Source organism: Gelidibacter mesophilus DSM 14095 (assembly GCF_000423005.1).
Classification (GTDB): domain Bacteria; phylum Bacteroidota; class Bacteroidia; order Flavobacteriales; family Flavobacteriaceae; genus Gelidibacter; species Gelidibacter mesophilus.
This window is the reverse complement of the sequence record NZ_AUHD01000001.1, coordinates 576716-634386: the sequence shown is the minus strand read 5'-3', so window position 1 is coordinate 634386 and position 57671 is coordinate 576716. Positions and strand designations below refer to the sequence as shown.

General features: G+C 36.0%; 56 protein-coding genes (2 of these 56 running past the window's edge). 29 read left to right on the top strand and 27 right to left on the bottom strand.

What is annotated here, in order from left to right; translation table 11 throughout:
* Positions 1 to 470, top strand: the 3' end of a protein-coding gene (locus G525_RS0103000; protein WP_027124838.1) for an ABC transporter permease. Its footprint begins 772 nt before the window's first position; 470 of the gene's 1242 nt are visible here — the last part of the coding sequence; its start codon lies beyond the left edge, outside the window; its stop codon occupies positions 468 to 470.
* Between the two features lie 158 nt (positions 471 to 628).
* On the opposite strand, the gene G525_RS0102990 is transcribed toward G525_RS0103000, so the two are convergent.
* The 4 genes from G525_RS0102990 to rpsF all read right to left on the bottom strand — a co-directional run bounded on the left by G525_RS0102990 (position 629) and on the right by rpsF (position 2396).
* A complete protein-coding gene (locus tag G525_RS0102990) occupies positions 629 to 1102 on the bottom strand; it encodes a DUF6495 family protein (protein WP_027124837.1) in 474 nt (157 codons plus the stop codon).
* A 181-nt stretch (positions 1103 to 1283) separates the two neighbouring features.
* Positions 1284 to 1745 carry a 50S ribosomal protein L9 gene (gene rplI / locus G525_RS0102985; RefSeq protein WP_027124836.1) on the bottom strand — a complete coding sequence of 154 codons (462 nt, stop codon included), beginning with the start codon at positions 1743 to 1745 and terminating at the stop codon, positions 1284 to 1286.
* A gap of 13 nt (positions 1746 to 1758) precedes the next feature.
* Complete coding sequence (gene rpsR / locus G525_RS0102980; RefSeq protein ID WP_027124835.1) at positions 1759 to 2055, bottom strand: 30S ribosomal protein S18; 297 nt, start codon at positions 2053 to 2055, stop codon at positions 1759 to 1761.
* Between the two features lie 2 nt (positions 2056 to 2057).
* Entirely contained in the window at positions 2058 to 2396 is a 339-nt protein-coding gene (gene rpsF, locus G525_RS0102975; protein WP_027124834.1) for a 30S ribosomal protein S6, read from the bottom strand.
* 199 nt (positions 2397 to 2595) lie between these two features.
* On the opposite strand from rpsF, the gene G525_RS0102970 reads away from it, so the two are divergent.
* Positions 2596 to 3291: a LytR/AlgR family response regulator transcription factor gene (locus tag G525_RS0102970; protein WP_027124833.1), complete on the top strand. Its 696-nt coding sequence runs from the start codon at positions 2596 to 2598 to the stop codon at positions 3289 to 3291.
* Between the two features lie 480 nt (positions 3292 to 3771).
* Here G525_RS0102970 and priA read toward each other — a convergent pair whose 3' ends face one another.
* From priA to nadC, 3 genes are read right to left on the bottom strand one after another with little or no spacing between them, the layout of a single operon-like run.
* Positions 3772 to 6225 (bottom strand): replication restart helicase PriA, encoded by a 2454-nt coding sequence (priA, locus tag G525_RS0102965; protein ID WP_027124832.1) that lies wholly within the window; start codon positions 6223 to 6225, stop codon positions 3772 to 3774.
* Positions 6226 to 6233: 8 nt separating this feature from the next.
* Entirely contained in the window at positions 6234 to 7226 is a 993-nt protein-coding gene (locus G525_RS0102960) for a YihY/virulence factor BrkB family protein (protein ID WP_051209710.1), read from the bottom strand.
* Complete coding sequence (nadC, locus tag G525_RS0102955) at positions 7227 to 8084, bottom strand: carboxylating nicotinate-nucleotide diphosphorylase (protein ID WP_027124830.1); 858 nt, start codon at positions 8082 to 8084, stop codon at positions 7227 to 7229.
* Between the two features lie 97 nt (positions 8085 to 8181).
* Here nadC and rlmH point away from each other — a divergent pair, with 97 nt between their 5' ends.
* A complete protein-coding gene (rlmH, locus tag G525_RS0102950; RefSeq protein ID WP_027124829.1) occupies positions 8182 to 8655 on the top strand; it encodes a 23S rRNA (pseudouridine(1915)-N(3))-methyltransferase RlmH in 474 nt (157 codons plus the stop codon).
* A gap of 73 nt (positions 8656 to 8728) precedes the next feature.
* Here the strand turns inward: rlmH and G525_RS0102945 are convergent, their stop codons facing one another.
* Positions 8729 to 9028 carry an HPF/RaiA family ribosome-associated protein gene (locus G525_RS0102945; protein ID WP_027124828.1) on the bottom strand — a complete coding sequence of 100 codons (300 nt, stop codon included), beginning with the start codon at positions 9026 to 9028 and terminating at the stop codon, positions 8729 to 8731.
* Positions 9029 to 9554: 526 nt separating this feature from the next.
* Here G525_RS0102945 and G525_RS0102940 point away from each other — a divergent pair.
* The 3 genes from G525_RS0102940 to G525_RS0102930 all read left to right on the top strand — a co-directional run bounded on the left by G525_RS0102940 (position 9555) and on the right by G525_RS0102930 (position 13382).
* Entirely contained in the window at positions 9555 to 10130 is a 576-nt protein-coding gene (locus G525_RS0102940) for a non-canonical purine NTP diphosphatase (protein ID WP_027124827.1), read from the top strand.
* A gap of 173 nt (positions 10131 to 10303) precedes the next feature.
* On the top strand, positions 10304 to 12196 hold the full coding sequence (locus G525_RS0102935) for a DEAD/DEAH box helicase (protein WP_027124826.1): 1893 nt from the start codon (positions 10304 to 10306) through the stop codon (positions 12194 to 12196).
* Positions 12197 to 12605: 409 nt separating this feature from the next.
* On the top strand, positions 12606 to 13382 hold the full coding sequence (locus G525_RS0102930) for a carboxypeptidase-like regulatory domain-containing protein (protein ID WP_027124825.1): 777 nt from the start codon (positions 12606 to 12608) through the stop codon (positions 13380 to 13382).
* Here G525_RS0102930 and G525_RS0102925 read toward each other — a convergent pair.
* On the bottom strand, positions 13379 to 14041 hold the full coding sequence (locus G525_RS0102925; RefSeq protein ID WP_027124824.1) for a TrmH family RNA methyltransferase: 663 nt from the start codon (positions 14039 to 14041) through the stop codon (positions 13379 to 13381). The two genes, G525_RS0102930 and G525_RS0102925, sit on opposite strands and share 4 nt — an antisense overlap.
* 396 nt (positions 14042 to 14437) lie before the next feature.
* Between G525_RS0102925 and G525_RS0102920 the strand changes: the two genes are divergently transcribed.
* Entirely contained in the window at positions 14438 to 15112 is a 675-nt protein-coding gene (locus G525_RS0102920; RefSeq protein ID WP_027124823.1) for an SIR2 family NAD-dependent protein deacylase, read from the top strand.
* A 185-nt stretch (positions 15113 to 15297) separates the two neighbouring features.
* Here the strand turns inward: G525_RS0102920 and G525_RS0102915 are convergent, their stop codons facing one another.
* The 3 genes from G525_RS0102915 to G525_RS0102905 all read right to left on the bottom strand — a co-directional run bounded on the left by G525_RS0102915 (position 15298) and on the right by G525_RS0102905 (position 18486).
* Entirely contained in the window at positions 15298 to 15861 is a 564-nt protein-coding gene (locus G525_RS0102915; RefSeq protein ID WP_027124822.1) for a DUF4256 domain-containing protein, read from the bottom strand.
* Positions 15862 to 15978: 117 nt separating this feature from the next.
* Positions 15979 to 16716 carry a phosphatase PAP2 family protein gene (locus G525_RS0102910; protein WP_027124821.1) on the bottom strand — a complete coding sequence of 246 codons (738 nt, stop codon included), beginning with the start codon at positions 16714 to 16716 and terminating at the stop codon, positions 15979 to 15981.
* 132 nt (positions 16717 to 16848) lie between these two features.
* Positions 16849 to 18486: an ABC-F family ATP-binding cassette domain-containing protein gene (locus tag G525_RS0102905; RefSeq protein WP_027124820.1), complete on the bottom strand. Its 1638-nt coding sequence runs from the start codon at positions 18484 to 18486 to the stop codon at positions 16849 to 16851.
* 303 nt (positions 18487 to 18789) lie between these two features.
* On the opposite strand from G525_RS0102905, the gene egtB reads away from it, so the two are divergent.
* On the top strand, positions 18790 to 19938 hold the full coding sequence (gene egtB / locus G525_RS0102900; protein ID WP_027124819.1) for an ergothioneine biosynthesis protein EgtB: 1149 nt from the start codon (positions 18790 to 18792) through the stop codon (positions 19936 to 19938).
* Between the two features lie 3 nt (positions 19939 to 19941).
* Positions 19942 to 20889, top strand: a complete 948-nt coding sequence (locus G525_RS0102895) for an L-histidine N(alpha)-methyltransferase (RefSeq protein WP_027124818.1) — start codon at positions 19942 to 19944, stop codon at positions 20887 to 20889.
* A 24-nt stretch (positions 20890 to 20913) separates the two neighbouring features.
* On the opposite strand, the gene G525_RS0102890 is transcribed toward G525_RS0102895, so the two are convergent.
* Together G525_RS0102890 and G525_RS0102885 are read right to left on the bottom strand one after the other, a co-directional pair.
* Entirely contained in the window at positions 20914 to 22146 is a 1233-nt protein-coding gene (locus G525_RS0102890; RefSeq protein ID WP_027124817.1) for a glycosyltransferase, read from the bottom strand.
* 71 nt (positions 22147 to 22217) lie between these two features.
* On the bottom strand, positions 22218 to 22691 hold the full coding sequence (locus tag G525_RS0102885; protein WP_027124816.1) for a heme-binding domain-containing protein: 474 nt from the start codon (positions 22689 to 22691) through the stop codon (positions 22218 to 22220).
* Between the two features lie 35 nt (positions 22692 to 22726).
* On the opposite strand from G525_RS0102885, the gene G525_RS0102880 reads away from it, so the two are divergent.
* Both G525_RS0102880 and purB read left to right on the top strand, forming a co-directional pair.
* On the top strand, positions 22727 to 23293 hold the full coding sequence (locus tag G525_RS0102880) for a hypothetical protein (protein ID WP_027124815.1): 567 nt from the start codon (positions 22727 to 22729) through the stop codon (positions 23291 to 23293).
* A 217-nt stretch (positions 23294 to 23510) separates the two neighbouring features.
* Entirely contained in the window at positions 23511 to 24854 is a 1344-nt protein-coding gene (gene purB, locus G525_RS0102875) for an adenylosuccinate lyase (protein WP_027124814.1), read from the top strand.
* Between the two features lie 246 nt (positions 24855 to 25100).
* Here purB and G525_RS0102865 read toward each other — a convergent pair whose 3' ends face one another.
* Genes G525_RS0102865 through G525_RS0102850 form a run of 4 tightly spaced genes read right to left on the bottom strand, consistent with a single transcriptional unit; the run spans position 25101 to position 27288 of the window.
* Complete coding sequence (locus G525_RS0102865) at positions 25101 to 25646, bottom strand: DUF4252 domain-containing protein (protein ID WP_027124812.1); 546 nt, start codon at positions 25644 to 25646, stop codon at positions 25101 to 25103.
* A 2-nt stretch (positions 25647 to 25648) separates the two neighbouring features.
* A complete protein-coding gene (locus G525_RS20060) occupies positions 25649 to 26275 on the bottom strand; it encodes a DUF4252 domain-containing protein (protein ID WP_051209708.1) in 627 nt (208 codons plus the stop codon).
* 19 nt (positions 26276 to 26294) lie between these two features.
* The gene (locus G525_RS0102855) at positions 26295 to 26792 is read right to left on the bottom strand and encodes a hypothetical protein (RefSeq protein ID WP_027124810.1); all 498 of its coding nucleotides are present in this window, start codon (positions 26790 to 26792) and stop codon (positions 26295 to 26297) included.
* On the bottom strand, positions 26779 to 27288 hold the full coding sequence (locus G525_RS0102850) for an RNA polymerase sigma factor (protein WP_027124809.1): 510 nt from the start codon (positions 27286 to 27288) through the stop codon (positions 26779 to 26781). Before G525_RS0102850 ends, G525_RS0102855 begins: the two co-directional genes overlap by 14 nt.
* Positions 27289 to 27442: 154 nt before the next feature.
* Between G525_RS0102850 and G525_RS0102845 the strand changes: the two genes are divergently transcribed.
* From G525_RS0102845 to G525_RS0102810, 8 genes are all read left to right on the top strand, one after another.
* On the top strand, positions 27443 to 28918 hold the full coding sequence (locus G525_RS0102845) for a S41 family peptidase (RefSeq protein WP_027124808.1): 1476 nt from the start codon (positions 27443 to 27445) through the stop codon (positions 28916 to 28918).
* Positions 28919 to 29281: 363 nt separating this feature from the next.
* Positions 29282 to 30427, top strand: coding sequence for an ABC transporter substrate-binding protein (locus G525_RS0102840; RefSeq protein ID WP_027124807.1), 1146 nt, complete (start codon positions 29282 to 29284; stop codon positions 30425 to 30427).
* A gap of 52 nt (positions 30428 to 30479) precedes the next feature.
* Positions 30480 to 31502, top strand: coding sequence for a FecCD family ABC transporter permease (locus tag G525_RS0102835; RefSeq protein WP_027124806.1), 1023 nt, complete (start codon positions 30480 to 30482; stop codon positions 31500 to 31502).
* A 125-nt stretch (positions 31503 to 31627) separates the two neighbouring features.
* Complete coding sequence (locus G525_RS0102830) at positions 31628 to 32422, top strand: ABC transporter ATP-binding protein (protein ID WP_027124805.1); 795 nt, start codon at positions 31628 to 31630, stop codon at positions 32420 to 32422.
* A gap of 170 nt (positions 32423 to 32592) precedes the next feature.
* Positions 32593 to 33978 (top strand): DNA recombination protein RmuC, encoded by a 1386-nt coding sequence (locus G525_RS0102825; RefSeq protein ID WP_027124804.1) that lies wholly within the window; start codon positions 32593 to 32595, stop codon positions 33976 to 33978.
* A complete protein-coding gene (locus G525_RS0102820) occupies positions 33968 to 34534 on the top strand; it encodes an acyl-CoA thioesterase (RefSeq protein WP_245577715.1) in 567 nt (188 codons plus the stop codon). The genes G525_RS0102825 and G525_RS0102820 overlap by 11 nt, the downstream gene beginning before the upstream one ends.
* Before the next feature lie 138 nt (positions 34535 to 34672).
* On the top strand, positions 34673 to 35290 hold the full coding sequence (locus G525_RS0102815; RefSeq protein ID WP_027124802.1) for a hypothetical protein: 618 nt from the start codon (positions 34673 to 34675) through the stop codon (positions 35288 to 35290).
* Complete coding sequence (locus tag G525_RS0102810; RefSeq protein ID WP_027124801.1) at positions 35287 to 36000, top strand: DUF3307 domain-containing protein; 714 nt, start codon at positions 35287 to 35289, stop codon at positions 35998 to 36000. The genes G525_RS0102815 and G525_RS0102810 overlap by 4 nt, the downstream gene beginning before the upstream one ends.
* 58 nt (positions 36001 to 36058) lie before the next feature.
* Here the strand turns inward: G525_RS0102810 and carB are convergent, their stop codons facing one another.
* Together carB and rpmH are read right to left on the bottom strand one after the other, a co-directional pair.
* Complete coding sequence (carB, locus tag G525_RS0102805) at positions 36059 to 38911, bottom strand: carbamoyl-phosphate synthase large subunit (RefSeq protein WP_027124800.1); 2853 nt, start codon at positions 38909 to 38911, stop codon at positions 36059 to 36061.
* A 165-nt stretch (positions 38912 to 39076) separates the two neighbouring features.
* Entirely contained in the window at positions 39077 to 39238 is a 162-nt protein-coding gene (gene rpmH / locus G525_RS0102800; RefSeq protein ID WP_027124799.1) for a 50S ribosomal protein L34, read from the bottom strand.
* A gap of 266 nt (positions 39239 to 39504) precedes the next feature.
* Between rpmH and G525_RS0102795 the strand changes: the two genes are divergently transcribed.
* The 4 genes from G525_RS0102795 to G525_RS0102780 all read left to right on the top strand — a co-directional run bounded on the left by G525_RS0102795 (position 39505) and on the right by G525_RS0102780 (position 43569).
* Positions 39505 to 40380: a DUF6263 family protein gene (locus tag G525_RS0102795; protein WP_027124798.1), complete on the top strand. Its 876-nt coding sequence runs from the start codon at positions 39505 to 39507 to the stop codon at positions 40378 to 40380.
* A gap of 2 nt (positions 40381 to 40382) precedes the next feature.
* Positions 40383 to 40946 (top strand): tetratricopeptide repeat protein, encoded by a 564-nt coding sequence (locus G525_RS0102790; protein ID WP_027124797.1) that lies wholly within the window; start codon positions 40383 to 40385, stop codon positions 40944 to 40946.
* Positions 40947 to 41392: 446 nt separating this feature from the next.
* On the top strand, positions 41393 to 42457 hold the full coding sequence (locus G525_RS0102785; RefSeq protein ID WP_157491861.1) for a sugar-transfer associated ATP-grasp domain-containing protein: 1065 nt from the start codon (positions 41393 to 41395) through the stop codon (positions 42455 to 42457).
* A gap of 413 nt (positions 42458 to 42870) precedes the next feature.
* Positions 42871 to 43569, top strand: a complete 699-nt coding sequence (locus tag G525_RS0102780) for a hypothetical protein (protein WP_027124795.1) — start codon at positions 42871 to 42873, stop codon at positions 43567 to 43569.
* Between the two features lie 9 nt (positions 43570 to 43578).
* Here G525_RS0102780 and cls read toward each other — a convergent pair whose 3' ends face one another.
* The 3 genes from cls to G525_RS0102765 are packed head-to-tail and all read right to left on the bottom strand — an operon-like array spanning position 43579 to position 46676.
* A complete protein-coding gene (gene cls / locus G525_RS0102775) occupies positions 43579 to 45036 on the bottom strand; it encodes a cardiolipin synthase (protein ID WP_027124794.1) in 1458 nt (485 codons plus the stop codon).
* Positions 45036 to 45965, bottom strand: coding sequence for a lytic transglycosylase domain-containing protein (locus G525_RS0102770; RefSeq protein WP_027124793.1), 930 nt, complete (start codon positions 45963 to 45965; stop codon positions 45036 to 45038). The genes cls and G525_RS0102770 overlap by 1 nt, the downstream gene beginning before the upstream one ends.
* A 42-nt stretch (positions 45966 to 46007) precedes the next feature.
* On the bottom strand, positions 46008 to 46676 hold the full coding sequence (locus G525_RS0102765) for an alpha/beta fold hydrolase (RefSeq protein WP_027124792.1): 669 nt from the start codon (positions 46674 to 46676) through the stop codon (positions 46008 to 46010).
* A gap of 208 nt (positions 46677 to 46884) precedes the next feature.
* Between G525_RS0102765 and G525_RS0102760 the strand changes: the two genes are divergently transcribed.
* Positions 46885 to 47181: an N-acetyltransferase gene (locus tag G525_RS0102760; protein ID WP_027124791.1), complete on the top strand. Its 297-nt coding sequence runs from the start codon at positions 46885 to 46887 to the stop codon at positions 47179 to 47181.
* 37 nt (positions 47182 to 47218) lie between these two features.
* On the opposite strand, the gene G525_RS0102755 is transcribed toward G525_RS0102760, so the two are convergent.
* The 4 genes from G525_RS0102755 to G525_RS0102735 form a co-directional block, all read right to left on the bottom strand.
* A complete protein-coding gene (locus G525_RS0102755) occupies positions 47219 to 47728 on the bottom strand; it encodes a hypothetical protein (RefSeq protein ID WP_027124790.1) in 510 nt (169 codons plus the stop codon).
* A 327-nt stretch (positions 47729 to 48055) separates the two neighbouring features.
* Positions 48056 to 49381: a tRNA (N(6)-L-threonylcarbamoyladenosine(37)-C(2))-methylthiotransferase MtaB gene (mtaB, locus tag G525_RS0102745; protein WP_027124789.1), complete on the bottom strand. Its 1326-nt coding sequence runs from the start codon at positions 49379 to 49381 to the stop codon at positions 48056 to 48058.
* Positions 49382 to 49940: 559 nt separating this feature from the next.
* A complete protein-coding gene (locus G525_RS0102740; protein WP_027124788.1) occupies positions 49941 to 51116 on the bottom strand; it encodes a GlmU family protein in 1176 nt (391 codons plus the stop codon).
* Between the two features lie 219 nt (positions 51117 to 51335).
* Entirely contained in the window at positions 51336 to 51587 is a 252-nt protein-coding gene (locus G525_RS0102735) for a type B 50S ribosomal protein L31 (protein ID WP_027124787.1), read from the bottom strand.
* Between the two features lie 238 nt (positions 51588 to 51825).
* Here G525_RS0102735 and G525_RS0102730 point away from each other — a divergent pair, with 238 nt between their 5' ends.
* The 5 genes from G525_RS0102730 to G525_RS0102705 form a co-directional block, all read left to right on the top strand.
* Positions 51826 to 52341, top strand: coding sequence for a DUF4199 domain-containing protein (locus G525_RS0102730; protein ID WP_027124786.1), 516 nt, complete (start codon positions 51826 to 51828; stop codon positions 52339 to 52341).
* 56 nt (positions 52342 to 52397) lie between these two features.
* Positions 52398 to 53357, top strand: a complete 960-nt coding sequence (locus tag G525_RS0102725) for a glycosyltransferase family 2 protein (RefSeq protein WP_027124785.1) — start codon at positions 52398 to 52400, stop codon at positions 53355 to 53357.
* A gap of 59 nt (positions 53358 to 53416) precedes the next feature.
* Entirely contained in the window at positions 53417 to 55144 is a 1728-nt protein-coding gene (locus G525_RS0102720; protein ID WP_211222899.1) for a phospho-sugar mutase, read from the top strand.
* Positions 55145 to 56971, top strand: coding sequence for an ABC transporter ATP-binding protein (locus G525_RS0102715; RefSeq protein WP_027124783.1), 1827 nt, complete (start codon positions 55145 to 55147; stop codon positions 56969 to 56971).
* Between the two features lie 441 nt (positions 56972 to 57412).
* A protein-coding gene (locus G525_RS0102705) for an RNA polymerase sigma factor (RefSeq protein WP_027124782.1) crosses the window boundary here: on the top strand, positions 57413 to 57671 show its start. It continues 284 nt past the right edge of the window; 259 of the gene's 543 nt are visible here — the first part of the coding sequence; it begins with the start codon at positions 57413 to 57415; its stop codon lies beyond the right edge, outside the window.

The following is a 57671-nucleotide window of genomic DNA, read 5'->3' as shown; positions in this document are numbered from 1 at the left end:
GAAACCTGAATCCCGTTGAAGAGAATAATTTTGGAATAGAGCGCAGTGATGATTTGATCAATCGTATTGGCTCAATTACGGACTATCTTTATATTGCCGCCTGGGTGATTAGTATGATCACTATTTTGGGGTCTTCTATTGCTTTAATGAACATTCTGTTTGTATCTGTTACAGAACGTACTCGAGAAATTGGGGTCAGGAAAGCATTGGGCGCCAAAAAGAAAACCATAGCGACCCAGTTTTTTATGGAAGCTATTATTATTGGACAATTGGGAGGTATCATCGGAATTATATTGGGGGTCCTTATTGGGTATGGTGTTTCTGCTGCCGCCGACTTCCAATTTTCAACCCCTTGGCTGGCCATGTTCAGCGCGTTCACCATTGCTTTTATCGTGGCCGTGGTTGCTGGTCTTCTTCCGGCAGTAAAAGCGGCTAAGCTGGACCCTATTGAATCGCTGCGGTATGAGTAGTGATGAGTGGATAGTGGGATATCAGCAGCCTTCTCTCGCAACAGGTCGTGATATCAGCATCAAATATGACCACCAAATTGATTTGGACCCAATACATACGTATGAAATATCCAAAAAGTGCAAACTGAAGACTGGAGGCTGAAGATGTAACATTAAATTTATTTCAATACTAACTTCTCAAAATACTTATATAATTCACCTTTAGTAATGACGCCGCCTTGCTGAATAAGTTTAAATTTGTCCAATGCCTTATCTTCGGAATAGGCTTTAGTGGCAGTCAAAAATTCAACCTCATCAGACAATAAATTGTCTCTAAACCAATTAAATCCTTCACGAGTTGTTAAATCGACAGTTTCTATTTTTAATTTAACAGCTATCAATTGCATATCAGTTGCTCTCAAATGGAACAAATGCATCTGTTGCGGCGAAATGTGTTCTAAGTACACTACTTTCTGTAAGACACCTTCCCAAACTAAATCGCTAAAAACATCCAGTTCCTCTTCAGCAACCTCTGGTTTATTGGTTTTAATATCTGCCCATTCTTCGGCAGTAATTGTTTGTGTGGCCAAAAAGTTGATAAACTCTTGGTGCAGTTCTTCAAACTGTTCTTTGGTAAGTCTTGTGTATTTCATGGGCTCCTCTTGATCTCCCAAACGGAAGAAACCTATTTTAGTTTAAACTTAAATTAGGGATATATTGTGTGTTTATTACCCCAATAATTAGATGTGCTTTTCTTAAATAGAAAAATTCTGGTTATGAAAAAAGCCTCATTCCAATAAAGGATTGAGGCTTTTACAAATTAATTTTTGAAAATTATGCTTCTGCAATAACCTCAAAAGTCATATCAACAGTTACATCTCTATGAAGTCTGATAACAGCGTCATATTGACCTAAACGTTTGATATTACCACCTGTAATGGCGATATACTTTTTATCTACTGAAATTCCAGCATTGTTGAATGCATTTGCCAAATCAATATTGGTAATAGAGCCAAATATTTTGTCTCCAGCAGTTGCACCAGCACCCGCTTTAGAAGTTAATTTAATTTCCAATGCTTTAATTGCGTCTGCTTGTTGTTGCGCTTCTGCAATCACTTGTTTTTCTTTGAACGCACGTTGCTTCAAGTTTTCAGCCAATACTTTTTTAGCTGAAACTGTTGCCATTACCGCTTGTTTTTGAGGAATTAAGAAATTTCTACCATAACCGTTCTTTACCGTTACAACATCGTCTTTAAATCCTAAATTTTCAACGTCTTGTTTTAATATAAGTTCCATAGTTATGTTTTTATTATTTTAATAAATCTGCTACATAAGGCATCAACGCAAGGTGACGCGCTCTTTTTACTGCTACAGATACTTTTCTTTGATACTTTAATGAGGTTCCTGTTAAACGTCTTGGTAACAATTTACCTTGCTCGTTAACAAATCCTAATAACCAATCGGCATCTTTATAATCAACATATTTGATACCAGACTTTTGGAAACGACAATATTTTTTCGTTTTGCTTGTGTCAATGTTCAAAGGGGTAAGATATCTGATCTCGCCGTCCTTTTTTCCTTTAGCTTGTTGTTCTATTGATGACATAATTACGCTTTTTGTTTAAGTTTAGTTCTTCTTCTTTCAGCCCATGAGATCGCATGCTTGTCTAACTTTACAGTTAAATAACGCATAAAACGCTCGTCACGTCTAAATTCTACTTCTAGTGGATTGATAACTTCACCATCTACAGTGTACTCAAACAAGTGGTAAAAGCCACTTTTTTTGTTTTGGATTGGATAAGCTAATTTTTTTAAGCCCCAATCTTCTTTGGATACCATCTTTGCTCCTCTAGAAACAAGAAAATCTTCGTATTTCTCTACTGTTTCCTTTATCTGTGTTTCAGATAAAACGGGATTTAAGATGAAAACAGTTTCATAATGATTCATATAAATTGTATTTAATTATTTAAAATGGCTGCAAAAATAACCATTATATATGGTTTTGGCAACAAAATTTTAGTTATTTTTATATCCAAGATTGGTTGTTTAAAAATATGTTAAATTTAACGGTTTACCGATGATATTTGGTTTTTATCCGAATTTTTCGTACTATTGTCGATATCTTAACCTAAATAAACCAAATGTTATGACTCTAAACTGTGTAGTAGTTGATGACTCAGCGATACAACGCTTATCGATTGTAAAGTTAATCGAAAATCATTCAGCTCTTAACCTTATTGCAGAATATAGTAGCGCCCTTGAAACTAAAAATGGTCTCAATACCCATAAAGTAGATCTTATCTTTTTGGATATTGAAATGCCTGTTCTTAATGGTTTTGAGCTATTGGACGTTCTCAACAACAAACCCCAAATTATTTTTGTTACTGGTAAAACAGAATACGCATTTAAAGCTTTTAATTACGATGCAACTGATTATCTTCAAAAACCCATCACTAGAGAGCGTTTTAATGTTGCTGTAGAAAAAGCCCTAGAACAGCATAAATTGACGCTAGATTTTAACGAAACTGATGGGGAGCACATCTTTGTAAAAAGTAACCTCAAAAAGCGTAAAGTATATATTAAGGACATTAAATGGATTGAAGCCCTTGGGGATTATGTGAAATTGGTCACAGAGGAAAACAGCTTGGTCGTACTTTCAACCATGAAAGCTTTTGAACAGGAATTACCGGAAGGCAAATTTTTAAGAATTCATAAATCGTATATCGTCAATTTGGACAAAGTAGACCGATTCAACAGTAAAAATGTTGAAGTGGGCGCCTATGAGATTCCTCTCAGTAGGAATAAAAAGTCTGAACTTGTGGATGCGTTGAATAATATCTAAAGGAATAACATTTTATTGGTAAAAATCCTGCTGTAAAGTAGGATTTTTTTTTTGGGGTTAAATGAAATTAAGGTGTTTGAAATAGTTAATTGAAATGAAATTTTAGATCAATCGAATTCTTTGAATTAAAATTTTATGAAATGGAACGCTGATGACGCTGATTTTTTATGATCGGCACCGATCTTTTCGGAGCAATCAGTGAAAATCTGCACTATCTGCGTCATCTGTGTTCTGTTGATTGGTTTCCAATCCTGAAGCATGGGAAGGATAAGTTCAACTTGCGACTTCTAGGGAAAATTTTGCGTTGTTAGAAAAATCCCGCCAATCCAAGAGTTTTGGGAGCGAGATTAGTTCAATTTATAACTATCTAAAGAAGAATTGGATATGGCATTAAAAACCCTGCTAAAAAGCGGGATTAGTTCAAATACGAAATGGGCGAAAAGCACATTTCTATTTTACTAGTAGTTATCAACATTTTCACTAGTAGTTATCGACATTCAAAATAACCCTGACCGATCTAAATTCTTTAATACTCAAAAAACTGTTATTAATCTTAGCAATGGCTTTTTTGGTTTTTGATAAGGATTGTTGCTGCGGAATCTTAACAAGAATGTTCTTATGGAATTGGTTCCTGATCCGGGAGATAGGTGGAAATTCTGGTCCTAAAATATTAGTTTTAAAAACCTGTTTTAGGCCTGTGGCATACCATTCTGCGCCAATATTTACCTTATTAAAATCTTTGTGTTTTAAGGTGATTTTTATCAATCGGAAAACGGGTGGGTATTTAAAATTATGGCGCTCATCCATCTGCTCCTTATACATCTCCTCATAATTGTTATTGGAAACTTGATGCAGAATTCGATGGTGCGGATTATAAGTTTGAATCAACACTTTCCCACGTTCATCGGTACGCCCTGCCCTCCCTGATACTTGAAGCATCAATTGAAAACTCCGTTCATGAGCCCTAAAATCAGGAAAATTGAGCATATTGTCAGCATTCATAATACCAACCAGCTTCACATTTCTGAAATCCAACCCTTTGGTCAACATTTGGGTACCAACCAGAATATCAACTTCTTTTTGCTCAAACGCATTGATAATTTTATCATAACCAAACTTCCCGCGTGTGGTATCCAAATCCATTCTTGCCACCTTATGCTCTGGAAAAATTTCTTGGGCTTCTTCTTGCACCTGCTCCGTACCAAAACCCTTATTGTCCAATTCCACGCTGCCGCAGGCCATACAATTTTTAAGCATGGCGGTATAATAGCCGCAATAATGGCATCGTAACTCATTTTTATATTGGTGAAAGGTCAGACTCACATCACAATTAGGACACTGTGGCGAATGTCCACAAGTAGTACATTCTACAATAGGAGAAAAACCACGTCGGTTTTGGAATAATATGATTTGATGGCCTTCCTTTAAAGCGGCAGTCATTTCTTCAATGAGTCGGTCGCTAAAATGCCCCGTCATCCGCTTTCGTTTGTGCTTATCCTGAATATCGACCAACTCAATATCGGGCATGAGCACATCATTATATCTGTGGGTAATTTCCACCAAACCATACTTGCCTTGTTTAACATTATGATAGCTTTCCAAACTTGGTGTGGCCGAGCCCAACAAGGTTTTGCTTTTAAACAGAGAGGCCACAACAATGGCCGCATCGCGCGCATGGTAGCGTGGTGCAGGATCAAATTGTTTAAAAGAAGTTTCATGTTCTTCGTCAATAATCACCAATCCCAAATTGTGAAACGGCAAGAAAATAGACGAACGTGCCCCCAACACAATCTGTGCCTTGGGCTGATTTTGCAATACGTTATTCCAAAGTTCAAAACGTTCATGAGATGAATATTTAGAATGGTAAACTGATACATTGCCTCCAAAATAAGTTTCCAATCGGCTCACCAACTGTGTGGTCAGGGCAATTTCAGGTAGCAAGTACAGCACTTGCTTGCCTTGGGCAATGACATCTTCAATCAACTTCACATACACCTCCGTTTTTCCCGAAGAGGTCACCCCATGCAATAAGGTAATATTAAATTTCTCAAAAGATTCATGAATCTCTTTAAGCGCAGTAACTTGATAGTTGTTTAGTTCTTTGGAAGCTTCATTGGCCTCTCCCAGATAGGCCACACGATCTTCTTGAAAGTGATATTCTTCAAGAATTTCCTTGTCGATCAACGTTTTTATGATGGCTGATGAGGCACCACTCGCATCAGACAAGTCCGTCACTTTTACAGATTTCTTCGTTTGTGCCGAAAGCGAAAATAAAGTCATGACCACATCCCTCTGCTTCGGCGCCCTGCTCATCTCCTCCAATAATAACTGTAATTTTTGAGGTTCAGCATACTTCGAATTCAGCTTGACATACCGAACCAATTTGGGCTTGTATTTTTCATACACTTCTTCCTGAAGGACGATGGCTTCTTTATCCAATAGCCTATTAATGACGGGAAACACATTCTTCTTATCCAGGATATTGACCAAATCTTGAAGTTTAAGCGACGACTGATGGTGGAGCGCTTCATACACCAAAAATTCCTCATCCTTTAAATCGGCATCATTGATGATCTTGTCATTGTTTTTAGTGATGATCGTTTCACTTTCAAGCAAAAAGGAATTAGGCAATGCAGCTCTTAGTACATCCCCTAAAGTACACATATAATATTCTGAAATCCATTGCCAATGTGCCAACTGATTTTGGGTAATGATGGGTGCATCATCTAAAATCTGATGAATTTCTTTAGCGTCATAAGCCACCGGCTGTTGTCCATGGATACGAAATACCAGCGCCGTATAGATCTTGCTTTTTCCAAATGGAACTGCCACCCGCATGCCCGGTTTTAAAAATTCCGATTCGGCCTGAGTGATACTGTAGGTAAATAACCTTTCAAGTGGAATGGGAAGTATGACGTCTATAAAATGTTGCATGCGCTAGGTCAAGATTCTTCTTGGTCGTGTTTTTGTAGGTTATATTTCTTTAAAAGTCGGATGGTAGCATTCAATTCGAAGCCCAACAATAAAATATTGGAGTTTAACCAAAGATAAAATAACAATATCAACAAGGCTCCAATAGAGCCGTACAGTTCATTATAAGTGGAAAAATAAGTCACGTATATGCCGAACAAATAGGAGAATACAATGATTAAGATTGTGGTCAACAGCGCACCCGCTGAGAAAAATTTAGAGTTCTTGCCTTCTCTTGTTCCAAAATAATACAAGGTGGCCGTAGCAATATACACCATAAGTACAAAAAACACATATTTGGCAATGGCCACCATAAATAAACCCTCCTCATAGGTTTCGTATCCTTGTTTATCCATATAATAAAGGACCCTTTGAATTACATAAATCTGGAAATATCCTATCACTGCAATTGTAATAATTAACAAAAGAACCAAGATAAGCGCCACAAACATGGAGTATAAGTATTGCTTAACCACACTGCGTGTCAACTGCTGATGGTAGGAACTTTCAAATCCAGAAAAGAGCGCACTAATCCCATTTGCCATTAAAACAATAGAAAGCAGGAACACTGAAGAAATCAGTCCTCCATTTCCGCCTTTATAAATATTTTGAAAAATGTTTTCAAAAAAGAAATCGGATGTTTGTGGCGGTAAAACAGAATTCAAGAATCCTTTGAATTCATATTCAAAACCAGGCACAGGAATATAGGGAATGAGAATAATAATAAATAATAGAAATGGAAAAATGGCCGTAAAGAAGCTAAAAGCAATCGCACTCGCTCTACTGGTTACAGCGCCTTTGATGATGCCTTTACCATAGAGTCTTAAAAAATAATACAGTGTCAATCCCTCTAAAGCAGGTAACTTTATTTTTTTTAGAAATGCGATGAGATACTTTAATACAGGTATTTTCTCGAGTTTATCCTCGATTTCATCCTCTATATTGGCATCAGGCAGATCGGACATTTAAACAGCTTTTAAACTTAAGTCCATATTGTATACTGAATGTGTCAGGGCGCCAGAAGAAATATAGTCCACCCCACACAAGGCATATGCTCTTGCAGTGTCTTCATTGATACCTCCTGACGATTCCGTCAAACTTTGGTCGCCAATTAAAGCCACTGCTTTTTTGGTGTCCTCATAATTAAAGTTATCAATCAAAATCCTGTATACGCCTTCGGTTTTTAGTATTTCCTTGATTTCTTCGAGATTTCTGGCCTCAACTATAATCTTCAAATCAAGATTATTTTCTTTTAAATAGGCTTTCGTTTTAGTGATGGCTCTGGTAATTCCACCAGCAAAATCGATATGATTATCCTTCAACATGACCATATCATATAAGGCAAACCTGTGGTTCTCTCCTCCGCCAATCTTTACCGCCCATTTTTCTAAGGCTCTTATGCCTGGCGTCGTTTTTCTGGTATCCAGAATTTTGGTTCCCGTGCCTTCCAATAAATCCACAAATGTTTTTGTTTTTGTTGCAATAGCACTCATGCGTTGCATGGCATTTAAGACCAAGCGTTCTGCTTTTAGAATGGATTGTGAAGCTCCTTCTACATAAAATACTAGATCACCATACTTTACTTTAGAACCATCTTCAATCAAGGTTTCTACTTTCAAATCTTTATCGATATAATTGAAAACACGTTTGGCAAAGGCCACACCTGCAATAATACCATCATCTTTCACCAATAGCTTTGCTTTTCCTTGGGCGGAAGCAGGGATACATGCCAACGAACTATGATCCCCATCACCAACGTCTTCTCTTACTGCATTCACGATGATGCCCTCTATTTCTATATTGAATTGTTCTTCTGAAATCATTGTAGTCATATTTAATGTAAAAATACTAATTGATAATTGAAATACTCAAATTCCAAATCTGAAATTCTGAATCCTGACAATTTTGTAATTTTACGCCATGCAAATAAAACTACTCGCCATAGGCAAAACCGACAACCAGCAATTACAATTGCTCATTCATGACTATCAAAAACGTTTGGGATTCTATATTAAATTCGAATTTGAGATGATTCCCGATCTGAAAAAAGCGAAGAACCTGAGTGAAGAACAACAAAAACAAAAGGAAGGCGAGCTTATTTTATCAAAACTCAGTACAACTGATATTCTTATTTTAATGGACGAAAACGGGAAGCAATATGATTCCGTCGGGTTTTCAGAACTGCTTCAAAAGCACATGAATTCTGGCATTAAACAATTGGTTTTTGTCATTGGTGGTCCTTACGGATTTTCACCAGAGATGTACGAAAAAGCAAATGGGAAAATATCGTTATCTAAAATGACATTTTCCCATCAGATGATCCGCCTGTTTATGATTGAACAGTTGTATCGTGCTTTTACTATTTTAAGAAATGAACCTTACCATCACCGGTAAAGAGTAGCTTCTAGTCTGAACAAAAGATTAAAATTCAGCTTTGCCCAATACTGCATCTCCTAGTGCCTTTCTTCTAATAGGTCTTAAAAGCTTGTTTTCTCTTCTTTAATTGGATTTCTAAATCAGAAATGGTTTCTTTTACCGCCATTTCATAATTCTTCTCATCCGAAGTCGCAAATACTTGTGGCCCTGGCAAGCTTAATTTTATATTACAAATTTTACCTTTTTCAGGCTCATTACCTTCTTCTTTAAAAAACACATCGGCACTGATCAGCCAATCGTATTTTTCGGCCATTTTATTTAATCTTTCAGTAGTATGTGCAGCAAGTGAATCGCTATAATCTAAATTTACGAATTGAATGTTTATGGTCATAATAAATGTATTTATGTTATGAGACTAAATTACGGGTTTAAAAAGGAAGAGGTCCTGATAATAATCATAAAATATGCTTAAAGTTAGCCTTCATTGGTGCTTCTTGTTTTGGGCTTTCTGTTTCAGGTTTCCTATTTTTTGAGTACAAATTCAGCAACTTCTGTTCAAACCTCCCGTACGCCCCCACACGATACAGGTATTCAGAAAAGAAAAGCGAAGTTAAACGTTGTTCGTCAAAGTTCGAAAATAGAAAACTCTATAATCATAATTTCCTACAAGCTAATGCCCAATACCTATTCCTTAAATCTCCCGCAAATCCCGCAGATGTTCGCAGACCGTTTTCTAAATAATAAATGGCACTCATAACTCTGAAAGTATAACGCCCCATATTTCCACATCTCGCCTCTCATCTCTCACATCGCTAATCCTTATTCCTAATCCATAATCCCTATTGCCCCATAAAAGTCCATTCTCTCTTAGGACATTTCAATATTATTACACTAATTTTACCAATCAATCTTATATCATGCAAATCGTTTTCGCTACCAACAATCGCAACAAATTAAAGGAAGTACAAAGTCTTATTCCAAAAGACATTAAACTGTTGAGCTTAGAAGATATCAGCTGCTTTGAAGATGTTCCTGAAACTCAAGACACTATTGAAGGGAATGCCATCCAGAAAGCCGAGTATATTAAAAAGCACTACGGATACGATTGTTTCGCTGACGATACGGGATTGGAAATTGAAGCGCTTAACGGAGAACCTGGCGTCTATTCCGCACGCTATGCAGGTGAGCAGCGAAATTCAGAAGACAATATTCAAAAAGTCCTATTAAACCTGAAAGACACCTCTCTTAGAAGAGCGCAATTTAAAACCGTTATTGCATTAGAACTTCATGGTTCGCAGCAACTCTTTACGGGAACATGCAAAGGCGACATCACTTTAGAAAAAAAAGGAGAAAAAGGTTTTGGTTATGACCCGATCTTTAAGGCGGAAGGCTATGATAAAACCTTTGCTGAAATCACTTTGGAAGAAAAAAATCGAATTGGTCACCGAGGAAAAGCTGTAAATCAACTCATTGCCTATTTAAATAATATTTAGACGATTACAAATCAATTGCTTAACAATTAGGATTTGTGAAAAATAAAAGTGTACCTTTGCACCTTGAAATTTTTCCTCAAGGTGAGGATGTGTTACTGGAAGTTTAGGTTAAGTATGTCGATTCGCTTCTATTGTAACACCAAAAGAACATAATCAAATACATATTAAATCGAATGAGCACATTCCAAGATTTAGGTCTTAATGATGACCTATTACGGGCTATTACTGATATTGGCTTTATTACGCCAAGTGATGTCCAAGCAAAAGCAATTCCAATTTTATTAGAAAGAGACACAGATTTAGTGGCTTTAGCACAGACCGGAACAGGTAAAACTGCTGCTTTTGGCTTCCCAATGTTACAAAAGATCAACATTGAAAGCAGAACAACCCAAGGATTAATTCTCTCTCCTACCCGTGAACTTTGTTTACAGATTACCAACGAGTTAAAAAATTACGGTAAATATTGTAAGGGATTTAACGTAGCCGCTATTTATGGTGGTGCGAGCATTAGTGACCAAGCCAGAGAAGTCAAAAGAGGCGCACAAATTATTGTTGCTACTCCAGGGCGTATGAAAGACATGATCAACCGTAATATGGTGGACATTTCTAAAATTGAATACGCAGTTCTTGATGAAGCTGATGAAATGTTGAATATGGGGTTCTATGAGGATATTACTGATATTCTATCACATTCTCCTGAAGACAAAAACACCTGGTTGTTTTCTGCAACCATGCCAAAGGAAGTTTCGGCCATTGCAAAAAAATTCATGCATTCGCCTGTTGAAATTACAGTAGGCAACAAAAATGAAAGTACCAATACTGTATCTCACGAATATTACTTAGTGAATTCCCGTGACCGTTACCAGGCCTTAAAACGTTTGGCCGATGCAAATCCAGACATTTTCTCTGTGATTTTTTGTCGTACGAAACGCGATACCCAAAAAGTTGCGGAGCAATTGATTGAGGATGGCTATAGTGCCGGTGCCTTGCACGGTGATTTAAGCCAAAATCAACGGGATATGGTCATGAATTCCTTCCGTAAGAACCAAATCCAAATGTTGGTGGCTACTGATGTTGCCGCACGTGGAATTGATGTTGACAACATTACGCATGTAATCAATTACCAACTGCCCGATGAAATTGAGACTTACACACACCGTTCTGGTAGAACTGGTCGTGCAGGAAAGACCGGTATTTCAATGGTGATTGTTTCAAAAAGTGAATTGCGTAAAATAAAAAGTATTGAACGCATCATTAATAAAAATTTCGATAAAAAAGAAATTCCTGACGGGATGGAAATTTGCGAAGTCCAATTAATGTCTTTGGCCAATAAAATCCATACGACAGAAATCAACCCTGAAATTGAAAAATATTTGAGCAGTATTAATGAGTTGTTTGAAGACACTTCTAAAGATGAATTGATCAAAAAATTCTTTTCAGTAGAATTCACACGCTTCTTTAATTACTATAATAAATCGAAAAACTTATCGGTAGCTGACTCTCGTGGCAGTGATAGAAACACTGATTCTGGAAGAGACTTTGGTCGTGATTTTGGCGGCAATGACGATTCTTCACGTTTTTTCATTAATGTAGGTAAGAAAGATGGTTATGATTGGATGAGTTTAAAGGACTTCTTAAAGGAAATTCTTGAGCTTGGAAGAGATGATGTCTTTAAAGTTGATGTTAAGGAAAGTTTTTCTTTCTTTAATACGGAAAAAGGATTACAAGAAAAAGTATTGGCTTTTTTCACCGACTTTAAACATAATGGTCGTTTTGTAAATGTGGAAGTTAGTGAAGACCAAGGTGGCGGAACTAGTAGAAACAAAAGACGTTCTGGCGGCGGAAGACGCTCAGGTGGCGACTTTAAACCACGTAGTGAAAGACGATCAGGCGGTGATTTCAAATCGTCAGGAAATAGAAGCGACAGAAGAAGTTCAGATAGTTCTAGACCAAGACGTTCTGGAGATAGCTCTGGTCCAAATAGACGTGACAGACGTTCTGGCGCAAGCGAGAGACCAGCTGAAGCCAGTTTTTCCAGACCAAGACAATCGCGACGTAAAGATTAGTTACAAGTCCATTGATCATTAATGCATAGACCACTTATCTATGAATGATTTCAGGTTATCATATATTTAACGAAGCGGAAAATTAAAACTTTCCGCTTCGTTTTTTATTTTAGTTTTTATCGGCTTGTCATTTCATTACATGTTGTCACCATGGATGCAGCATAAACTGACTTTCAGCACAAAAAACCATAGGATTTTCCATTTATGAAAACTACTTTGTCCATCATTCTCCCAAAAGCATGCTGTTTGATTTTACAACAAGCTAGCCCAAACAAACGCTCAGCATCACTCTTATCTCATAACTCATAACTCGCAACCCCAATTCCTTAAAGTTAATATTATATCAATTTTGCAGTGTTTCGACCCGTTTCTGAGTTTTGTTTCTTATTTTTATCGCTTAAATAAACCAATGAGGCACCTACTAATACTTACTGCTTTTTTATTCATTTCCTCCCTGAGTCTGGCACAAGAACCAACCGTTGTATCAGGAGCGGTATACAGCACGAGTACTAATGAAACTTTGGAAAGTGTGAACATTGTCAACTTAAATCAAGTGATTGGGACCACTACTAACAATCTTGGCGAATTCACGATTAAAGCCAATGCCAATGATACTTTGCATTTTTCGTTTTTGGGTTATAAATCCATTAAAGTAAGAGTGACGAACGACTGGTTAAAATTTGGAGAAACCAAGATTGAAATGACAGAGCTAGCGCTGGCGTTGGAAGAAGTAGTCGTCAATCAATTACGCCTTACGGGTTTTTTAGAAGTTGATATCAAACAAGTGCCAGTTAAAACCAATTACAGATACAGCATTTCAGGCCTATCAACAGCTGGCTATGAAGCAGGAAGCAATACAGGAGCAGTCAATAAAGTTTTGGGAGCAATATTTAATCCAGCGGACTTTCTATATAACATGTTTGGAAAGAAGCCCAATGAGCTGAGTAAATTAAGACAAATGAAAAAGGACGATGAAATCAGAAATTTACTGGCTTCTCGCTTTGATCGTGAAATGTTAATGGTTTTATTACAAGTAGACCGGGTTGATTTGGATGAAATTGTCAGTCAATGCAATTACTCCAAAGAATTCATTCAAACGGCCAATGACCTCCAGATTCTGGACGCTATTAGCGAATGTTACGAAGAGTACAAAGTATTGAGCAGAAGCAAAAATAGAAGCAACTAGGTTTTCTTCTTTTCATAAAACCGCTCTACAATATCATCATAACTTTTTAAGGTTTTTGAAATCCAATCAAAACGTTTTTCCAATTGTTCCTGATTGGTCAGCTGCCAATTCACATTAGACTGTCGTAATTTATTTGTAACGTCCTGTAAAATGATGGCTGCAGAAACTGAAATATTCAAACTCTCGGTAAAACCTACCATCGGGATTTTTAAATAGCAATCTGCATTCTCCAAAACATCTTGAGACAAACCTTCTGTCTCCCTACCAAAAAAGAAACAGGACTTTTTACTAATGTCAAAATCCGAAAGCACTTGGTCATTCTCATGTGGTGTAGTCGCCACTATTTGGTATCCATTTTCTTTTAAGCTTTTGATACAATCCTTAACGGTATGAAATCGTTTCAAATCCACCCACTTTTGGGAACCCATCGCAATTTCCCTATCAATTCGTTTGGAATTGCGTTCTTCAACAATATGCACTTCCTGAATCCCAAACACATCACAACTTCTTATGACTGCACTCGTGTTATGCAATTGGTACACATCTTCAGTGGCCACGGTAAAATGCTTGGTCCTGTTTGGAAGCACCGTATCGAAGCGGGCTTTTCTCTCAGGGGTAAGATAGGTTTCTAAATGCTCTAAAAGTTGGAGGTGAGTCATCAAAAAAGTTTATATTTAAACAAAGATACTGTGTTCATCATTTATCAGCACTTATTTTTAAGCATTGTTGTTCGAAAAAGAAATAGCAAAGTTAGGATTGTCAAGTTTTAAAAAAAGAGTCTTGCTAATTGTATCGCGAAACATCTGAATAAAAACTTTGGTTTTGAACTGTTATAAATTCAAAAACAATGGTTCGTCAATAAGTAACAATCAAGTCTTGATTCTTGATTCTTGATTCTAAGAGCAAAGCGTGGATTGCTGAGCTTGTCGAAACATCTTGATGGTCTTTAAGAAGTAAACATTTTTTAATAAGAACATTTAATGCCTTGAGTTCTTAAAACAAAAGACAATTTAATAAACACATAGAAATTCTATAAATAAAGAAAATCTAAAAACATGAAACATATTGTAGTATTAACCGGCGCAGGCATCAGTGCCGAAAGTGGGATTAAAACATTTAGGGATGCAGACGGATTATGGGAAGGTCATGATGTAATGGAAGTGGCGACACCTGAAGGATTTAGAGCCAACCCTGAACTTGTTCTTGATTTTTACAATCAGCGCAGACGCCAGTTGCTCACCGTAAAACCTAACGCTGCACATCTTGATTTGGCAGGCCTAGAAAAGGATTATAAGGTATCAATTATTACTCAAAATGTGGACGATTTACATGAACGTGCCGGAAGTTCCAAGGTGATCCATTTACATGGCGAGTTATTAAAAGTCAGAAATGTCATGGATGAGCTCAGTTATTATGAACATAAAGATGATATTAAACTAGGAGATGTCTGTCCAAGTGGACATCAACTCAGACCACATATTGTTTGGTTTGGGGAAGCAGTGCCCATGATTGAAACTGCCATGGAACTTTGCGCTACTGCCGATATTTTAATCATTATTGGTACGTCCATGCAAGTCTATCCCGCAGCTGGATTAATGCATTATGTTCCAGAAGGAACGCCTATTTATTATATAGACCCTAAGCCTGCAATGGAAAGTGGGGGTGACTTAACGGTTATTGCCGAAACTGCGACAACGGGAGTAAAAAAGGTTATTGGGATGCTGGAATGAAGTTGAAATTGAAACAATCAGAAATTCAAGTCGAACTCAAGATACTCAATGTCAAAACGCATCCCTTACCCCAAAAAGAAAGTGAGATACTTTTTACACAATTTAAAATGACATTTAATTCGAAAAGACTCTCACGTTAATAATATAATAAAGTTCAAGCTTTATTGTTGAAAAAATTAAGCGTCTTAAATTTTAAGTGAAGCTCTAAACCCTTGTCCTGCATAATAAGATTGGGCACCATTATGATATATAAAAACCTGCCCAAATCTAAAATCAGCAAAAATAGCTCCTCCCAATGCCCTAATGTCTGATGGCGTTTTTAACCAATTGGATGTTTTGGAATCAAAAGTACCGAGTTGCTGTAGTGCTCGATACTCTTCTTCAGTTAAAATTTCAACGCCCATTTTCTCTGCCATATCAATAGCCGTGTGTTTTGGTGGATGTTCCTTTATTGATTCGAGTCCCTTACGATCGTAGCAAATACTGCGGCGACCTTTAGGGCTTTCTTCTGAACAATCCTGAAAAACAAACACATCGTTCAATTGCTCATAGCCCACAACATCAGGCTCACCTCCTGTTCGTTCCATTTCGTTGAGCGACCACAGTTTATTAGGACTTGTTTTTAAGCGCTTATCTATAGGAGTCCATTCCAGATCCTTATGTCGGTTGGAGTGATTTTCAAAGCGGGCTTTTAAAACCTCAAGAAGAGACTCAGATTGTTCTTTGGATAACGTACGCTGATTTACCATAACTAGAGCTGAATTCTGATGAAACAATTCATTCCTACGAAGTTAAATTATTCCGTAAAATTTAATGGCTTTGTATTCACATTTTTTTGGTGATGAAGCTTTTCTTTTGCCGTATTACTAAATAGAAGGTGTACTTGGATCTCTTCTAAATATTTCAATAACATCAAATAAAAGCACACAAAAAATTACCCAAATAAGTCCGGCAATATAGCCACCAGCAATATCCGAAGGAAAGTGGACACCAAGGTAAATACGACTAAGACCGATGCTCAAAATAAGTACCGCCAACAGTAAAATGACGGTGATTTTTAAAAAGATAGGAATCTTAAATCTGTAAAATAAAAACATTAAAAACCCATAAAATGCCATAGCACTCATGGCATGCCCACTAGGATAGCTTAATGTTTCAACTGAAACCATGTGTTCAATTCCCGGTCTTGCCCGGTCTATGAACCTTTTAAGAATAAGATTAGAAATGGCAGATAACGCTAAAACCAAAACGATTTGCACGGCATATTTCCAACGTTTATATACGAAAATAGACATGAAGGCAAATATACCCAAAACGATGGCATAGCCATAAATATCACCCACGTGGGTTACAAAAACAAAATATTTGGTAAGTGCGGGCGACCGATGCGCTATTACATATTCGGTGATTTTTTGGTCGTAATCTGCCAGTAGGTCTGACTTTAGCGTTTCCGTCAGTTCAATAAATAAGTTAATTCCACCAATCACAACAATTAAGGCAATAACTACGGTGATGATATAGGGCAGTGTGACATCATATTGATGAAATTTCTCTCTTAAAAAAGCTCCTATCTTGCTAATGAAGTGCCTAATGGCTTTTCTCATAAATTTTTGATGTTCAAAATTAAAATCTAAAAGTATAGATTTAAAAAACTAGTGTTGAGGCGCAAAATTTAACGAAAAAAATCTAAAGAAGTGAGCCTAAATGAAATTTATCTGATCGTTTCCAACGCTCTATTAGTTCTTTAAATCAATCTCTTTCAAATTCTCTATTCTGTTTCTCACCAAGAAATCATCTATCGTCTCAAAATGTTCAATAACTCTTTGATCTTTAAATTCGAAAACTTTTTGTGACAAACCTTGTAAAAAATCACGATCATGAGATACCAGTATCAAGGTGCCATCAAAATCTAAAAGTGCTTCTTTTAAAACGTCCTTAGACTTTAAATCCAAGTGATTGGTCGGCTCATCCAGAATCAATAAGTTAACAGGTTCGAGCAAAAGTTTTACCATGGCCAATCTTGTTTTTTCTCCACCGGATAACACACTTACTTTCTTATCAATATCATCGCCCTTAAACATAAACCGTCCAAGGATATTTTTAATTTGCGTTCTGACATCACCTTGTGCTACTTCATCCACGGTCTGGAAAATTGTCAAGCCTTCATCCAAAAGTGAGGCTTGATTTTGTGCAAAATAGCCTACTTTAACATTGTGGCCCAAATGGCAACTTCCTTCCACTTCAATTTCTCCCATAATGGCTTTGATCATAGTAGATTTTCCTTCACCATTTCGGCCTACAAAAGAGACTTTTTCGCCTCTTGAAATAGACATATTGGCGTTTTTAAACACAACATGCTCACCATAGGATTTTGATAAATCTTTTACAGTTACCGGATAATCTCCTGAACGTTGTGCTGGTGGAAATCTCAATTTCAAAGATGACGTATCAATATCATCCACTTCAATAATTTCCAATTTTTCAAGCATCTTCTCTCGTGAGTTCACTTGATTGGTTTTGGAGTAGGTGCCTTTAAAACGCTCAATAAATGCCATATTATCCGCAATAAACCGTTGTTGTTCCTGGTACGCTTTAATCTGATGAGAACGTCGGTCTTCACGCAATTGTAGATAATGGGAGTAATTGGCTTTATAATCATAAATACGCCCCATGGTCACTTCAATCGTTCTATTGGTGATATTGTCAATAAAAGCCTTATCGTGAGAAATGACCATCACCGCATTCGCCTTGTTGAGCAAGAAATCTTCGAGCCATATTACCGACTCAATGTCAATATGATTGGTAGGCTCATCCAAAAGAATCAAATCTGGCTTTTGCAACAATATTTTTGCCAATTCAATACGCATACGAAATCCACCACTAAACTCACTGGTCATTCTGGTAAAATCTTCCCGCTTAAAGCCTAATCCCGCCAATGCCTTTTCCACTTCAGCATCATAATTAACATCTTCAAGAGCATAATATTTTTCACCCAAATCTGATACTTTCTGAATAATTTTCATGTAGTCATCAGAATCATAATCTGTTCTGGTTTCTAAAGCTGTGTTCAATTGCTCCATTTCATCCCGCATTTCAAATACATGGGAAAAAGCTTTTGAAGCCTCTTCAAATACTGTACAGGCATCTTCAGTCAACAAATGCTGTGGCAAATAGGCAATGATCGCATCTTTTGGAAAACGGACGTGGCCTTTGGAGGGCTTTTGTTCGCCCGCAATAATTTTCATCATTGTAGATTTACCGGCACCATTTTTTCCCATCAGGGCAATTTTATCATTTTCATTGATAGTGAAAGACACCTCGCTAAATAAAGAAGTCCCACCAAATTCTACAGCTAAATTATCGACTGAAATCATAGATCTAATTTTAAAGTGGCAAAACTATAATTTATTTCGATAACTGCTGAGATTTAAATTCCAAACTTCACACGCCCGAAGTTCAATTAACTCCTAACTAAAGACCTCTTCCTTTTTATTAATCTCCCGCAGCTCTCGCAGGTTTTTGCGAAGAACTTCAAAATACTGCTGCGATAACCTTATAACGAATCTCATCTCCACTCATCCCAGATGCCCCAACCTGTAACTCATTTGCAATAAAAACGTTCCCTATTAAGATTTTTATTTCAAATCCATAAAATCCTTAGTATCTTTAGAACTGCTATGAATTCACTCACTAAAAAATACATCGAAACCCGTCAACGCACAGAAACGCTTTGTAAACCTTTACAGATTGAGGATTATACGCCGCAATCTGCAATTTTCTCAAGTCCTCCCAAATGGCACATCGCCCACGTATCCTGGTTTTTTGAAGAGATGATTTTAAAAAATTACGTGCCTAAGCATAAGGTTTTTAATAAGGATTTTGGGTTTTTATTTAATAGTTATTACAACAGCATTGGAGAACGGATTGAACGGGATAACAGAGGTTTGTTGACCCGCCCAAAAATTGAGGCCGTTTACGATTTTCGCACTTATGTGGATAAAGCGATGATAAAATTATTGGAATCAACTACTGATGAAAACGTCATATCCTTAACCATTTTAGGAATCAATCACGAGCAGCAACATCAAGAATTATTGCTTTCAGATATCAAATATACGTTAGCACTGAACCCATTGTACCCAAAACTTTATGATCAAAATTATGTCAATCATTTTAATAAAAATGAAGATTGGTTAAACATTGATGAAGGTATTTATACCATTGGTCATGCCAGCGATGATTTTTGTTTTGACAACGAATTGGGCGTGCATCGCGTGTTTTTGGAATCCTTTGAAATTTCAAACGGCCTTGTCACTTATGGTGATTTTATGGCATTTATAAACGATGATGGCTACAAACAACCCAAATATTGGTTGGATGAAGGTTGGTTTTGGATCAACGATAATAAAATAGAACATCCCTTATATTGGAAAAAATCGAATAGGCAATGGCACCATTATACGTTGTCTGGTTTAGAAAGCATCAACAAGAATGCTGTCTTGACCCATATTTCATTTTATGAAGCCTCAGCCTATGCGCAATGGAAAGGTTGTCGATTGCCTACAGAATTTGAATGGGAAGTCGCCTCAAATCAATTAAATTGGGGTACGCATTGGGAATGGACCAATAGTGCCTACTTGCCTTATCCTAAATTTCAAACGGCCAAAGGAGCCGTAGGCGAATACAATGGCAAATTCATGATCAATCAGATGGTGTTGCGTGGTGCATCCAATGCAACCGCACCTGGCCATAGCCGTCACACCTATAGAAATTTCTTCCATCCCCACGCCCAATGGCAATTTTCAGGAATCAGACTCGCAAAATAATATATGAACCACAACTTTCAGAAAGACATCAACGCTGGCTTGAGTGCCTCAAACAAAACGCTATCTTCAAAATATTTCTATGATAAAATTGGTGACGCCCTGTTCGTCGAAATCATGAATATGCCAGAATATTATCTCACTAAAGCGGAGCTTGATATTTTCAAAAATCAAAATAAAGAGCTCATAAACGCTCTAAAACTTGATAAAACCACATTTTTCGAACTTGTAGAATTAGGTGCTGGGGATGGTACAAAAACAAAGCAATTATTGAAGGCCCTAGACGACTTAAATTATGACTTCAGATATGCACCTATTGATATATCTGATAATGCACTAAAGCAATTAAAGACATCCATTAACAAAGAATTACCAAAAGTTCAGACCGAGCCAAAGCAAGGTGATTATTTTGACGTGCTAGGTAGTTTAAAGACCGCTGAACATCCAATTGTGGTCTTATTTTTAGGTTCAAATATTGGAAATCTTCCCGATGCAAGGGCAAAGGAATTTATTCAGAAATTAGATAAGAATTTAAAAATAGGAGATAAAGTTGTATTGGGTGTGGATTTGATAAAGCCAAAATCCGTTGTTCTTCCTGCCTATAATGACGCACAGGGCATAACTAAGCGCTTCAATCTGAATTTATTAGCACGAATCAATAAAGAATTGGATGCCAATTTTGATATCGAGACTTTTGAGCACCAACCAGAATACAACGAAGACGAAGGTATTGCCAGAAGTTTTTTGGTAAGTACAAAAGATCAAACCGTGACTATTAATAGTTTAGAAAAAACTTTCACCTTTAAAAAAGGTGAAAAAATTCACATGGAAACCAGCAGAAAATATAACGACCAGATTTTGAACGGAATTTTGCAAGGCTCAGCCCTAAAGATTACTGGCCGACTGACAGACTCGAAAGATCTTTTTGCGGATTATATACTTATGAAAATTTAATCTGTTGCGGTTACCCCATTAGTATTATTTATTCTTTTCCTCAATCCATTTAGCCATATACTTGGTAGATTGAAGTGTATGGTGCTGCAACATTTCACCGGTGAAGTTATTATGGCGATGGTTTTGAAGCTGCTGAATGGTATTTTTGATTGTGGTAAAAAATCGATTTTGAAAAATCGCTTTATCGAATCTCTCGTTGAGAATTCTAAATCCAAAATCCTGCTTGTCGTTCCAAATAGCCGCGTTACGGTATAGTAACGCCGCTTTTTCTGCAAATAATTCTGGTGTATTTTCTATAAAACCATTCGGTTGCATTTCTCCAAACATCCCTTCGGCAGCAATAGAGGTCATTATACAAGGTGTTCCATTGTTCATGGCATCAATAAGCTTTCCTTTAAGTCCTGCACCAAAGCGCAATGGTGCCAAGCACACTCGTGAGTTGGCCATGACCGTGTTCACATCAGTAGCGAAACCTTTAATTAAAATCCCACTTTTAACATCCTGTAACTGATTTACTTTTTGAGAGGCATAAGCACCATAAACATGCAATTCAGCATTAGGCAAATGCGCTCTGAGCAATGGCCAAATTGATTCTTTCAAATATAAAATGGAATTATAATTAGGCTCATGCAAAAAATTTCCGATGGTTATAAAATGCGCTCGATTTTTATATTCGGGAAGTTTAGACATCTCTTGATCAGAAATCAGATCGAGTTGGAACGGTAGATAAAACAAGAGATTATGAGGGATTCTGAAATCAGTCTTTAAAATAGCCATTTCCACTTCTGAAATAATCAGACTCAGATCAGATCTATAAATACTCGCCATCTCACGTTTTGAAAAGTCATTGAACAGATAAGATTTATCAAATTCATTTCCATCTTTAAACGCTTGATGTCTCCCCTTTCGCAAACAGTGCAAATCTTCAGTATCGAGGACTCTTAAAGCATTTGGACAATTTTCTGCGACGCGCCATCCAAATTGTTCTTCGGTCATAAACCGATCAAAAAGTACCACATCTGGATGATAGCTCTTGACAAATTGGTCAAAACTAGAATGGTTCATCTCAATATTGGCCTGCACAACACCAATTTCAGAAAGATCAAAAGCATTCGCACTCTTGGCACAGGTACTCGCAAAAATGATTTCGTAATCCTTCTTTTGAAAGACCTTTATGAGTTGCATCATCCTGGTCCCTGCTGCAGAACTTCTGGGTTCAGGCCATACATGACCAATGATAAGTAATTTATTTTTCATAGAATACATCGGAGCTTGAAACTAAAAATCTGGAATTTGCCTGCCTCTCGGCAGACAGGGAATTTGGATGTTTACTGTGGTCTCGGTCCCAAGCTGTATTTCAGTCTCACTTTTTTACCCCAATCTACAACCGCAGCTATTTGGGCATCGGTCAAATTCGCTTCTTTGTGTGTAAATGTATAAGATTCTAATGGCATTTCTTTTTGTTCTACCATTTCAATAAGCTCTTCAAACTTATGGTCTTTCTTTTTTATCGAATACCCATCCCAAGCGGACATATCAAAATGTTTCTTTCCATCAGCAACATGGTCTGCCAACCAATAATTTATGGGTGTTATTTTATTATACCAAGGATAACGCGTCACATCACTATGACAATCTAGGCAGCTTTCTTTAAGAATAGCTTCCACCTCTTTTGACGGATTTGTATCACTAAAAAATGGCTCCACAGAGGATAGATCTCCCAGATTTTTTTCAGGGCCAAAAAATTGTGCCCCTATAAAAATGATCAGGAATAAAAGCAATAGTTTTTTTAGAATCTTCATTTTGATTAGTTTTAGGCATAAAAGTAAGAAAACTGGTGACTACCGACCAACTTTATGCTGAATTAAACTATGTGAGCCACTCACGTGCCAACAGATTAAAATATGCGAATTTAATTCTCTCGCAACGCGAATTGATTCCTGATTTACTGGACATCCTTTTTATGGTAGATGACCTAATTTCGTGTAGGGCCGCTTGGGTTCTGGAATTTATGTGCGGCCAAAAACTTGAAAGTATTATTCCGCATTTAGATCAATTTACTGAACACGTGCATAATGTTCATTTAGATTCCGCCGTGCGACCGGTTGCCAAAATTTGTGAATATTTAAGTAAAGCCTATTATTCAAAAACCACAAATAGCCTCCAAGATGTTTTGACCCACACGCATCAGGAGCGGATTATTGAGGTTTGTTTTGATTGGTTGATCAATGATGGAAAAATTGCTCCTAAAGCATATGCCATGAATGCACTCTATCTTTTTGGAAAAGACTTTGATTGGATCCACCCAGAATTGGCAATCCTTTTAGAACGAGATTTTCAGATGCAAAGTTCTGGATTTAAAGCACGCGCACGTCATATTTTGAATAAGATAAGACAAGTTTGAAGGAGAAAGCACGGAAACCAAAACAAAGGTCATAAGGTCATGAGACCATGCTATATATGTTATCTCAAAATTTAGAATCAACCCAAACATCAAGATTTCGGATAAATCCACTTTTCATACGTTTTATTCAAAGATACTTCAAGCTTCTGGCTTCTTACTTCTCACTAACTTTACTATCTTTACAACTTCTTTTTAACACAACCAAATAACACAATCAATGTCCTTATCCACTTTAAATGCCATTTCTCCAATTGATGGGAGATACAGAAATAAAATCAACAGTTTAGCCAATTATTTTTCTGAGGAAGCACTCATTAAATATCGAGTACAAGTAGAAATCGAGTATTTTATTGCCTTATGCGAAATTCCATTGCCTCAATTAAAAGATTTTGATACTTCAAAATTTGAGAACCTAAGAGCTATTTATACTCAGTTTTCAACAGAAGATGCATTAGAAATCAAGGACATTGAAAAGGTCACAAACCATGATGTTAAAGCGGTTGAATATTTTATAAAAGCGAAATTCGACAAGCTCAATTTAAATGCTTACAAAGAATTTATCCATTTTGGACTGACCTCTCAAGACATCAACAATACTGCAGTTCCTTTGAGTATTAAGGAAGCGATGAATGACGTTTATGTGCCTGAGTACATGAATGTTGTCAAAAAACTTAAAGAGCTTTCAAAAGAATGGGCAAATATCCCAATGTTGGCACGTACCCATGGGCAACCCGCATCACCTACACGATTGGGTAAAGAAATTGAAGTATTTGCTGTGCGTTTGGAAGAGCAATTCAATTTACTGAATGACATTCCTAGTGCCGCAAAATTTGGTGGCGCCACCGGAAATTTCAATGCGCATAAAGTTGCTTACCCAACTATTGAATGGAAAGCTTTTGGAACCGAATTTGTTCAAGAAAAATTAGGCTTGCAGCACTCCTTCCCTACCACGCAAATTGAACATTATGACCATATGGCGGCATTGTTTGATGCGCTCAAACGCATCAATACCATTCTCATAGATTTGGATAGAGATATCTGGACCTATGTCTCCATGGATTATTTTAAACAAAAAATTAAAGAAGGTGAAGTTGGCAGTAGTGCCATGCCACACAAAGTCAATCCTATCGATTTTGAAAACAGTGAAGGGAATTTAGGAATCGCCAATGCTATTTTTGAACATTTATCAGCAAAACTCCCTATTTCACGATTGCAGCGGGATTTGACCGATAGTACGGTATTAAGAAACGTTGGCGTGCCTTTTGGACATACTTTGATCGCTTTTAAGAGCACTTTAAAAGGATTGGACAAGTTGGTATTGAACGAGCCAAAATTTCAGGAAGACTTAGAAAACAATTGGGCTGTAGTAGCCGAAGCCATCCAAACTATTTTAAGAAGAGAAGCCTATCCAAATCCGTATGAAGCTTTAAAAGGCTTGACACGAACCAATACCAAGATCAATCAAAAGTCAATTGCAGACTTCATTAACACTTTAGAAGTTTCTAACGCTATAAAGGAAGAACTGAAACAAATTACACCAAGTAATTACACTGGAATATAGAAGATGACCCGCATAGATTATATAGGACGTGCACTGACAATAATCATTTCTTCCGGCTTTTTTGTTGCTGGAGTTTTTGACGTGCTTGATAATTTTGTAATAAAATATCTACTGTTTGCAAGTTTCATTAGCGTAGTCTTATATATGTTTTTCAAATTATATCAAAATGAAAATCACCCAAAAGTTTAAACACTCTTGGGTGATTTTTCCTATGAATTCCTCAATTTAGGCTTATCCAAAAATCTATTATTTAAAAAATTCAGTAAATTGGCCGAGTTGTGATTCGTTAATATTTGCTTTATCCAATGCAGATGCTAAAGTCATGATTTTATCAGGACTCATATCATTTCCCAAAATCCTGACAATAGCAAAACCTTTATTTTCAATAGTTCCAAATAAAATAAACTCTTCAACGTCATCTTCCTTTCCCAAAATTTTGATGACAAATTTTCCATCTTCCGGATTACCACCTCGCATCAATTCTTCATATTTAGGATGAGCTAAGATGGTATTTACCTTGGCCATTTCAGCTTCATATTCTATAAGGTTTTCCGATTTCATCCTATAAGCCAACAGATTCAGTTTTTGAATGGATTTATAGGCATCCTGCTGGTCTTGAGTCAGATGTTCTGGATCAATATTTAACATGCTAAGTGGCACATCTACCGAAAGAAAGTTAGGCTGCTCCTGCTTGTCAACATAATAACTCTGTAAGGATGGCCCTTGATTGCAACTGTTTAACGTTACCACCAAGAGCACCATTCCTATAAAATTTTTGACTAATGAGATCATAATTATTGTTTTTTACCTTTTCCCGCTTTTTCAAGATGCTCACCACCTGGAACGTTCATTTTACTTGTGATCTTAGAAATCTCTCTCAAATCAACATCACCAATGATGGAGACGACAATAGTTTCGAGTTCTCTCTTTTCGCCATTGATTTCGATATTGGCATCTTTGGTCAATTCTTTCAAACCATTGACATACATCAACAATTCTTTGACATGATTTTCATCGCGACCTTCTTTGACATAAAATTTCACCGACTGGTTTCCATCTTTAAAGCGCATCAATTCGTCTAATTTTGAACTACCAATATATTTCTCAGTATCTGCCGCCATGCTTTTTGAAATCCCTACATCACCAGTACTCAACACCTTAATACTCTCAATTTTCTTGACCATATCCAAAAAGCCTTGAGCTTCCGGATCTTCAAGATCCACATCAATAGTGGCAATCATTTTAAACATTTTTTGACTGATCACACCGGATGTAACACCCTTCATAGATTCATATTTATCAAAAAAGCTTTGTCCAAATGATACCATTGGCGCAATCATAATGGCCAATAAAACAACTGTCTTTTTACTCAGGTCAGTCTTAGTTTGAAGATATGCCTGAAGGTTTTTTAAATTTTTCATAATTTCTTTATTTATTAGGTTATTCGCTTTTAATAATTTTGTTTGTTGCTTTGTTAAATTCTTTGATATAGCTTAGGTTTTCAGCACCTTCATTCAATTTGGAGGACACTAAACTCAAAGCCTCTAAATTGTCAGTGCCTTTATTAAATTTTGAGGACACTAAGCTAAAGACTTCAATAGTTTGGTTATAGGCCATCAATTGTTCATGACTCAAATCGTCCAAAGTGGTTTTTTGATTCATTTGATGCACTTGAAAATAGCCTCCTACCATAAGAACTGCAATCGCTGCGACAGAAATCCACTGGTACATTTTTGTACGTTTAGGTTGTAATGGAACGTCTTTGGTAAACTGTTCTTGTTTTGTGTGTTTCACATATTGAAACAATAACTTATAAGATTCTAAATGTGCAGGCACATTCTCTCTAGAAAAATAGGCTCTTATTTTGGCTTCTTCGGCCAAAGTTGTTTCAGCGTTATCATACTTTTCTAAAAGTTGTTCTATATTATCTAATGCCATAATTATGTTTATTAGTCAATTTTTCTCGTATTGTCTTTCTTGCTCTTGATAGAGCCACTCTTACTGCGGTTTCGTTCATTTCCAAAACCTTCGCAATCTCATCAAACTCATAGTCTTCAACATCCCTGAGCTGTACAATTATTTTTTGTTGTTCTGGCAACTCCTCCATAATCTTAGAAACCCAATTGAGGCTATCGTTAAGTTCAACTTGTTTCTGTAAGGAAATGTTATGATCTTCATAATTACTATGGACAATCTTTAAGTTTTGGGCCTGTTTTGATTTTAACCGATCCAAACATAAATTCTTGGTCATCGTCATTGAAAAAGCTTCAACATTTCTATAATCTTCAATCTTTTTCTTGTTGTTCCATAACTTTATTAAAATCTCCTGTGTAGCATCCTCAGCCTCTTCATTTGAAACCAAAAGTCTTTTTGCAAGTCGATAGATCTTATCCTTAAAAGGCAATACTAATTTTACGAAATCAGTCTGTGTCATTATGGTTAGTTTTACAACAAGTGAGTTAAACCTGTTTCTATCTTTACGACGGAGCAGATTCTATTTTGTTACAAATAATTTTGATTTTATAATAATGTAAGGAAATTTCGAGTTAAATTACCGACCAATAAATTGTAAATAAAATAAAAGCCCAATGAAAGTTTTAAAATTTGCCCTTTTTGCACTTGTTGTATTTAGCTTAAATGTAAGCTGTTCAAAAGATAAAGACGACGACCCTGCGCCTCCAGCAGTCGTTAAAGATGAAGTCAATGATTTTGTCTGGACCGCAATGAATATTTTTTATCTCTACAAGGCCGAAATTCCAAACTTAGCAGATGACCGATTTGCAACAGATGAGGCTTATACTACCTATATCAACGGATTTGAGGAACCAGAAGATTTGTTTGAAAGTCTCATTTTTCAAAGAGAAGTCGTTGACCGTTTTAGCTTTATAACCCCAGACTATATTGCCTTAGAGCAGCAGTTTCAAGGTGTTTTCAAGAGCAATGGTTTAGAGTCTAACTATTATTATCAGCCTGGAAGTGATAGCAAAGTGTTTGGTGTTATCCGTTTGGTATTGAACGATAGTGAAGCAAGCGCCGCTGGTTTAAAGCGCGGACAGGCGTTTAACGCTATTGATGGCGTTCCGATGACGGTTGAGAATTTCAACGATTTGTTAAGTAATGATACTTATACGATAAATTTTGCCAACTATAATAGCAATGGAACCGCAGATCAAGATGATGATAGTGTTGACTCAACTTCAGAATCAGCAACATTGACCAAGAAACCGTATACTGAAAATCCTGTTCACACCTCCAAAGTATTGGATATTAACGGTTCTAAAATTGGTTATTTAATGTATACTAGTTTTACGAGTAATTATGACGCTCAATTAAATGAAGCTTTCGGTCAATTTAAATCGGCTGGCGTACAGCATTTGGTGTTAGATTTAAGATATAATGGCGGTGGATCTGTAAATACAGCTGCACTTTTAGGCAGTATGATTACCGGTCAATTTAATGGCGAGGTTTTTTCTAAGCTTGTTTGGAATGAAAATTTACAAGCCGAAAACACTCTGTACAATTTTAAAAATAATGACGCCAATTCCGGTGGTGCAATCAATTCGCTAAATTTGGATAAAGTTTATGTATTGACTACCAACCGCACAGCTTCGGCCAGCGAGCTGATTATTAACAGTCTCGCTCCTTATATTACGGTTGTCCAAATTGGGGATAGAACAACTGGGAAATCCCAAGCTTCTGTTACGCTATATGACTCTGATAATTTTACGCGTCAAAACGCAAATCCTAGACATACCTATGCACTGCAACCTTTAGTGGCCCTCTCTGTAAATAAAAATGATGTCCGTGTACCACCAAATGGTTTGTTAAATGATATGGAGCAGTTCAGAATGAGAGAATCTGTAAATAATCTTGGCACTTTAGGAGAAACAACAGAGCCTTTTCTAGCAAAAGCTATTGCTGATATTACGGGCAGTGGACGCGCATTCCCTTCAATTGATAGAAATCCAGCACCAATTAAAGACCATGTTGATCTGAAAATATCGGATAATGAAATGTATATTGATCTGGATGAAAACATTTCTGTTTTTAGAAAATTTCAATAAATATCTACGATGAATATTAACGCATTGTGGAACGGAGAAAGTGACCTTTACAATAGCGCGAAAGTTCAATTTTAAGATTTCGCAAATCCGAAAGTGTTGGAATACTAATTTTTAAATATGCTAAAAGCCGCTGTAGAGCGGCTTTTTTTTTGAGTCCAGCCATATGGCCAACATTTAGAGTTCCAGAGCAACCACTGCTATAAGCAGAAAGTAATATAAAATAGGACATGTTCTCAAGAATATAGCATACGATTGTCGATATCCCATAGCTCATAATACTTGCAGACTGCACCGGTTTAAAAACCTAGGAGGGGTTATATATTCAATTAAATAATCCTATTTTTGAGGTGAAAAATAAATGTTTTGAAAAAACTCTCAATTTTATTAGTGTATCTGGTTCTTTTAAACTGTAAAGAAGATAAAAAACCGACGCCTCAATTGCCAACTATAACCACCACAAACACCTCAATTTCCTATGCTAAAGGTTTTACAATCCAAGAGTATCAGGATTTTAAAGTTTTGGAAATAAATAATCCATGGCCAAAATCCGATAAGAGTTTTCGATATGCGTTGGTCAACAAAGAAATGGCTGCTAAAATCACTTTAAATAAGGATGATTTTGACGGTATTTTGATCACTCCAATTGAAAACATAGTGGTCACTTCCACTACTCATATTCCAGGGTTAGAATTGTTAAATGTGGAGAACACTCTGGTCGGTTTTCCGGATTCAAAATATGTGTCTTCTGAAAAAACAAGAGCCCTTATTGATAAAGGTGCCGTAAGGGAATTGGGCAAAAATGAAAGCATCAATACCGAAGTCCTTTTGGAATTAAGACCTGATTTGGTGATTGGCTTTGGAATTGATGGTAACAACAAAACCTTTGACAATATACAAAAAGCGGGAATCCCTGTGGTATTTAATGGGGACTGGGTAGAAGCTTCGCCATTGGCAAAAGCAGAATGGCTCAAGTTTTTTGGAGTTCTCTACAATAAAGAAAAGAAAGCCGATTCTATTTTTAGATCAATTGAAACCAATTATTTAGATGCCAAAAAGATTGCCCAAAATGTAACTCAAAAACCAACTATATTGAGTGGTGCTATGTATAAGGATATATGGTATTTACCAAGTGGGACCAGTTCTGAAGGCATTCTTCTAAAAGATGCGAACACCAATTACCTATGGAGCGAAACAACAGACAAAGGCAGTCTTTCTCTCAATTTTGAGAAGGTTTTTGATAAGGCCAAAGACGCCGATATTTGGATTAGTCCATCTTATTATTCAAGTTTAGAAGCTATCGAAAAAGCAAACGCCCATTATACCAAGTTCAAAGCTTTCCAAAATAAGGAGGTGTACTCATTTGTGAATACTACAGGCAAAACGGGTGGTGTATTATATTTTGAAATGGGCATGTCCCGACCAGATTTGGTTTTAAAAGATTTAATTAAAATCGCCCATCCTGAATTGTTGGAAGGTTATGAAGCTTATTTTTTTGAACGTTTGAAATAATCCATTTAGTTCATACCTGACAGGTTTTAGAAACCTATCAGGTCTCAAATTTATGAACAACAACTATACATATCCATTCTTAACATTGATAGCGTTGCTTATCATTTGTTTTTTCGTAAACATTAGTTTAGGGTCTGTATCCATTCCTATCAAAGCTATTTCTGGGAGTTTAATTGGTAATATAGAAAATGAATCGTGGCAATACATCGTTCAGGATTATCGTTTACCCAAAGCGTTTACCGCTATTTTGGTGGGTTCAGGCTTAGGGATTTCGGGATTGTTGATGCAAACTTTATTCAGAAACCCTTTGGCGGGACCATTTGTTTTAGGTATCAGTTCTGGTGCTAGTTTAGGTGTGGCTCTGGTCATCTTGGGATCTGGTTTGTTTGGAGGTGTATTGGCGAGTGTATTGATGTCCAAATGGAGCATTGTTATTGCGGCAAGCTTAGGAAGTTTCTTAGTGTTATTGGCGGTTATATTAGTCTCTTTACGCGTTAGAGATACCATGGCTATTCTTATCATAGGTTTAATGTTTGGAAGCATCACTTCAGCAGTAGTCAGTGTACTCTCCTATTTTAGTTCGGCGGAACAATTACAACAATATATTTTTTGGGGTTTTGGGAGTTTGGGAAACTTGTCCTGGAGCGAGCTTTTCATTTTCTTTTTAATTTATTTAGCCGGTATTTTGATGACCATCGTTAGCATAAAAGGATTGAACACGCTTTTATTAGGTGAGAATTATGCCAAAAGCCTTGGTTTAAACTTAAAACAAAGCCGGCTTATCATTATAATAGCGACGAGCTTATTAGCAGGGACAATTACGGCATTTGCAGGTCCGATTGCGTTTATTGGCTTGGCGATTCCGCATATAACCCGCCAAATCTTCCCGACCTCGAACCATAAAACCTTGTTGCCCGCAGTCTTTCTTTTTGGAGCGATTGTGATGCTCATTTGTGATAGTATTGCACAATTGCCAACTAGTGATTATACGCTGCCTATTAATGCCATTACCTCTTTGGTTGGCGCACCTGTGGTGATCTGGTTACTGGTAAGAAAACGGAAAATGTTTTTTTAGAGGGATAATCCTGACAGGTGAAGGGTGACAGACGATTGAAGGACCAAAGACTGAGAATTGGGGATTGAAGATCGAGGATTGAGGAATAGTACCGATAAAATAATTAGAAGCATACAATTAAATCCATGACAACAGGACAGCGACATATCGTTCTTGAAACCAAAAACCTTACTATTGGTTATACTTCCAAAAAAAAGGAGAATGTGATAGCTGATGCTATCAATATTACATTAGAAAGAGGGCAACTCGTAGGTTTGGTAGGTGCTAACGGTATTGGTAAATCAACGCTATTACGTACTTTGACCAATGTTCAAGAACCGTTGCACGGTGCAGTTTATATAAATTCTCAACTCCTATCCGATTACGAGCCGGTAGCTTTAGCCAAACAACTGAGCCTTGTGTTGACGGAACAAATCACTTCAAAAAATCTTTCCGTTTTTGAATTGGTTGCGTTAGGAAGACAACCTTATACCAATTGGGTGGGAAATTTATCCCAAAATGATATTGAGATCACTAATAAAGCAATAGATCAGACCAATATTGAAGCTTTAAAAACCAAAAAATGCTTTGAATTAAGCGACGGACAACTTCAAAAAGTGATGATTGCCCGCGCGATGGCCCAAGATACCGACTTGATAATTTTGGACGAGCCCACCACGCATCTTGACATGTACCATAAAGCCTATATCCTAAAACTACTTCAGAAATTAACTAAAGAAACGGGTAAAACCATTTTATTTTCTTCTCATGAAATTGATTTGGCCATACAGCTATGTGACACGATGATTGTAATGACCAACAATAAAGTCGTTTCAGGACAGCCATGTCATCTCATATCGAATGGCACATTTAAATCTTTATTTCCTGAAGATCTCATTGTATTCGATGAAAATTCGGGCTCATTTAAGGTGAGAAAATAAATTTCATTGGTCTATGCACAGAATTCTGTATTTTTTATTTATAAAAATCAGAATGCTCTAAGTTTCCAAGACTGTGCCTCATGCTTCCAATTTTCATTCACTACCTAAAAACAGTTCTTCAGCAATCGTCAGTCAAAAAAAATCTATCTTTGATAAAATTGATTTTTTAAATGAACGACAGCATCATCCTCATTATTTCCATTCTTATTTCTAGCGGTATTGGCGCTTATATTGGTTTTACCATTAGCAAACTCAAAAGTAAAGGCCAACAAAGTACGCTTGAAGAACGTATTATTAATCTTCAACAACAGTTACAAGATTCAAAAGCGCAGTTTACTTTAGAAGCTCAAAGAATGGAACAACAAAATGAAGTTCAGCTTCTGTCGCTAAAGGAAAACCTGAGCAAAGTGGAAAATGATCGCGAATTTATCCGTAGTGAAAAGGAATTTCTAAATACGGAGCTGGCACGTAAGAATTCAGACTTTGAAAATCTTGCTTTAAAAAATCAGGAACAAAAAGCGGAGGTTGAAAAGTTACAGGAAAAGTTCTCGAAGGAATTTGAAAATTTAGCCAATAAGATCCTTGATGAAAAATCGAGTAAATTCACGGTTCAGAACAAAGAAAACATTGACGCCATTTTAAAACCATTACAGGAAAAAATTCAACATTTTGAAAAACGTGTCGAGGAAACCAATAAGGAAGACATCACCAGGAGCGCTGATTTACGCAGGCAGATTCTTGGTCTTAAAGAGCTCAACGAGCAAATGAGCAAAGAGACTACCAATTTAACCAAAGCACTAAAAGGCGACACCAAAATGCAAGGTAATTGGGGGGAATTGGTTTTGGAACGTGTTATGGAACGCAGTGGTTTACAAAAAGATAGTGAATATTTTATACAGCGAAGTTTTACTACGGACGATGGTAAACGCGTGATGCCGGACGTGGTCATTTCTCTGCCTGGAGATAAAAAGATGATTGTTGACTCAAAAGTATCTTTAGTGGCTTATGAACGCTATATCAATGAAATTGATGAATCAGAACGCACCTTACATTTAAAAAACCATCTGATATCGGTTAGAAAACGAGTACGTGAATTGGGCGAAAAAAATTACCACCAACTCTATGATATGGAAAGCCCTGATTTTGTGTTGTTGTTCATTCCTATCGAATCTGCTTTTGCCATTGCTTCTATGGAATACCCCGCCTTGTATAGCGATGCCTTTGAGAAAAATATTATTATTGTCACACCAACTACACTACTTGCCGTTTTAAAAACGATAGACAGTATGTGGCAAAACGAAAAGCAAAAGGCGAACGCCATAGAAATTGCCACACAAGCAGGACGTCTGTATGATTCCTTTGTGAATTTGACTGAAGAACTGGTCAAGGTTGGCACTCAGATAGGCACTGTTCAAAAATCTTATGAAAGTGCAATGGTCAAATTAACAGGAAAAGGAAACTTGATCAAACGGGTGGAAACCCTAAAAGCACTAGGTGCCAAGGCCAGCAAACAACAAAACGAGAAACTTTTAAAACGCGCCATTGATGACGAATAAAATGACAGACCAATCCAACTATAAAGAAGTAGATGCCTCAAGAATCTTAATTTCTGAATTGATGCAACCCTCCAATTCCAATTTTAACGGAAAGATTCATGGCGGTTATATTCTTAATCTAATGGATCAGATTGCCTTTGCATGTGCTTCAAAACATTCCAAAACCTATTGTGTTACAGCCTCTGTAGATACCGTTGATTTTTTAAATCCCATTGAGATTGGAGAGTTGGTGACCATGAAAGCCTCTATTAATTATGTAGGAAATACCTCTATGGTGGTTGGGATTAGAGTAGAAGCTGAAAACATTAGAACAGGTGCCATAAAACATTGTAATTCTTCATATTTTACTATGGTTGCCAAAGATGATGATGGTAAATCTGTAGAAGTTCCAGGCCTCATTTTAAACGACAAACAAGAAATCAGACGCTTTTTAAAATGTTTAAAACGTAATGATATGAAACGCTTAAGACGAAAAGAGTTTAAAGAGAAAAACTTTTCTTCAGAGAATTATTTACATATTTTAGAAGATTACAAAGTTAAGGTTGCGATTCCATAACTTGTATATCTTAGAAATAAATGATATATTTGAATATCATCTAAAAAAGTGATAATAAATAATATCACATATAAATATGATAATATAATTTATCATCTATAGAGATGATAGTAAAGACAACTTTCAAACTAAGCGGATATGACAAGTATTTTGACCGGGGACATTATAAAATCAAGATCCATCAAGAATCCTGAACTATGGCTTTCTACCTTAAGAGAAGCATTAGCCGCATGTGCCCAAAACGATGCTCAATGGGAAATATATAGAGGCGACAGCTTTCAATTGGAACTAGAGGATATTGCTGAAAGTCTTAAAGCGGCCATATACATTAAAGCCTGTATAAAAACCATAAAAGGATTGGATGTAAGAATAGCTATAGGTATAGGCGTAAAAACATTTAGTGGAAAAAGTATTGTAGAATCCAACGGCGAAGCATTTCAATTTTCTGGCGAGACTTTAGAAAACTTAAAAAAAGAAAAAGTCAATCTAAAAATCAAGACCACAAACCAAAAATTTGATCAAGAAGTTAATTTATACTTTAAACTAGCCTTAGCCATCATGGATGATTGGACGCCTAATTCTGCTGAAATTGTGAAATTACATATGGAGCAACCACAGGCGCTTCAAGAAGAACTTGGTAAGCATATTGGCATCAATCAAAATGCTGTGAGCGGAAGGCAGAAACGCGCGCATATGGACCTCATTATGCAATTGGAACAACTTTATCGTCAAAAAATAACACAGCTACTCGCATGATACTGATAAAAATTATCCTCGCACATCTTATTGGAGATTTCTTCCTTCAACCCTATTCTTGGGTCAAAGAAAAGGAGGAGAAAAAATTAAAATCACCAAAGCTCTATCTGCATGTACTCATCCATATCGTTTTATTGTTTCTCATTCTATGGGATGTTTCAAAATGGCCATTAATTCTAATCATTGGTATCTCACATTTTATCATTGACGCTTTAAAGCTCACTCTCCAAAAGAAAAAGACCATTCGGATATTATTCTTTGTAGATCAAGTGTTACACATTCTGGTCATTTTAGCTGTCTATTGGATTTTTGAAGCAAATACTGTTGATTTGGATGCCATAATTACAGATCAAACACTTCTGCTCCTAACCTGTATATTGTTCTTAACCATTCCCGTATCCATCATTATGAAGACCATCTTTTTAAAATGGAATATTTCAAAGCTAACTGAAGGCAATGAATCACTTAAAGATGCAGGAAAATATATAGGAATTTTAGAACGTGTACTGGTTTTTGTTTTCGTGATCTTAAATCATTGGGAAGCTGTAGGATTTCTGATCACCGCTAAATCTGTATTCCGGTTTGGCGATCTTAAAGAATCAAAGGAACGTAAGTTGACAGAGTATATACTAATTGGAACCCTGATTAGTTTTGGGATTGCCATATTAATTGGACTTTTGTACCTAATGAGCATTCCCTCCATTGCATAAAAAAACCATCAACACAAAATCAATGTTGATGGCTCTTACCATAAATGTTATGAAGTTCTTACTTACTCAAATACATTTTACGTCTCGAATATAAATTATAAAATTCGTCATCTTTTAAACTATCAATAAACAGGATGCTTTCTCCTGTACTCTTCATTTCTGGGCCCAATTGTTTGTTCACATTAGGGAACTTATTGAATGAAAACACCGGTTGTTTGATGGCAAATCCTTCCAACTTTGGATTGAAGTCAAAATCTGTAACCTTTTTAGCTCCCAACATCACTTTTGTTGCATAATTAACATACGGTTCTCCATAGGCTTTTGCAATAAACGGAACCGTTCGGGATGCTCTTGGATTGGCTTCAATAATATAAACGATATCATCCTTAATTGCAAATTGAACGTTGATCAATCCTACTGTATTTAATGCCAAAGCAATATTTTTAGTGTGATCTTTTATTTGTTGCAGCACAAATTCACCCAAATTGAAAGGTGGCAAAGTGGCATTACTATCTCCAGAATGGACACCACAAGGCTCAATATGCTCCATGATACCAATGATATATACATTTTCACCATCACATATAGCATCAGCTTCAGCTTCAATAGCTCCGGCTAGATAACGGTCTAAAAGCAATTGGTTATCTGGCATTCTTCGCAGTAAATTGACGACATGCTCCTCTAACTCCTTCTTATTGATCACTATTTTCATGCCTTGACCTCCTAAAACATAAGAAGGACGCACCAAAATAGGAAAATCAAGAACATCTGCAATTGCCAAAGCTTCATCTGCGGTAGTCGCAACATCAAATTCTGGATAAGGAATATTGTTTTCTTTTAATAATTTTGAAAAACTACCTCTATCTTCAGCTAAGTCCAAAGACTTATAAGTTGTTCCGATGATTTTGATCCCGTAACGATCCAATTTTTCAGCAAGTTTTAACGCCGTTTGTCCACCTAGTTGCACAATTACCCCCTCTGGTTGTTCATGACGAATAATGTCATAAATATGCTCCCAAAACACAGGTTCAAAATACAATTTATCAGAAATATCGAAATCTGTAGAAACCGTTTCAGGATTACAATTGATCATGATGGTTTCATAGCCACATTCAGAAGCTGCCATAACACCGTGGACACAACAATAATCAAACTCAATACCTTGGCCAATTCGGTTAGGACCTGAACCTAAAACAATTATCTTTTTTCTGTCAGACACCACACTCTCATTGCCCGATATTATGGTACCATCAGCGGTTTCTGCTCTGTTTTCAAAAGTAGAATAATAATAAGGTGTCTGTGCTTCAAACTCAGCAGCACAGGTATCAACCAATTTATAGATCCGTTTGATATTAAGCTCATCACGTTTTGTGTAAACTTGACTTTCCAAACATTTCAACATGTGAGCAATCTGTCTATCGCCATAGCCTTTCTGCTTCGCCTCCAACAATAAATCATGTTCAATAGTATCAATGGTGAAGGTTGAAATTTCTTTTTGAAGATGATATAATTCCTCATATTGTTTCAAAAACCACATATCTATCTTCGTAATATTATGGATCCGGCTCAACGGAATTCCCATTTGAATAGCATCATAAATTACGAATACGCGATCCCAACTCGCGTGAGTTAGCTTTTCAATAACCTGGTCATAACTCTTATATCCTTTGCCATCAGCACCAAGTCCGTTACGCTTAATTTCCAAGGATTGCGTCGCTTTATGCAGTGCTTCCTGGAAAGAGCGACCAATAGCCATAACCTCTCCCACAGCTTTCATTTGAAGCCCGAGAGTTCTGTCTGCACCTTCGAATTTATCAAAATTCCAACGCGGAATCTTCACGACCACATAATCCAAAGTTGGTTCGAATAACGCAGAAGTAGATTTCGTAATTTGATTGTATAGTTCATCCAAATGATATCCAATAGCTAATTTTGCAGCAACTTTTGCAATGGGATATCCTGTAGCTTTACTCGCCAATGCCGAAGAACGAGAAACACGCGGATTAATTTCAATGGCAATTATCTCTTCATTTTCATCTGGACTCACTGCAAACTGCACATTGCATCCACCAGCAAAATCGCCAATGCTGCGCATCATGTGGATGGCCATATCTCGCATACGTTGGTACGTAGTGTCTGATAAGGTCATTGCTGGGGCTACAGTAATGGAGTCCCCTGTATGGATGCCCATTGGGTCCATATTCTCAATAGTACAGATAATTACCACATTATCATTTCTATCGCGCAATAACTCTAATTCATATTCTTTCCATCCAATCAACGCTTTGTCAATCATAACTTCATGGATAGGTGAAACTTCCAAACCACGAGTCAACAATTCATCAAACTGATCTTCAGTATGCACAAAGGATGCCCCTTCTCCACCAAGCGTGAAAGAAGCTCTAATAACTAAAGGAAAACCAAATTCTTGAGCAATTTCCTTGCCTTCCAAATAAGATTTTGCGGTAGCCTGAGGGGCCATTGGCACACCTATTTGCGCCATTAATTCCTTAAACTCTTCCCGATCTTCAGTAATATTTATCGCTTTGATATCTACACCAATCAGTTTAACATCAAAATCTTTCCAGATTCCTTTTTCATCTGCTTGAATACATAGATTAAGAGCTGTTTGCCCCCCCATGGTAGGCAAAACGGCATCAATTTGTGGATGTTCCTTTAAGATCTTAATGATTGATTTTGTAGTAAGCGGCAATAAATAGACATGATCTGCCATAGTAGGATCAGTCATGATAGTTGCCGGGTTTGAATTGATCAGGATGGTTTCTATACCGTCTTCTCGAAGTGAGCGTAATGCTTGGGTTCCAGCATAATCAAACTCGCAAGCTTGTCCGATAACGATTGGTCCCGATCCGATAATAAGTACAGATTTTATGTCTTTGTTTCTAGGCATTGTGTTGAGGTATTTTTCAGTGTTCTAAAAGTTAAAAATATGTGTGGATATTTAAGATATTTGCGAAGGATTTTAATTTTACCCGCACAAAAATAAGTATGAATTAGGTACAAAAAAAGGCGTTACACCTAAGTAACACCTCTAATTATTAATAATTGTTAATCATTATCTTTTATGTCTTGTTTCTGAAGAAACAGATATCTTTTTTCTTCCTTTAGCTCTTCTACGAGCAAGGACCTTTCTACCATTAGCAGAAGCCATTCTTTCTCTAAAGCCGTGTTTGTTTACTCTCTTTCTCTTTGATGGTTGAAACGTTCTTTTGCTCATTTTTTTATATCTTTAAAATAATCTTGTATAGTCTAAAATATTGTCCGGATCTTCTCTCCAAAACTGCGGGCAAATATACAAAGACTTTTTACTTTGACAAATCTAATATTGAAATATTTTTGTGAAATTTTCTTCACATAATTCTGCTCCCTTAAAAGTCAGCTCAAATATAGGTCTAACAGCATTAATTACACCAAATATATGAATGTCAACTTAAAAAAAATTAGTTTCTTTGTGCTCTGATATAAGACTCTCTAATTCGATACATGAAGACCATTACACTTTTGTTTTTTATTCTTTCTTCCTTGGCCGTAAACGCTCAAAAAGCACTTCAATATGACCTTAAGGTAAATGACTCTTTTAATGTTGAACAGCAGGCAAAACAGCATATTATTCAAGACATCAATGGTGTTGATCAAGTGATCAATAATAATCTCAAAAGCGCTATGCAGTTTAAGGTGATTAAAGTGGACCAAAATCTTATTACTTTAGAAATGATTTTCAAACAGATGAAAATGACCATGAGTTCACCATCACTTGGCGAATTGCTGAATGCAGATACGGCCAATGAAGATGATAGCGATCTCACTTCCAAAATGTTTAGAGGCACTCTAAACATTCCGGTAATCATGATCATGGAAAAAACTGGAAAGATCCGATCCATTTCTGGAGGTGAGAATTTGATTGCCTCCATGTTCAAAGCAGCTGATATAACGGATAAAGAATCCATTGAGGCCAATAAGGCACAGTTTGAAAAACAATTTGGAAGTGCAGCACTTTCTAACAGTTTTGAGCAGATGACCTATTTTTTACCTGCTCAATCCGTAAAAGTGAATGACACTTGGGAGAATATTTATCAGGGAGACTTAGAATCCAAAAACACATGGACTTTAACGGCTTATGATGCCGATAGTTTTAGTGTTTCTGGAAATGCCAATACCACGATGTCAAACATTGATGAAAACGTTACAATGGTGCTCGTAGGCACCCAAAAAACATCTGTTATTGCCAATTCAAAAACAGGATTGTTTAAAAATATTACGGTTGAGGGTGTTTATAGTGGAGACACACAAGTGAACGCCGCAGATATGACCATTCCAACTAAAATAACATCTACAATTACTTATAAAATATTAAATTAATCATGTATAATAAAAATATTAAACTCGTTATTACCGCGTTGATCATTGCTTTTTCCATCTATCAATTTACAGAAGGGTATATTGGGAATGGCATTATGTTGATTTTACTTTCTACAATTTTTGTGTTTCTATATTTTAAAAATGAATTTATCCTCTTAGCTTTTTTAAGATTGCGAAAACAAGATTTTGTTGGCGCCAAAAAATGGTTGGATAAAATTAAAAACCCCTCTAGTGCTTTGGTCAAAAAACAAGAAGGTTATTATAATTACCTTCATGGTATTATGGTATCTCAAACCAACATGAATGAAGCTGAAAAATATTTCAAAAAAGCCCTAACCTTTGGCTTGGCTATGGACCACGACATGGCCATGGCAAAATTAAACCTAGCAGGAATTGCATTTAGTAAAAGAAGACCGCAAGAGGCTAAAATGTTGTTGAGTGAAGCTCAAAAATTAGATAAGCGTAACATGTTGGCTGATCAGATTAAAATGATGAAGGACAGCATGAAAAAAGCACAAATGCCTAATCAACATTACGGAGGAAATAGACAGGGAAGAAGACGTTAAATTTCAAAGTCTCATACAATATTTTATTAAGCTATTCAAAAAGGAGAGAGAACGCAACTCTCGAATAGTAGTGATAATAAGTTACAAATCTTTTTATCTAACAACTTACCATATCATAAGAACACTCACTACAAGGCCATATTAAAAAGAAGCTCTCATCACCAATATCGTTACCATTATTATATCAAAAATCTAACAATCTCTGCAAATCAATATTTAATAATTTTGATTTCCTGATGCAACATTCGTTATTAAGTAAATATTGAATTTTCAATAGCCACCATCTTCGTTAGACAACAAATTTGAATGAGCTAATCATACCTTCATGAAAAAAAGTTATATTTACAATAGTAGATTATCTCATTTGAGTTCAAAAAGTGTTAGTAATTACTAAAAAGATTATTATTGAAAGTATCGAAAATTTTATTAAATATTCCGTGCAAAAAATGAAAAACAAAATAAAGAAAATTGTAGAATTCTTGAGATTTAGATATTATTACTATGATAGGACTCAAGCATTTGAAGCTAGGAATAAAAATGTAAATAAAGTCTTATTTATTAATAGACTTGATGGCGATATTATTAAAAAGTATAAAGAAAAATGGTCAGTTTTAGGATTGAAAGTTGAACATAAAACATTTATCCTTTGTTATAATCTATCTGGCAAAATAGATTATAATATTGTACCTGAAAACATTTTCGCTGCTTTGATTGAATCGAAGTTAAACATTTATAAAGAATTAATGTTTTTTGATATCAAAAATATTTATGAAAAATGGTTTGATAATAAAAATTTTTTTCCAAAATCCTATTTTCATAAAATAGACAATATCTATTATGATTCGAATATGCAGATAATAGAAGATATTGACGCTTTTTTAAAAAATTTAAAGATTTCTTTCCCCATTATTGTAAAGCCTAGCAAAGATACTAAAGGAGGTGCGGGAGTGGAAATGATAAAGAATTTTTCAGGGCTCTTACATGGAATGAAAAAAAACAAACATCTCGTTTTTCAAGAATTAATTTTGCAAAATGATTATTTAAATTCTATAAATTCTGGAATTAATTCTATAAGAACCTGTTTATACAGAACTAAAGCAGGCGTGTTTGAGGTTTTAAATAACTCCATACGTTTTGGGATAGATGGCGGACTAGACAATCTTACTGGCAATGGCATCGTATGCAATATTAAGGAAGATGGATCTCTTAATGAATATGCTGTGAACAAATATGCTGTAAAGTACTTGGAACATCCCAATAGTAGAGTCAGATTCAAAGATGTTGTTATCCCTCATTTTGAGGAACTTAATAAAAATGCAATTAGTATAGCAAATCATATTCCGCTATGCAGATTGGTCAGCCTAGATATGTGCTTGGACAAAAACAATAATTGGAGATGTATTGAAATAAATACGCAAGGACAAACAATACTTTTCGCCCAATATGCAGGCCAAGGTTTCTTTGGGAAATTTACTGATGAAATTATTGATTTGGTCAAACACAAAAATTGAAATCAATCGCATAACTATAATAAATTTTGAAAGTTAAGAGTAAGAGACAAGAAATCAGAATCAATAAAAAATATTAGCTAGAAAAATTCATATAATATTTATTGTCTCATTTCTCCGCAAAAAAGGCATATTTGTAGTGAAGCTCATTATCAAAAAACAATTCTAAAAAACTGTTTTTAGCAATTTACAACTCTGAAATTGTTTTTTTTTAAATCTTGAAGCATTTAATAAAGAGCATCCTGATAATTTTAAAATACTCTAGAATTATTTTAGTAATTCATAAAATTCGTGGCACTTCTATATGAAGTGCTTTTTTATGGAGATGAACATGGTTTTTTAAGCGCTTATCGAGAAGATTTGAGAATGTTTTAAATAAAGCCTAAGTTGCTCATCCTTAACAAAAACCTCGGCCAATGGTCCTTAGAAAACTACTTATACTTTTACTTATTACTTACATTCCTCTGCTCTTTGCTCAAGAGGAAAAAGTGTATTTTGATGATGCGCTTGCCCAGCATTTAAAAAAATTTAATGTGAAGTCTGATTTCGCCATTAAAAATGATACGCCAAATGAAGTAGATATCCTGTTTGATTCCCTCTTAATAAAACATTTAAAAAACACCTATATTTCTGATTTAAAACTCAGTAAAGTATCGGGAGGCAACCTTCAAACAGCTAAAATAGAACGACCGTTTTTGCTAATTACCAAAAATTCTGCGATCATTCAGACCAAAGAAGAAATAAAAACCATCAACGCTCTTGCCGATATATACAGAGGCAAGGTAGACATCATTGTCTTATATTGGAACACGAAGAGTATTGCAAAAAAGAAATCCAAGAATTACAATAAAAATGTCATTGTAACGTATGCTGATGAACGCCATAATATCTCCAACAATGCGCTTGCAGTCTATAAACATTCCTTTGGTGTACCGGCATGCTTTTATATCAATGAAAACAAACAGATTTCTAGTATTGACAGAAAATTCTTTTTAAAAAACATAGAAACCTCAACCAAAACGATGTTTGTGGATAAGGCCAACCAAGAAATTTACCAAATGTTATCCTCCGAAAATAGCAACAGTCAAATTAGTCTTTCAACACATAACCGTTAAAAAAACAACCTATAATAGTGGTGCCCAAAGACGGCAGTAGGATTCTTTCAACTTTTCAAGTTGTGGACGGTTCAACCATCTTTCTTTATCTATAGCTTCGCTTTCTTGGAGATCCTCAAAGAAGTGCGATTTTAACTCCAAAGTTTTATTCTCATTATAGATAATCGCATTGATCTCAAAGTTGATATTGAAACTTCGGTAATCCATGTTTGTGGTACCAACGGTTGCAAACACATCGTCCACAACCATTGTTTTGGCATGGATAAAACCTTTGCAGTATCTGTATATCTTAATATCGGCCTCGAGAAGACACTCAATGTAGGAGTTTGTGGCGTGTTTTGCCGTCCATGAATCTGAATCCTTCGGTATAATAAGCCGAACGTCTACGCCGCTTTTAGAAGCCACCTGGAGTGCTGTAATAATTTGATCGTTAGGAATAAAATAAGGCGTTGTTAAATACACATACTTTTCGGCCGTAACTATGGCTGTAAAAATAACTTCCATGATATTGGCCCAATCCGTATCAGGGCCACTGGCAGCAATTTGAACAGCAACACATTCTTTGCAATCTCCTTTTGGGAAAAAGCTCTCTTCCATTTCAATCTTTTTATTGGAAACAAATTCCCAATTCATCAAAAAGTGAATTTGCAGAGATTTCACAGATTCCCCAACTATCTTTAGATGTGTATCCCTCCAGTACTTTTCAGAATTATCATAATTCACATAAGTATCTGAAACATTGATGCCGCCAATATAGCCTATCTGTCCATCAATAATTACTATTTTTCGGTGGTTTCTATAATTCATTTTTCCTGTAAAACCAGGAAAGAGAACGGGCATAAAAGAAAACCATTGTACACCGCTTTTAATCATCCTCCTTTTGTTTTTTCTAGAAACACTACTTCCCACATCGTCTATACTCAACCTGACAGTAACACCTGCTTCTGCTTTTTCACACAAAACATCTATAATTTGTGTTCCAATCTTATCATCACGAAGGATGTAATATTCCATGTGTATATGCTCTTTGGCTTTTCTTAAGTCGGCCAAAAGTAATTTGAACTTGTTCTCTCCGTTTTTAATGATTGTAATATCATTATTAATGGTTAAAGGGGAATTTTCACTACTATGAAGAAGTTTGACGAGTCTTATTTTATCATCTAAAAGATCATCTTTAAGATCCTTCATTTCCTGTCTATTAGGTTCAAGGCGCCTGCTGACATCAGTAATCACTTTTTGATTGAGAATGTGCTTTCTATTGAAGATTTTATTTTTTCGATATTCCTGTCCAAAAAGGTAATAGACAATCAACCCAAAAAACGGAAAAAAAACCAAAACGATAATATAAGATACCGTTTTGGTTGGATTTATGTTCTTAGTGACTATTGTAAATGCAACCAAGATGACTAATAAATAGTTGATTGCTATTAGGATAACCCAAATATTACTCGAGAGAAATGCCAACATTAGGATTTAGAATAATAGCCCTTTTCAGGAATCTCGATAGTATATTTTTTTCTAGATTTATTATTCAAATGAGGCTCTCTTAACCATGGATTATGGATTTTAAGAATTTTATAGTTAATGCCATATTCTTTTGCAAAGACTGTAAAATCTGCAATTTCAGTATCTATTGTAACATTAAACGTTGGAATATTGGAGTAGAGATCATCTTCTTCAAAGTTGAAGCCATAGGTTTTTGGATTCTTTAAAATTTCCTTTAAAGCCACAATCCTAAACATATAACGTCCTGTTTCTTCCCCTAATAATAAATCATAATAATCAGTTACCCCTTGTTCTTTTAATCGTCGTGAAACCCCTGCATTGCCTGCATTATAAGCCGCAGCAGCCAAGGTCCAAGACCCAAGACTGTTTTTTGATTGCAATAAATATTTACAAGCAACTTCAGTAGATTTTTCCAAATGATAGCGTTCATCCACGTTATCATTGACTTCAAGTCCATTTTCCTTTCCTGTGGCTGGCATAATTTGCCAAACACCCCTTGCTCCTGCTGGAGAAACAGCATTGGTCAATCCGCTTTCTATAACTGCCAAATATTTAAAATCATCTGGAATACCATGTTTTTTTAGAATAGGCTCGATAATTGGGAAATACTTTTGGGCGCGTTTAAACATCAAAAGTCCATTTGATTGCCAATAGGTATTTACCAAGAGTTCTTTGTCCATTCGCTCGTAAACATCAGGAATAGATAATGGCACTGGTTCTCCTGCAAAATTAAGACCATCGGGCAACTTTAATGCATAAACATTATAATCATTGATCATTTTTTGGACTGGTACCACCTCTTTATCGTCCGGCTTCTGTACAGCGAATATGAACAACCCAGAAATACAGACGAGACCAACAATAGCAAGTAAATTCTTAATAATTTTCATTTTCTTAATTTTTTATAAATGTAAAAAATAATTCAACAGGAATCAATTGGAGCCTGTTATTAATTGTGGAAGGTTTTTATTAAACCATTGATACTTCGTAACGATCATGATATGCGTGCCATCCTTCACAATAATGCAGTTTCCTTCGCAGGAATGCGTGAAAATGGCATCTCTATCTCCATGGATATAAATAGCTGCTGCGTTGGGCTCTTCCTGATCCCAAAGCAGCATTTCTCTTAAAGCCCAATCTAAATAGCGTTTATCATTAACGGCAAGATAGGTTTTGTACAAATCAATCCGTTTTGAAATGGTATCATTAAAGGCATATTTTTTTAGAACGTCCAAATTAGACAACAATTGTGTGGGTGCGAACTTGTAAGCTTTTATAAATTTGGCAACCTTCATTCGTTTTGGAAGTTCATGGCGAGACTTGACACTGCTCACTACTATCAGTTTCCTTATTTTCATAAACTTACTCATTTCCTGAACTAAAATTCCACCAAACGACACACCTAGAAGCACTGGATTTTCATGATCAATCTTTAGGATCATTCGTTTCGCATAGTCTTCCAAACTTTCATTTTCTTCTGGAATCATCCACTCCAACCAGTAAATTTTGAATTGATCTGCAGGTAATTTAATGCGATCAAATATGGTCGGTTTGGCAGCCATTCCAGGCATGAGATAAACAGGGATAATTTCTTTCTCCATTTGCTGATTTTAATTTGCCCAATCCATTACAAAAGCCAAGTTGAGCAGATTAAACGACTAAAGCCTCCGTAAAGGTTTATTTCCTAAGTATTTAACAATTACGAAGGCCAATGTTACGTTAATTTTTCGTAAATTTGTGACGCAAAGCTATATAAAAATGTAGCGATCACCCCTCCCAACCCCTTGAAATAATATAAAACATACGATTATGATTGATGCAGCAGAATTAGTTGACAATGACTTCTTACGTCAATTTGAACTTAAAGTTGAGGACGATTTAGCGAAGATAGAATATTCTCTTCAAGACCGTAAAATTTTTCTAACTAAATTATTTATTCCTGAGTGCGTTACTTCTGAAGATTTTGAAACCGATTTTTTAACCTTGGTTTTTGAAAACATTTCTGAACGTAATATTAGTGTTGTTCCAACCAGCCCTGAAATAGCTAGATTTTTAAGAAAAAACAGAAAATACAAAAAAATGCTTCCAGTAGGTATTAGAATCTAAAAAAATAAAAATCCGAAGCCTTGTTTCGGATTTTTTTTTACTTGATTTTCTCGTAAACAAGAGTCAGATCTTTTAGATCAATAATTTCAGTCAATCCTTCGTTGTAGATTTTTACGGCACTTTCGTAAACAACGGTCAATTTCTCATTCTCCAAAATACCCATGACATTGTTAAATTCTACTTTGTCGTCATCAACAGCCATATAATCGGCAGTAAACCCTATTGAACCATCAGCACACATCTCTTTAACGATATAATCATCAGAAGTACCATCTTTTAAGCTGATGGTGATTTCAGGATTAAACGTGTCAGCTGATGTGATGGTGCCATTGCTATCAAAGCTCAAGACTTCATTGACATGACATGTTGTTTGATCCAAAAGATTGGTACTATATACCGAATGATTCTTCAAATCCATCGGAATACCCACGGTCCATGTTGTCAATTTCCAAGACCCAATGACAGGGCTGGCTACCTCTTTGTCAGAGCAGCCAGAACACAACAAAAAACAAAAGGAAAGGAAAAGTAGGTGTACTGAAATTTTCATTTACAAATTAATAGCTTTGGGATCAGGGCTAAAATTATAGATAAGAAACCGTCTAATAAAAAATATAGGATAAATGGTAAAAAAGACAGACAAGGAGCGCGTTGTGGATTCAATGAGCCAAGTTTTAACCATAATTCCCACAACACTTCCACATCGCAATTTTTTGAATAATAAATTTTTTGCGAAGACAAGAACACCGTTTTAAGTATTAAAAACACGGGAGAAAAAGAATAAAACAATCCTAACGAAGTCCATAAAAATCCATATCAAGCAAACACATTGAGCTGAAAATAAACAGAGGTCAAAAGTCGATTTGAAAAAATGTATTTATTGAGAGCAGACGGAGACAAATTCAAATCTTACAATGCCATCGTTAGCAATTTTCGTAAGTTCTATATCATGTATCGTATTTACCAACTCCGGATTCCAAGGGGTTTTTACTTTGACATAGTTCTCAGTAAATCCATGGATATAACCTTCTTTATTTTCGCTTTCAAACAAGACACTTCGTATTGTTCCTATTTGGCTTTCATAAAACGCACGACGCTTTTTAACAGACAGCCCTCGTAACATCTTACTGCGTTTTGCTCTCACATTTTTTGCAACTACATTGTCCATTTCTGCAGCTTCTGTATTATCGCGTTCAGAATAGGTAAAGACATGTAAATACGAAATATCTAGTGTATTTAAGAAATTATAGGTCTCTAAAAAATGGGCATCAGTTTCGCCAGGAAAACCAACAATAACATCAACGCCAATACAAGCGTGTGGCATGACCTCCTTAATTTTGGCCACACGATCAACATAAAGTTCCCTCATGTAGCGCCGTTTCATGCTTTTGAGAATAGCATTACTCCCGCTCTGTAATGGAATATGAAAATGAGGAACAAAAGCCCTCGATTTCGACACCAAATCAATGGTTTCATTTTTTAATAAGTTAGGCTCAATGGACGAAATACGCAAACGCTCAATACCCTCCACATTATCCAATTCTTTAACAAGATCTAAAAAAGTATGTTCGTGTTTTTTATTTCCGAATTCCCCTTTACCATAGTCGCCAATATTGACGCCGGTCAAAACAATTTCCTTGATATCCTGATTGGCAATTTCTTTAGCATTCGCAATCACGCTTTCCATAGTATCACTGCGCGAAATACCACGTGCCAAGGGAATCGTACAATAGGTGCATTTATAATCGCAACCGTCCTGTACTTTTAAAAATGCGCGTGTTCTATCGCCAATAGAATAGCTTCCTACATAAAAATCAGCATGTTCAATCTCACAGGAATGCACTTCTCCCATGTCATTTTTAGAAAGGTCATTCAAATAATCGATAATCTTAAACTTCTCTGTAGCACCAAGTACTAAATCGACACCATTAACATCTGCCAATTCCTGAGGTTTTAATTGTGCATAACAACCTATTGCGGCCACAAAGGCATCTGGGTTGATCTTTTGGGCTTGCTTGACGATAGATTTAAAGCGTTTATCGGCATTTTCAGTCACAGAACAGGTGTTAATCACATAGATATCCGCTTCTTCATTAAACTCTACACGATCAAAACCTTCATTCACGAAAGTCCTGGCGATGGTAGAAGTTTCTGAAAAATTCAGTTTGCACCCTAAAGTATAAAACGCTACTTTTTTTCTCATAACCTGTCTTTATTCTTTAAAAACAGAAGTGTCTTATATAAAACAACTTCATTTTTGAAAAGTAAACTTTATGGTTTACCTTACTATTTGATTTGGAAGCACAAAGTTACGCAATTGTTTGAAAAAAATCGCAAATCTCACTTAGACGAATGGGCTAATTAAAAAAGCACATATTGAAGCCATGAATTGGCTAAAATAAAAGCACGACAACTTTGTTAAGATTTCCTAATTCCTCTTAATTTAACCGAAAGTTGGCTATAAGCTTTTCTAAGATTTAAAACCCTTTTGAAGCAAACTGTTCAAGAGAAATTTTAGGCTTAAAGTCATTAGTATAAGATAAAAATCAACTGACTTAGGAGTGTCAAAATAAAAAAAGAAATAAGACTTGTCTTTTCTGTCTCAAAATATCTCAATGAAAACTTCCTTTTTTTTGTATTATAAATCTAAAAAACAAGAATTTATTAATAAAATACAATCAGGTCTTACTTCTAGATTCTAGATTTTAAAAGCGAAGTGAGCCCAATTCTTTATCGAGCCTTAGTGGATTACAATAAACAAATTAATCCCTTCTGAATTTTCTGGTGATCTCGAAGATATGATCCATTATAGATTTGTCAACGTCGCAGAACTCTATTTGACGTCTAGACATTACTTTTTGGGCTACATCAAACGCCCTATTCGTTTGATAGGTTGTAAAGCCAGAAGCACCACCCCAACTAAAGCTAGGTATAAAATTACGAGGATAACCACTTCCAAAGATATTCGCACTAACGCCAATCACAGTGCCTGTATTGAACATGGTATTGATACCGCATTTACTATGATCGCCCATCATTAAGCCACAAAACTGCAAACCTGTTCTTGCAAAACTTTCAGTAGTATAATCCCAAATTTTTACTTCGGCATAATTATTTTTAAGATTTGAAGTATTGGTGTCCGCACCTAAATTGCACCATTCACCAATTACAGAATTACCTAAAAATCCTTCATGACCTTTATTGGCATGTGCGAAAAGAACGGAGTTGTTCACTTCACCACCTACTTTCGAATATGGGCCAACAGTGGTAGGTCCATAAATTTTTGCCCCCATTTTAACAATAGAATGTTCACAGATAGCGAAAGGCCCTCTAATCATAGCGCCCTCCATTATCTCTGTGTTCTTACCTATATAAATTGGTCCTTGTGAAGCATTGAGAGTTACAAATTCCAAAGTAGCTCCCTCTTCCACAAAGATGTTGTGGGCTGCTATGATGCTGTTACTTGATGAAATAGGTTGTGAGTGTCTTCCTTTGGTAATTAATTGAAAGTCTTCTTGAATGGCCTCTCCATTTTTAGAAAAAATATCCCAAGTATGCTCTAATTTGATAACCTCACCTTCAAATTCAATGGCCTCAAACGCCTCAAAATCGATATCTTCTTGGGTATCACTTGCAAAAAAAGCTATAACATCGTCGTCCTTAAAAATAGCTTGGTTTACTGCTAAATTTTTAACCAAACTTACCAGTTCAGCATTTGGTAAATACGACGCATTGATCAGAACATTTTGATCCATTTCTACCATAGGAAATCGCTCTGACAAATAGTCCTCAGTTATGGTAGTTGTAGTAAAGCCTAATCGCATTTCCCATTTTTCTCTTATGGTTAGAATACCTATTCTAATATCAGCGACGGGTCGTGTGTAGGTAAAAGGTAAAAGGTGAGTTCTAAAAGGACCATCAAAAAGAATATAGTTCATGTATTAAGTTAGAAGTTAGTTCAACAAAAAATCAAAAATTACCCACGTCACATTACAAGTTGCAGAGAAAAAAATCCTTAGTTATAAATCAAAAAATGAGCATCCCTAAGTACAACTATTTCGATTGCATAAATTTCAAGGCCCAAAAGTAAGTTAATTATAGAAAACAAAAAAGCCTTCAGAGAATATCTGAAGGCTTTCAATATGATGTACACTAAATTATTTTTGGAATTTAGCGTATTTATTTTTGAATTTATCAATACGACCAGCAGTATCAACTAATTTCGATTTACCGGTGTAAAATGGATGAGATGATCTTGAAATCTCCATCTTTACAAGTGGATACTCAACCCCGTCAACGTCAATAGTTTCATTTGTATCTGCTGTAGATTTTGTCAAGAACACGTCTTCATTGGACATATCTTTAAATGCTACAAGTCTATAATTCTCTGGATGTATACCTTTTTTCATCTCTAAATACTTTAATATCGTTCAATTTTTGGAAGTGCAAATTTAAGTATTTTTTACTTCTATGCAATAGATTTTGCTTTATTTTTTACATTTAGTTATTGAGTGAATATTAGGTTTCAATTTATTTATAAAATATTCTGTGTCTAGCACCAACATTCCACGCTTCACGGAACTTATTTTGTAACGTTTTTCTATATTTGCTTACTAACTAATAAACAAACTAATTAAACCAAATATTATGGAAACACAAAATCTAGCACCTGGCAAATTCTCTATTAATTATGGCGTGATTTTAGGACTTGTAATGGTCGTTATCTCAGTACTGACTTATGTCACCGGATTAGCCCTAAAAGGCGCACAATGGCCAACAGCTATTTATTATCTTATTTTCCCAATTGTCATTTTTTATGCGGTATCACAATATAAAAAGAAAAATGGCAATCTGTTATCCTTAAGTGAAGCGTTAAAGGTGGGCGTATTGATTGCAATTATAAGCGCTATAGTTTTTGTAATTTATTCGTTAATATTCAATTATATTATTGATCCAGATTTCATGAATCAAATGATGGATGTAGCCCGAGACAATATGTTAGAGCAAAACCCTGATATGACTCAAGAAATGGTTGACCAAGGAATGAAGTTTGTCGAAATGCTAACAAATCCTGCCATTTCAAGTGCTTTATGGTTAGCATTGAGTGGTCTTTTTGGTCTCATTTATGGTCTTATTGCAGGTTTGATAATGAAAAAAGAATAAAACGGCTTTGAAGTAATTTTGTTACTTTTGAAGGATTACATCTTGAACACACCAAAATGAACATATCAGTAGTCATACCACTACTCAACGAACAAGAGTCGTTAACTGAATTATATGATTGGATTGCTAAAGTTATGCAGTCCAATCATTTTTCTTATGAAATCATCTTTATTGATGATGGCAGCACTGATGGTTCTTGGAAGATTATTAAAAAATTATCTCAACAAGACAGCAGTGTAAAAGGAATTCGATTTTTGCGAAATTTCGGAAAATCCCAAGCACTTCATGCTGGATTTGAAAAAGCAAATGGCGATGTCGTCATCACCATGGATGCTGATTTACAGGATAGTCCTGAAGAAATACCAGAGCTTTATAGCATGATTACCAAAGAGCATTATGACTTGGTTTCCGGTTGGAAGAAAAAACGTTATGATTCTGTAGTGTCAAAAAACTTGCCCTCCAAATTGTTCAATTGGGCAGCACGTAAAACCTCTGGCGTCAAGTTAAATGATTTTAATTGCGGCCTAAAGGCGTACAATATTAATGTGGTCAAAAACATTGATGTCAATGGCGAAATGCACCGCTACATTCCTGTTTTAGCCAAAAACGCTGGATTTTCAAATATCGGTGAAAAAGTTGTACTGCACCAAGCCCGTAAATACGGAAGCACCAAATTTGGTATGAATCGGTTTATTCATGGGTTTCTCGATTTGCTGACTATTTGGTTCCTTTCTCGTTTTGCAAGACGGCCGATGCATCTTTTTGGAGCTTTGGGTGTCATTATGTTATTTATAGGACTTGCTTTCACACTCTATTTAGGCATTGATAAACTCTTTTTAAATACCACTGGAAGATTAATTACGGATCGTCCTCAATTCTATGTCGCACTTTCTACCATGATCATAGGAACGCAATTTTTTATTGCTGGGTTTTTGGGTGAAATTATTTTGCGAACTAAAGAAGACAAAAAACGCTATCTTATTAATGACGAATTAAATTTCCAATCTGCTAAATAATAACCTATATTCAGTCAACATTTGTTTAGTTTTGTAATGTAACTCTTAAAATAACCACCATGATACACATTGAACCAAAGATTCTAGAACGCATCAATACATGGCTAACCCCAACTTTTGATCAAGAAACCCAGGAAAAAATTAAGGATAGTATCGCTTTTCATCCCAAAGAAATCCAAGAAGCATTTTATAAGGATTTAGAATTTGGTACCGGTGGTATGCGTGGTATTATGGGCGTTGGCACCAATCGTATAAACAAATATACGCTTGGAAGAAACACACAGGGCTTGAGCAATTACTTACACCAACAATTCCCTGATGAAACTCCTAAAGTGGTGATTGCTTATGACTGTCGCCACAACAGTAAGTCCTTGGCAAAAGTTGTCGCCGATGTGTTTTCAGCGAATGACATTCAAGTTTATTTATTTGAAGATTTGCGCACCACGCCAGAATTATCATTTTCAGTAAGACATTTGGATTGTCACTGTGGGATCGTATTAACCGCCTCTCACAACCCTCCAGAATACAATGGTTTTAAAGTGTATTGGCAAGATGGTGGCCAATTGGTACCACCACAAGATGCTGCCATTGTGGATGAAATTAACAGTTTGGATTATTCTGAAATCAATTTTAAAGCTAAGGACAACTACATTGAGATTATTGGGAAGAAAGTAGATGACGCCTTTATCAATGCTTCGGTAAAAAATGCCAACTTTACAACGCAAAAATCAAAAGACGACGTGACTGTTGTCTTTACCTCACTCCATGGTACCTCCATAACCACAGTTCCTGAAACACTTAAACGCGCGGGTTATAACAATGTTCACCTTGTTAAGGAACAGCAAGAACCAAATGGTGATTTCCCAACGGTTAAATCACCAAACCCAGAAGAGCCAGAAGCTTTAAAGATGGCATTGGAATTGGCTGAAAAAACAAATGCAGATATTGTCATAGGTACAGATCCTGATTGTGATCGCTTAGGGGTTGCAGTTAGAAATTTGGAAGGCAACTTAATTCTTCTCAATGGCAACCAGACCATGTTAGTAATGACCGATTTCCTATTAAAACAATGGAAAAAACAAGGGAAGTTGGATGGCAACGAATTTGTGGGCTCGACGATTGTTTCGACACCAATGGTGGAGGTTTTGACAAAATCATACGGTGTTGAATATAAAGAAGGCCTCACCGGTTTTAAATGGATTGCCAAAATGATCAAGGATTTCCCTGAGCTCGACTTTATTGGTGGTGGCGAAGAGAGTTTTGGTTATATGGTAGGTGATTTTGTGCGTGATAAAGATGCCGTGACCTCTACCCTATTGGCTTGCGAAATTGCCGCACAGGCTAAAACTGATGGCAGTTCTTTCTATAAAACATTATTGCAGTTATTTGTATCTCACGGGCTTTATAAAGAACACCTCGTGGCAATCACCAAAAAAGGAATGGAAGGCGCTCAAGAAATCAAGCAAATGATGATTGATGCCCGAGAAAACCCTTTAAAAGCGATCAATGGCTCTAAAGTGACACGAATTGAGGATTACCAAACGTCAAAGGCTAAGAATTTTATTTCCAATAAAGACGAAGCTATCGATATCCCAAAATCAAACGTTATTATTTATTATACTGAAGATGGTAGTAAAATAGCGTTGCGACCAAGTGGTACTGAACCTAAGATAAAATTTTACATCAGCGTTAATGCCGCTTTGTCCTCCGAAGAAGCATATGCTTCAGTGGAAAGCCAATTGCAGAAAAAAATTGACGGTATTTTAAAAGACATGAATCTCAGTTAAATGGAGAATTTAAAAAAGTTTTATCGGTTTATTATTCCGTATAAAAAATATGCCTATCTCAACATTTTTTTCAACATCCTTTATGCACTCTTTAGCACGCTTTCTTTCGTTGCTTTAATTCCTGTATTAAAAGTTATTTTCAGTGAAAAACGAGAAGTTTTCATAGAACCTACCTACGAGGGACTCTTGAACATTAAGGGGTATATGGAAGATTACCTTAACTTTTTTATTGTTGATAAAATTGAAAAGTATGGCGATTTCAAAGTTCTAATGCTCATGGTATCCGTGATCATTAGTATGTTCTTACTGAAAAACGTTTTCAATTATCTCGCCATGTATTATATCACATTTTTGAGAAATGGCGTTTTAAAAGACATCAGAAATGTGCTTTTTGATAAAATAGTCACCTTACCGCTCGCCTTTTATTCCGAAAAATCAAAAGGCGATACAATTTCTCGTGTTAGCGCCGATGTGGATGAAGTGAAAAATTCGTTTTTAGCGGTGTTGGAAATGATTGTCAGAGAACCTTTGACCATCTTATTCTCGTTGGTGGTGATGTTGATGATGAGCGCCAAGTTAACTTTGTTTGTTTTTGTCTTTTTACCGATATCAGGCATCATCATCTCAAAAATTGGTAAATCACTGAAAAAAGGATCTTTAAAAGTTCAAGAAGAACAGGGTGTTTTCTTATCCATTCTTGAAGAAACCATGACCGGATTACGGATAATCAAAGCCTTTGATGTGGAAAAGGTGTTCGCAAAAAAGTTTGAAGATTCCAATGAACGCTATTACCATTATTCCAACACTTTGCTAAACCGTCAAAATTTGGCGTCTCCAATGAGCGAATTTCTCGGAATTATAGTAATTGGGATTCTTTTGGTTTTTGGTGGTTATTTGGTATTTATAGACCAATCCATGGATCCTACGTTCTTTATTGGCTATATCCTTTTGGCCTACAACATTCTCACCCCTGCAAAAGCGATTGCCAAGGCAAGCTATGGCGTTAAAAAGGGCGATGGTGCAGCCAATAGAATTCTAGAATTTTTAGAAACGGAAAACACCATCAAGGAAATTGAGGATCCAGTAATCAAAAATGAATTTGAATCGGACGTCTTGATTGATAATATCTCCTTCAAATATGAGGATCATTTAGTTCTCAAAAACTTCAGCCTAAAGGTGCCTAAAGGAAAAACTGTAGCACTGGTAGGTCAGTCTGGAAGCGGAAAAAGCACTATTGCCAATCTCATCACAAGATTTTATGACGTGAATGAAGGTAGAATCTCCATTGACGGCGTAGATATTAAAAACCTTTCCATAACATCACTAAGACGCATGCTTGGCGTCGTCTCTCAAGACTCGATATTGTTCAATGACACTATAAAAAACAATATTAAAATTGGTAAGCAAGATGCCACCGATGAAGAAGTGATAGATGCCTTAAAAATTGCTAACGCGTGGGAATTTGTTAATGATTTACCTTTCGGCATCAACTCCAATATTGGTGATTCTGGGAATAAATTATCTGGAGGTCAAAAACAACGCTTAAGCATTGCGCGAGCAGTTCTTAAAAATCCACCAATTATGATTTTAGACGAAGCTACTTCGGCCCTTGACACAGAAAGCGAACGTTTGGTCCAGTCAGCCTTGGAAAACATGATGCGCAACAGAACCTCTATTGTTATTGCCCATAGATTGTCAACCATCCAAAATGCTGATGAAATTATCGTGATGCAAAAAGGTGAAATCGTTGAGCAAGGCAAACACAATGAACTTATAGAGAAAAAAGGAGTTTACAAAATGCTTGTAGACATGCAGAGCTTTGAGTAGCCATTAAGAAACCACCGAAACTACACTCTTAAGAAAATATTATATTACTTATTTTGACCCTCTAAACCCTTCTATCTTTTTGATTTAGAACCCGATCCTGCCCAAAATCGAGAATAGCCCAACCAACATATTACAATATGTTCCGCTACCGGGTTGTGGGTTTCACTAATAAAAAAAAGGATGCCACTACCAAAGCGCATCCTTTTCTTCTGGTTGTCAATGCTTGGGAGCATCAACTGATAAAGTTAGTTAGGGACTGTAAACATATTACTTTTCACAATATAAAACAAGAAAAAAATACAATTCATCGATAATATATGCTTTTTAACGATTATATTTCACTTAATCAATTGATTATCAGCAATGAATTTCTAGAAATATTTTTTAACAAATTCGATTAAACTTTTTATATCTTCAGCAGTCTTATTAAAAAACGTTTTTGTGGACCACGACGAGGAACTCATTTTAAGATTAACATCCGAAAAGACCAAAGAAACGGCCTTTAAAGAGTTGCTTAACCTCTACAAGGAACGTTTATATTGGCACATACGAAAAATAGTGATGAGCCACGATGATGCTGATGACGTATTGCAGAATACTTTTATTAAGATTTATAAAAATATCCACAGTTTTAAAGGCGAAAGTAAACTCTACTCTTGGATGTATCGGATTGCAACCAATGAAGCCATCACACATCTCA

Excerpts from the sequence above, each read along its gene's own strand:
- carB (WP_027124800.1), bottom strand. The coding sequence starts at position 38,911 with ATGCCTAGAAACAAAGACATAAAATCTGTACTTATTATCGGATCGGGA.
- G525_RS0102735 (WP_027124787.1), bottom strand. The coding sequence starts at position 51,587 with ATGAAAAAAGGTATACATCCAGAGAATTATAGACTTGTAGCATTTAAA.
- cls (WP_027124794.1), bottom strand. The coding sequence starts at position 45,036 with ATGTTGGCATTTCTCTCGAGTAATATTTGGGTTATCCTAATAGCAATC.
- G525_RS0102935 (WP_027124826.1), top strand. The coding sequence starts at position 10,304 with ATGAGCACATTCCAAGATTTAGGTCTTAATGATGACCTATTACGGGCT.
- G525_RS0102960 (WP_051209710.1), bottom strand. The coding sequence starts at position 7,226 with ATGTCCGATCTGCCTGATGCCAATATAGAGGATGAAATCGAGGATAAA.
- rpsR (WP_027124835.1), bottom strand. The coding sequence starts at position 2,055 with ATGTCATCAATAGAACAACAAGCTAAAGGAAAAAAGGACGGCGAGATC.
- G525_RS0102830 (WP_027124805.1), top strand. The coding sequence starts at position 31,628 with ATGACAACAGGACAGCGACATATCGTTCTTGAAACCAAAAACCTTACT.
- G525_RS0102895 (WP_027124818.1), top strand. The coding sequence starts at position 19,942 with ATGAACCACAACTTTCAGAAAGACATCAACGCTGGCTTGAGTGCCTCA.
- nadC (WP_027124830.1), bottom strand. The coding sequence starts at position 8,084 with ATGATTTCAGAAGAACAATTCAATATAGAAATAGAGGGCATCATCGTG.
- G525_RS0102925 (WP_027124824.1), bottom strand. The coding sequence starts at position 14,041 with ATGACTCACCTCCAACTTTTAGAGCATTTAGAAACCTATCTTACCCCT.
- G525_RS0102910 (WP_027124821.1), bottom strand. The coding sequence starts at position 16,716 with ATGAGAAAAGCCATTAGGCACTTCATTAGCAAGATAGGAGCTTTTTTA.
- G525_RS0102740 (WP_027124788.1), bottom strand. The coding sequence starts at position 51,116 with ATGAACTATATTCTTTTTGATGGTCCTTTTAGAACTCACCTTTTACCT.
- G525_RS0102890 (WP_027124817.1), bottom strand. The coding sequence starts at position 22,146 with ATGAAAAATAAATTACTTATCATTGGTCATGTATGGCCTGAACCCAGA.
- G525_RS0102940 (WP_027124827.1), top strand. The coding sequence starts at position 9,555 with ATGCAAATCGTTTTCGCTACCAACAATCGCAACAAATTAAAGGAAGTA.
- G525_RS0102865 (WP_027124812.1), bottom strand. The coding sequence starts at position 25,646 with ATGATCTCATTAGTCAAAAATTTTATAGGAATGGTGCTCTTGGTGGTA.
- rlmH (WP_027124829.1), top strand. The coding sequence starts at position 8,182 with ATGCAAATAAAACTACTCGCCATAGGCAAAACCGACAACCAGCAATTA.
- G525_RS0102905 (WP_027124820.1), bottom strand. The coding sequence starts at position 18,486 with ATGATTTCAGTCGATAATTTAGCTGTAGAATTTGGTGGGACTTCTTTA.
- G525_RS0102990 (WP_027124837.1), bottom strand. The coding sequence starts at position 1,102 with ATGAAATACACAAGACTTACCAAAGAACAGTTTGAAGAACTGCACCAA.
- G525_RS0102970 (WP_027124833.1), top strand. The coding sequence starts at position 2,596 with ATGACTCTAAACTGTGTAGTAGTTGATGACTCAGCGATACAACGCTTA.
- G525_RS0102825 (WP_027124804.1), top strand. The coding sequence starts at position 32,593 with ATGAACGACAGCATCATCCTCATTATTTCCATTCTTATTTCTAGCGGT.
- G525_RS0102755 (WP_027124790.1), bottom strand. The coding sequence starts at position 47,728 with ATGAAAATTTCAGTACACCTACTTTTCCTTTCCTTTTGTTTTTTGTTG.
- G525_RS0102835 (WP_027124806.1), top strand. The coding sequence starts at position 30,480 with ATGAACAACAACTATACATATCCATTCTTAACATTGATAGCGTTGCTT.
- G525_RS0102780 (WP_027124795.1), top strand. The coding sequence starts at position 42,871 with ATGGTCCTTAGAAAACTACTTATACTTTTACTTATTACTTACATTCCT.
- G525_RS20060 (WP_051209708.1), bottom strand. The coding sequence starts at position 26,275 with ATGAAAAATTTAAAAAACCTTCAGGCATATCTTCAAACTAAGACTGAC.
- G525_RS0102720 (WP_211222899.1), top strand. The coding sequence starts at position 53,417 with ATGATACACATTGAACCAAAGATTCTAGAACGCATCAATACATGGCTA.
- G525_RS0102930 (WP_027124825.1), top strand. The coding sequence starts at position 12,606 with ATGAGGCACCTACTAATACTTACTGCTTTTTTATTCATTTCCTCCCTG.
- purB (WP_027124814.1), top strand. The coding sequence starts at position 23,511 with ATGTCCTTATCCACTTTAAATGCCATTTCTCCAATTGATGGGAGATAC.
- G525_RS0102855 (WP_027124810.1), bottom strand. The coding sequence starts at position 26,792 with ATGGCATTAGATAATATAGAACAACTTTTAGAAAAGTATGATAACGCT.
- rplI (WP_027124836.1), bottom strand. The coding sequence starts at position 1,745 with ATGGAACTTATATTAAAACAAGACGTTGAAAATTTAGGATTTAAAGAC.
- G525_RS0102850 (WP_027124809.1), bottom strand. The coding sequence starts at position 27,288 with ATGACACAGACTGATTTCGTAAAATTAGTATTGCCTTTTAAGGATAAG.
- mtaB (WP_027124789.1), bottom strand. The coding sequence starts at position 49,381 with ATGAGAAAAAAAGTAGCGTTTTATACTTTAGGGTGCAAACTGAATTTT.
- egtB (WP_027124819.1), top strand. The coding sequence starts at position 18,790 with ATGAATTCACTCACTAAAAAATACATCGAAACCCGTCAACGCACAGAA.
- G525_RS0102730 (WP_027124786.1), top strand. The coding sequence starts at position 51,826 with ATGGAAACACAAAATCTAGCACCTGGCAAATTCTCTATTAATTATGGC.
- G525_RS0102885 (WP_027124816.1), bottom strand. The coding sequence starts at position 22,691 with ATGAAGATTCTAAAAAAACTATTGCTTTTATTCCTGATCATTTTTATA.
- G525_RS0102815 (WP_027124802.1), top strand. The coding sequence starts at position 34,673 with ATGACAAGTATTTTGACCGGGGACATTATAAAATCAAGATCCATCAAG.
- G525_RS0102820 (WP_245577715.1), top strand. The coding sequence starts at position 33,968 with ATGACGAATAAAATGACAGACCAATCCAACTATAAAGAAGTAGATGCC.
- G525_RS0102770 (WP_027124793.1), bottom strand. The coding sequence starts at position 45,965 with ATGAAAATTATTAAGAATTTACTTGCTATTGTTGGTCTCGTCTGTATT.
- G525_RS0102915 (WP_027124822.1), bottom strand. The coding sequence starts at position 15,861 with ATGGTAAATCAGCGTACGTTATCCAAAGAACAATCTGAGTCTCTTCTT.
- G525_RS0102810 (WP_027124801.1), top strand. The coding sequence starts at position 35,287 with ATGATACTGATAAAAATTATCCTCGCACATCTTATTGGAGATTTCTTC.
- G525_RS0102795 (WP_027124798.1), top strand. The coding sequence starts at position 39,505 with ATGAAGACCATTACACTTTTGTTTTTTATTCTTTCTTCCTTGGCCGTA.
- priA (WP_027124832.1), bottom strand. The coding sequence starts at position 6,225 with ATGCAACATTTTATAGACGTCATACTTCCCATTCCACTTGAAAGGTTA.
- G525_RS0102945 (WP_027124828.1), bottom strand. The coding sequence starts at position 9,028 with ATGACCATAAACATTCAATTCGTAAATTTAGATTATAGCGATTCACTT.
- G525_RS0102725 (WP_027124785.1), top strand. The coding sequence starts at position 52,398 with ATGAACATATCAGTAGTCATACCACTACTCAACGAACAAGAGTCGTTA.
- G525_RS0102715 (WP_027124783.1), top strand. The coding sequence starts at position 55,145 with ATGGAGAATTTAAAAAAGTTTTATCGGTTTATTATTCCGTATAAAAAA.
- G525_RS0102760 (WP_027124791.1), top strand. The coding sequence starts at position 46,885 with ATGATTGATGCAGCAGAATTAGTTGACAATGACTTCTTACGTCAATTT.
- rpmH (WP_027124799.1), bottom strand. The coding sequence starts at position 39,238 with ATGAGCAAAAGAACGTTTCAACCATCAAAGAGAAAGAGAGTAAACAAA.
- rpsF (WP_027124834.1), bottom strand. The coding sequence starts at position 2,396 with ATGAATCATTATGAAACTGTTTTCATCTTAAATCCCGTTTTATCTGAA.
- G525_RS0102845 (WP_027124808.1), top strand. The coding sequence starts at position 27,443 with ATGAAAGTTTTAAAATTTGCCCTTTTTGCACTTGTTGTATTTAGCTTA.
- G525_RS0102765 (WP_027124792.1), bottom strand. The coding sequence starts at position 46,676 with ATGGAGAAAGAAATTATCCCTGTTTATCTCATGCCTGGAATGGCTGCC.
- G525_RS0102785 (WP_157491861.1), top strand. The coding sequence starts at position 41,393 with ATGAAAAACAAAATAAAGAAAATTGTAGAATTCTTGAGATTTAGATAT.
- G525_RS0102920 (WP_027124823.1), top strand. The coding sequence starts at position 14,438 with ATGAAACATATTGTAGTATTAACCGGCGCAGGCATCAGTGCCGAAAGT.
- G525_RS0102790 (WP_027124797.1), top strand. The coding sequence starts at position 40,383 with ATGTATAATAAAAATATTAAACTCGTTATTACCGCGTTGATCATTGCT.